This is a genomic window from Nocardia sp. JW2 (assembly GCF_051843015.1).
Classification (GTDB): domain Bacteria; phylum Actinomycetota; class Actinomycetes; order Mycobacteriales; family Mycobacteriaceae; genus Nocardia; species Nocardia coubleae.
The window spans coordinates 1-54,935 of sequence record NZ_JBPXLK010000029.1 but is presented as its reverse complement, the minus strand read 5'-3'; the positions used below and the strand labels follow the sequence as shown (position 1 = coordinate 54,935).

The 54,935-nt window shown below is 68.1% G+C and carries 62 protein-coding genes (1 of these 62 running past the window's edge); 28 read left to right on the top strand and 34 right to left on the bottom strand.

What is annotated here, in order from left to right; genetic code table 11:
• From ACSVDM_RS27460 to ACSVDM_RS27450, 3 genes are all read left to right on the top strand, one after another.
• Positions 1-87, top strand: partial view of a DNA topoisomerase IB gene (locus ACSVDM_RS27460; RefSeq protein WP_439268684.1) — the end only. Its footprint begins 933 nt before the window's first position; only the last 87 of its 1,020 coding nucleotides appear in the window; the start codon falls outside the window, past its left edge; it ends in the stop codon at positions 85-87.
• Between the two features lie 82 nt (positions 88-169).
• Positions 170-625 carry a MarR family winged helix-turn-helix transcriptional regulator gene (locus ACSVDM_RS27455; protein ID WP_439268683.1) on the top strand — a complete coding sequence of 152 codons (456 nt, stop codon included), beginning with the start codon at positions 170-172 and terminating at the stop codon, positions 623-625.
• Complete coding sequence (locus ACSVDM_RS27450; RefSeq protein ID WP_439268682.1) at positions 618-2,423, top strand: AMP-dependent synthetase/ligase; 1,806 nt, start codon at positions 618-620, stop codon at positions 2,421-2,423. The genes ACSVDM_RS27455 and ACSVDM_RS27450 overlap by 8 nt, the downstream gene beginning before the upstream one ends.
• A 65-nt stretch (positions 2,424-2,488) precedes the next feature.
• Here ACSVDM_RS27450 and ACSVDM_RS27445 read toward each other — a convergent pair whose 3' ends face one another.
• Entirely contained in the window at positions 2,489-2,779 is a 291-nt protein-coding gene (locus tag ACSVDM_RS27445; RefSeq protein ID WP_439268681.1) for a hypothetical protein, read from the bottom strand.
• A gap of 328 nt (positions 2,780-3,107) precedes the next feature.
• On the opposite strand from ACSVDM_RS27445, the gene ACSVDM_RS27440 reads away from it, so the two are divergent.
• Positions 3,108-4,598 (top strand): aminotransferase class V-fold PLP-dependent enzyme, encoded by a 1,491-nt coding sequence (locus ACSVDM_RS27440; RefSeq protein ID WP_439268680.1) that lies wholly within the window; start codon positions 3,108-3,110, stop codon positions 4,596-4,598.
• 45 nt (positions 4,599-4,643) lie between these two features.
• Here the strand turns inward: ACSVDM_RS27440 and ACSVDM_RS27435 are convergent, their stop codons facing one another.
• Positions 4,644-4,871: a hypothetical protein gene (locus ACSVDM_RS27435; RefSeq protein ID WP_439268679.1), complete on the bottom strand. Its 228-nt coding sequence runs from the start codon at positions 4,869-4,871 to the stop codon at positions 4,644-4,646.
• 87 nt (positions 4,872-4,958) lie between these two features.
• Between ACSVDM_RS27435 and ACSVDM_RS27430 the strand changes: the two genes are divergently transcribed.
• Positions 4,959-5,258 (top strand): DUF1905 domain-containing protein, encoded by a 300-nt coding sequence (locus tag ACSVDM_RS27430; RefSeq protein ID WP_439268678.1) that lies wholly within the window; start codon positions 4,959-4,961, stop codon positions 5,256-5,258.
• Positions 5,259-5,267: 9 nt separating this feature from the next.
• On the opposite strand, the gene ACSVDM_RS27425 is transcribed toward ACSVDM_RS27430, so the two are convergent.
• Positions 5,268-5,837, bottom strand: coding sequence for a TetR/AcrR family transcriptional regulator (locus ACSVDM_RS27425; RefSeq protein ID WP_439268677.1), 570 nt, complete (start codon positions 5,835-5,837; stop codon positions 5,268-5,270).
• 94 nt (positions 5,838-5,931) lie between these two features.
• Between ACSVDM_RS27425 and ACSVDM_RS27420 the strand changes: the two genes are divergently transcribed.
• On the top strand, positions 5,932-6,654 hold the full coding sequence (locus ACSVDM_RS27420; RefSeq protein ID WP_439268676.1) for an alpha/beta fold hydrolase: 723 nt from the start codon (positions 5,932-5,934) through the stop codon (positions 6,652-6,654).
• 94 nt (positions 6,655-6,748) lie between these two features.
• Positions 6,749-7,171, top strand: coding sequence for a winged helix-turn-helix transcriptional regulator (locus ACSVDM_RS27415; protein WP_245655360.1), 423 nt, complete (start codon positions 6,749-6,751; stop codon positions 7,169-7,171).
• Positions 7,172-7,177: 6 nt separating this feature from the next.
• Here the strand turns inward: ACSVDM_RS27415 and ACSVDM_RS27410 are convergent, their stop codons facing one another.
• The 3 genes from ACSVDM_RS27410 to ACSVDM_RS27400 form a co-directional block, all read right to left on the bottom strand.
• Entirely contained in the window at positions 7,178-7,873 is a 696-nt protein-coding gene (locus ACSVDM_RS27410; RefSeq protein WP_439268675.1) for a type 1 glutamine amidotransferase domain-containing protein, read from the bottom strand.
• 126 nt (positions 7,874-7,999) lie between these two features.
• Positions 8,000-9,085, bottom strand: coding sequence for a PQQ-dependent sugar dehydrogenase (locus ACSVDM_RS27405; RefSeq protein ID WP_439268674.1), 1,086 nt, complete (start codon positions 9,083-9,085; stop codon positions 8,000-8,002).
• 126 nt (positions 9,086-9,211) lie between these two features.
• Positions 9,212-10,273: a hypothetical protein gene (locus tag ACSVDM_RS27400; RefSeq protein ID WP_439268673.1), complete on the bottom strand. Its 1,062-nt coding sequence runs from the start codon at positions 10,271-10,273 to the stop codon at positions 9,212-9,214.
• 129 nt (positions 10,274-10,402) lie between these two features.
• Between ACSVDM_RS27400 and ACSVDM_RS27395 the strand changes: the two genes are divergently transcribed.
• Positions 10,403-11,686: an ATP-grasp domain-containing protein gene (locus ACSVDM_RS27395; RefSeq protein ID WP_439268672.1), complete on the top strand. Its 1,284-nt coding sequence runs from the start codon at positions 10,403-10,405 to the stop codon at positions 11,684-11,686.
• Entirely contained in the window at positions 11,687-13,726 is a 2,040-nt protein-coding gene (locus ACSVDM_RS27390) for a CocE/NonD family hydrolase (protein ID WP_439268671.1), read from the top strand. It begins immediately after the preceding gene.
• A 5-nt stretch (positions 13,727-13,731) separates the two neighbouring features.
• Here ACSVDM_RS27390 and ACSVDM_RS27385 read toward each other — a convergent pair whose 3' ends face one another.
• Complete coding sequence (locus tag ACSVDM_RS27385; protein ID WP_439268670.1) at positions 13,732-14,193, bottom strand: VOC family protein; 462 nt, start codon at positions 14,191-14,193, stop codon at positions 13,732-13,734.
• A complete protein-coding gene (locus tag ACSVDM_RS27380; RefSeq protein ID WP_439268669.1) occupies positions 14,190-15,299 on the bottom strand; it encodes a glutamate--cysteine ligase 2 in 1,110 nt (369 codons plus the stop codon). Before ACSVDM_RS27380 ends, ACSVDM_RS27385 begins: the two co-directional genes overlap by 4 nt.
• A gap of 111 nt (positions 15,300-15,410) precedes the next feature.
• Between ACSVDM_RS27380 and ACSVDM_RS27375 the strand changes: the two genes are divergently transcribed.
• Positions 15,411-15,872, top strand: coding sequence for a MarR family winged helix-turn-helix transcriptional regulator (locus tag ACSVDM_RS27375; RefSeq protein ID WP_439268668.1), 462 nt, complete (start codon positions 15,411-15,413; stop codon positions 15,870-15,872).
• On the top strand, positions 15,869-16,237 hold the full coding sequence (locus ACSVDM_RS27370; RefSeq protein ID WP_439268667.1) for a DUF5313 family protein: 369 nt from the start codon (positions 15,869-15,871) through the stop codon (positions 16,235-16,237). The genes ACSVDM_RS27375 and ACSVDM_RS27370 overlap by 4 nt, the downstream gene beginning before the upstream one ends.
• Positions 16,238-16,272: 35 nt before the next feature.
• On the opposite strand, the gene ACSVDM_RS27365 is transcribed toward ACSVDM_RS27370, so the two are convergent.
• Entirely contained in the window at positions 16,273-16,593 is a 321-nt protein-coding gene (locus tag ACSVDM_RS27365; RefSeq protein WP_067494023.1) for a hypothetical protein, read from the bottom strand.
• Positions 16,594-16,841: 248 nt separating this feature from the next.
• Here ACSVDM_RS27365 and ACSVDM_RS27360 point away from each other — a divergent pair, with 248 nt between their 5' ends.
• The 6 genes from ACSVDM_RS27360 to ACSVDM_RS27335 all read left to right on the top strand — a co-directional run bounded on the left by ACSVDM_RS27360 (position 16,842) and on the right by ACSVDM_RS27335 (position 23,147).
• Entirely contained in the window at positions 16,842-18,320 is a 1,479-nt protein-coding gene (locus ACSVDM_RS27360; RefSeq protein WP_067494021.1) for a sugar porter family MFS transporter, read from the top strand.
• Positions 18,321-18,353: 33 nt separating this feature from the next.
• Positions 18,354-20,681, top strand: coding sequence for a glycoside hydrolase family 65 protein (locus ACSVDM_RS27355; RefSeq protein ID WP_439268666.1), 2,328 nt, complete (start codon positions 18,354-18,356; stop codon positions 20,679-20,681).
• A complete protein-coding gene (locus ACSVDM_RS27350; RefSeq protein ID WP_439268665.1) occupies positions 20,678-21,394 on the top strand; it encodes an HAD family hydrolase in 717 nt (238 codons plus the stop codon). The genes ACSVDM_RS27355 and ACSVDM_RS27350 overlap by 4 nt, the downstream gene beginning before the upstream one ends.
• A gap of 99 nt (positions 21,395-21,493) precedes the next feature.
• The gene (locus tag ACSVDM_RS27345) at positions 21,494-21,667 is read left to right on the top strand and encodes a CsbD family protein (RefSeq protein WP_067494014.1); all 174 of its coding nucleotides are present in this window, start codon (positions 21,494-21,496) and stop codon (positions 21,665-21,667) included.
• 98 nt (positions 21,668-21,765) lie between these two features.
• Positions 21,766-22,560, top strand: coding sequence for a metalloregulator ArsR/SmtB family transcription factor (locus tag ACSVDM_RS27340; protein ID WP_439268664.1), 795 nt, complete (start codon positions 21,766-21,768; stop codon positions 22,558-22,560).
• Entirely contained in the window at positions 22,557-23,147 is a 591-nt protein-coding gene (locus ACSVDM_RS27335) for a dihydrofolate reductase family protein (protein WP_439268663.1), read from the top strand. The genes ACSVDM_RS27340 and ACSVDM_RS27335 overlap by 4 nt, the downstream gene beginning before the upstream one ends.
• Before the next feature lie 26 nt (positions 23,148-23,173).
• On the opposite strand, the gene ACSVDM_RS27330 is transcribed toward ACSVDM_RS27335, so the two are convergent.
• The gene (locus ACSVDM_RS27330) at positions 23,174-24,148 is read right to left on the bottom strand and encodes an alpha/beta fold hydrolase (RefSeq protein ID WP_247606902.1); all 975 of its coding nucleotides are present in this window, start codon (positions 24,146-24,148) and stop codon (positions 23,174-23,176) included.
• 52 nt (positions 24,149-24,200) lie between these two features.
• Between ACSVDM_RS27330 and ACSVDM_RS27325 the strand changes: the two genes are divergently transcribed.
• Entirely contained in the window at positions 24,201-25,052 is an 852-nt protein-coding gene (locus ACSVDM_RS27325; RefSeq protein WP_439268662.1) for an SDR family NAD(P)-dependent oxidoreductase, read from the top strand.
• On the opposite strand, the gene sigJ is transcribed toward ACSVDM_RS27325, so the two are convergent.
• On the bottom strand, positions 25,049-25,936 hold the full coding sequence (gene sigJ / locus ACSVDM_RS27320) for an RNA polymerase sigma factor SigJ (protein WP_439268661.1): 888 nt from the start codon (positions 25,934-25,936) through the stop codon (positions 25,049-25,051). The two genes, ACSVDM_RS27325 and sigJ, sit on opposite strands and share 4 nt — an antisense overlap.
• A gap of 98 nt (positions 25,937-26,034) precedes the next feature.
• Here sigJ and ACSVDM_RS27315 point away from each other — a divergent pair, with 98 nt between their 5' ends.
• On the top strand, positions 26,035-27,018 hold the full coding sequence (locus ACSVDM_RS27315; RefSeq protein WP_439268660.1) for an NAD(P)H-dependent oxidoreductase: 984 nt from the start codon (positions 26,035-26,037) through the stop codon (positions 27,016-27,018).
• 3 nt (positions 27,019-27,021) lie between these two features.
• Here the strand turns inward: ACSVDM_RS27315 and ACSVDM_RS27310 are convergent, their stop codons facing one another.
• A complete protein-coding gene (locus tag ACSVDM_RS27310; protein WP_439268689.1) occupies positions 27,022-27,477 on the bottom strand; it encodes an SRPBCC family protein in 456 nt (151 codons plus the stop codon).
• 20 nt (positions 27,478-27,497) lie between these two features.
• Positions 27,498-27,731 (bottom strand): hypothetical protein, encoded by a 234-nt coding sequence (locus ACSVDM_RS27305; protein WP_067493989.1) that lies wholly within the window; start codon positions 27,729-27,731, stop codon positions 27,498-27,500.
• A gap of 143 nt (positions 27,732-27,874) precedes the next feature.
• Between ACSVDM_RS27305 and ACSVDM_RS27300 the strand changes: the two genes are divergently transcribed.
• Entirely contained in the window at positions 27,875-28,288 is a 414-nt protein-coding gene (locus ACSVDM_RS27300) for a low affinity iron permease family protein (RefSeq protein WP_439268659.1), read from the top strand.
• A 1-nt stretch (position 28,289) separates the two neighbouring features.
• Here ACSVDM_RS27300 and ACSVDM_RS27295 read toward each other — a convergent pair whose 3' ends face one another.
• On the bottom strand, positions 28,290-28,784 hold the full coding sequence (locus ACSVDM_RS27295) for a DUF6328 family protein (RefSeq protein ID WP_439268658.1): 495 nt from the start codon (positions 28,782-28,784) through the stop codon (positions 28,290-28,292).
• A gap of 179 nt (positions 28,785-28,963) precedes the next feature.
• On the opposite strand from ACSVDM_RS27295, the gene ACSVDM_RS27290 reads away from it, so the two are divergent.
• The 4 genes from ACSVDM_RS27290 (at position 28,964) to ACSVDM_RS27275 (ending at position 30,953) form a co-directional block, all read left to right on the top strand.
• Entirely contained in the window at positions 28,964-29,164 is a 201-nt protein-coding gene (locus tag ACSVDM_RS27290; RefSeq protein WP_067493983.1) for a hypothetical protein, read from the top strand.
• Positions 29,165-29,235: 71 nt separating this feature from the next.
• Positions 29,236-30,048 (top strand): nucleotidyltransferase, encoded by an 813-nt coding sequence (locus ACSVDM_RS27285; protein ID WP_439268657.1) that lies wholly within the window; start codon positions 29,236-29,238, stop codon positions 30,046-30,048.
• Positions 30,049-30,053: 5 nt separating this feature from the next.
• Entirely contained in the window at positions 30,054-30,785 is a 732-nt protein-coding gene (locus tag ACSVDM_RS27280) for a metallophosphoesterase family protein (RefSeq protein ID WP_067493979.1), read from the top strand.
• A gap of 12 nt (positions 30,786-30,797) precedes the next feature.
• Positions 30,798-30,953, top strand: a complete 156-nt coding sequence (locus ACSVDM_RS27275; RefSeq protein ID WP_157104676.1) for a hypothetical protein — start codon at positions 30,798-30,800, stop codon at positions 30,951-30,953.
• On the opposite strand, the gene ACSVDM_RS27270 is transcribed toward ACSVDM_RS27275, so the two are convergent.
• Positions 30,929-31,222, bottom strand: a complete 294-nt coding sequence (locus tag ACSVDM_RS27270; RefSeq protein WP_067639833.1) for a hypothetical protein — start codon at positions 31,220-31,222, stop codon at positions 30,929-30,931. The two genes, ACSVDM_RS27275 and ACSVDM_RS27270, sit on opposite strands and share 25 nt — an antisense overlap.
• Before the next feature lie 566 nt (positions 31,223-31,788).
• Here ACSVDM_RS27270 and ACSVDM_RS27265 point away from each other — a divergent pair.
• Entirely contained in the window at positions 31,789-32,508 is a 720-nt protein-coding gene (locus ACSVDM_RS27265; RefSeq protein WP_181698638.1) for a GNAT family N-acetyltransferase, read from the top strand.
• Between the two features lie 6 nt (positions 32,509-32,514).
• On the opposite strand, the gene ACSVDM_RS27260 is transcribed toward ACSVDM_RS27265, so the two are convergent.
• The gene (locus tag ACSVDM_RS27260) at positions 32,515-33,771 is read right to left on the bottom strand and encodes an aspartate kinase (protein ID WP_439268656.1); all 1,257 of its coding nucleotides are present in this window, start codon (positions 33,769-33,771) and stop codon (positions 32,515-32,517) included.
• Between the two features lie 202 nt (positions 33,772-33,973).
• On the opposite strand from ACSVDM_RS27260, the gene ACSVDM_RS27255 reads away from it, so the two are divergent.
• Complete coding sequence (locus ACSVDM_RS27255) at positions 33,974-35,095, top strand: ACT domain-containing protein (protein WP_439268655.1); 1,122 nt, start codon at positions 33,974-33,976, stop codon at positions 35,093-35,095.
• Here ACSVDM_RS27255 and ACSVDM_RS27250 read toward each other — a convergent pair.
• Positions 35,085-35,360 carry a YggT family protein gene (locus tag ACSVDM_RS27250; protein WP_439268654.1) on the bottom strand — a complete coding sequence of 92 codons (276 nt, stop codon included), beginning with the start codon at positions 35,358-35,360 and terminating at the stop codon, positions 35,085-35,087. The genes ACSVDM_RS27255 and ACSVDM_RS27250 overlap by 11 nt on opposite strands.
• Positions 35,361-35,473: 113 nt before the next feature.
• Positions 35,474-36,361 (bottom strand): alpha/beta fold hydrolase, encoded by an 888-nt coding sequence (locus tag ACSVDM_RS27245; RefSeq protein ID WP_439268653.1) that lies wholly within the window; start codon positions 36,359-36,361, stop codon positions 35,474-35,476.
• Positions 36,362-36,454: 93 nt separating this feature from the next.
• On the opposite strand from ACSVDM_RS27245, the gene ACSVDM_RS27240 reads away from it, so the two are divergent.
• Positions 36,455-37,051, top strand: coding sequence for a TetR/AcrR family transcriptional regulator (locus ACSVDM_RS27240; RefSeq protein ID WP_439268652.1), 597 nt, complete (start codon positions 36,455-36,457; stop codon positions 37,049-37,051).
• A 40-nt stretch (positions 37,052-37,091) separates the two neighbouring features.
• Here ACSVDM_RS27240 and der read toward each other — a convergent pair whose 3' ends face one another.
• The 11 genes from der to steA form a co-directional block, all read right to left on the bottom strand.
• Positions 37,092-38,507 carry a ribosome biogenesis GTPase Der gene (gene der, locus ACSVDM_RS27235; RefSeq protein ID WP_181698632.1) on the bottom strand — a complete coding sequence of 472 codons (1,416 nt, stop codon included), beginning with the start codon at positions 38,505-38,507 and terminating at the stop codon, positions 37,092-37,094.
• Entirely contained in the window at positions 38,504-39,178 is a 675-nt protein-coding gene (gene cmk / locus ACSVDM_RS27230; RefSeq protein ID WP_067494413.1) for a (d)CMP kinase, read from the bottom strand. Before cmk ends, der begins: the two co-directional genes overlap by 4 nt.
• A 68-nt stretch (positions 39,179-39,246) precedes the next feature.
• Positions 39,247-40,590, bottom strand: a complete 1,344-nt coding sequence (locus ACSVDM_RS27225; RefSeq protein ID WP_439268651.1) for a pseudouridine synthase — start codon at positions 40,588-40,590, stop codon at positions 39,247-39,249.
• 8 nt (positions 40,591-40,598) lie between these two features.
• On the bottom strand, positions 40,599-41,255 hold the full coding sequence (gene scpB / locus ACSVDM_RS27220; RefSeq protein WP_439268650.1) for an SMC-Scp complex subunit ScpB: 657 nt from the start codon (positions 41,253-41,255) through the stop codon (positions 40,599-40,601).
• Positions 41,252-42,163 (bottom strand): segregation and condensation protein A, encoded by a 912-nt coding sequence (locus ACSVDM_RS27215; RefSeq protein ID WP_439268688.1) that lies wholly within the window; start codon positions 42,161-42,163, stop codon positions 41,252-41,254. The genes scpB and ACSVDM_RS27215 overlap by 4 nt, the downstream gene beginning before the upstream one ends.
• 62 nt (positions 42,164-42,225) lie before the next feature.
• The gene (locus tag ACSVDM_RS27210) at positions 42,226-43,119 is read right to left on the bottom strand and encodes a ParA family protein (protein ID WP_067494410.1); all 894 of its coding nucleotides are present in this window, start codon (positions 43,117-43,119) and stop codon (positions 42,226-42,228) included.
• Between the two features lie 191 nt (positions 43,120-43,310).
• Positions 43,311-44,249, bottom strand: coding sequence for a site-specific tyrosine recombinase XerD (gene xerD, locus ACSVDM_RS27205; RefSeq protein ID WP_439268649.1), 939 nt, complete (start codon positions 44,247-44,249; stop codon positions 43,311-43,313).
• 24 nt (positions 44,250-44,273) lie between these two features.
• Positions 44,274-44,927, bottom strand: a complete 654-nt coding sequence (locus tag ACSVDM_RS27200; RefSeq protein WP_439268648.1) for an NUDIX domain-containing protein — start codon at positions 44,925-44,927, stop codon at positions 44,274-44,276.
• Between the two features lie 18 nt (positions 44,928-44,945).
• A complete protein-coding gene (locus ACSVDM_RS27195; RefSeq protein WP_357398830.1) occupies positions 44,946-46,667 on the bottom strand; it encodes a CTP synthase in 1,722 nt (573 codons plus the stop codon).
• A 193-nt stretch (positions 46,668-46,860) separates the two neighbouring features.
• The gene (locus ACSVDM_RS27190; protein WP_439268647.1) at positions 46,861-47,802 is read right to left on the bottom strand and encodes a copper transporter; all 942 of its coding nucleotides are present in this window, start codon (positions 47,800-47,802) and stop codon (positions 46,861-46,863) included.
• Positions 47,799-48,998: a putative cytokinetic ring protein SteA gene (gene steA, locus ACSVDM_RS27185; RefSeq protein ID WP_067493942.1), complete on the bottom strand. Its 1,200-nt coding sequence runs from the start codon at positions 48,996-48,998 to the stop codon at positions 47,799-47,801. Before steA ends, ACSVDM_RS27190 begins: the two co-directional genes overlap by 4 nt.
• A 114-nt stretch (positions 48,999-49,112) precedes the next feature.
• Between steA and ACSVDM_RS27180 the strand changes: the two genes are divergently transcribed.
• On the top strand, positions 49,113-49,532 hold the full coding sequence (locus tag ACSVDM_RS27180; RefSeq protein ID WP_067493939.1) for an SRPBCC family protein: 420 nt from the start codon (positions 49,113-49,115) through the stop codon (positions 49,530-49,532).
• On the opposite strand, the gene recN is transcribed toward ACSVDM_RS27180, so the two are convergent.
• Genes recN through ACSVDM_RS27155 form a run of 5 tightly spaced genes read right to left on the bottom strand, consistent with a single transcriptional unit; the run spans position 49,533 to position 54,250 of the window.
• The gene (gene recN / locus ACSVDM_RS27175; RefSeq protein WP_439268646.1) at positions 49,533-51,305 is read right to left on the bottom strand and encodes a DNA repair protein RecN; all 1,773 of its coding nucleotides are present in this window, start codon (positions 51,303-51,305) and stop codon (positions 49,533-49,535) included.
• A complete protein-coding gene (locus tag ACSVDM_RS27170) occupies positions 51,283-52,239 on the bottom strand; it encodes an NAD kinase (RefSeq protein ID WP_439268645.1) in 957 nt (318 codons plus the stop codon). Before ACSVDM_RS27170 ends, recN begins: the two co-directional genes overlap by 23 nt.
• Positions 52,236-53,057, bottom strand: a complete 822-nt coding sequence (locus ACSVDM_RS27165; RefSeq protein ID WP_439268644.1) for a TlyA family RNA methyltransferase — start codon at positions 53,055-53,057, stop codon at positions 52,236-52,238. Before ACSVDM_RS27165 ends, ACSVDM_RS27170 begins: the two co-directional genes overlap by 4 nt.
• A 1-nt stretch (position 53,058) precedes the next feature.
• Entirely contained in the window at positions 53,059-53,343 is a 285-nt protein-coding gene (locus ACSVDM_RS27160; RefSeq protein ID WP_439268643.1) for a hypothetical protein, read from the bottom strand.
• Positions 53,344-53,356: 13 nt separating this feature from the next.
• Positions 53,357-54,250: an HAD-IIA family hydrolase gene (locus tag ACSVDM_RS27155; protein WP_439268642.1), complete on the bottom strand. Its 894-nt coding sequence runs from the start codon at positions 54,248-54,250 to the stop codon at positions 53,357-53,359.
• Positions 54,251-54,935: the final 685 nt, after the last annotated feature.

The window sequence follows — 54,935 nt, the reverse complement described above, 5'->3', positions numbered from 1 at the left end:
GCCCGCGCCGCCGAGAGCGAGCGCCGAGCAATCATCGAACGCGCAGTACTCCGACTGCTCCGACGCGCCACCCACCGCGGGCATTGATCCCCCGGCTCCGTCGGCGAACGAGGCAACACCACACCGGGGCAGTGAACTGCTTGGCCCCGGCCGGGGATATAGTTGCGTCATGCAACACCAGTCGGGTGGATGGTCGCCCGAGCTCGTCGCGGTGCACGACGCGCTCACGCAGATCATCCGCGAAGCCATCGCGGCGCGGCCCGCGTCGGAGGGGATACCGTCGTTCGCGCAGCGATCGGCGTTGTCCTACATCGAACGGAATCCGGGCTGTCGTGCCACCGAACTGGCCGAAGCGTTCGGCGTGCACCGCTCGACGGTGTCACGACAGCTGCGGACCTGCGTCGACGCGGGCTGGGTGGCGGCGGGCGAGGGAAATTCCCGTGCGGGCTACCCGCTGACGCTCACCGCGTCGGGCCGCCGCGCGCATCGAGCCGCGATCGAACACGACCTCATGCTGCTCGAGGAGCGGATGAGCGACTGGACTGCCGACGACATCACCGACTTCGCGCACGCCTTGCGGCGATTCCAGCGACCCGACCAGCCCCTTGGAGGCGAGCATGCGTGAGTTCACCACGCCGGCCACGTTCACCATCGCCGAGAACGAGACCATCGTCGGCTCGGTGTACACCCAGGCCGAACAGTTCCCGCGGCGGGTGCTGTTCTCCCGTCCCGTCGGGGACCGCTGGGTCGACGTCACCGCGGCCGAGTTCGCGCGGCTGGTGTCCACGGTGGCGAAAGGCTTGATCGCCAACGGTATTCAGGCGGGCGATCGGGTGGTACTCGCGTCGGCGACGCGCTTCGAGTGGACGCTGTTCGATTTCGCGATCTGGGCCGCCGGTGCGGTCACCGTTCCCGTCTACGACTCGTCCTCCGCCGAGCAGGTGCGGTGGATCCTCGAGGATTCCGGTGCGGCGCTCGCCATCGTGGAGACCGCACGGCACAAGGATCTGCTCGCGAACCCACCGGCAACGCTGCGCCGGTCCCTGGTCATCGACGACGGCGCCGAGGCTCTGCTGATCGCCGAGGGCACCGACCGCTCCGACGACTGCCTGCGGGAACGGCTCGAGGGCCTGCGCGCCGACGGCCTCGCCTCCCTGGTGTACACCTCCGGCACCACCGGTCGTCCCAAAGGCTGCATGCTCACCCATCGCAACTTCCTGTCGGAGGTGCGCGGCATCCTGACCGCGAGTATCGGTGAGGTCGCCCGCCCGGGACAGCGGATGCTCACTTTCCTGCCGCTCGCGCACGTGCTGGCCAGGGCGGTGTCGCTGGCCGCGTTCGAGGCCGGGATGACGCAGGCGCACTGGGCGGACTTCAAGACCATCACCGGTCAGTTCACCCGCTTCCGCCCGCACACGATCCTCGGCGTGCCACGAGTGTTCGAGAAGGTGCGCGACGGCGCCGAGAAGAAGGCGCGCGACGGCGGCAGGATCAAGGCGGCCGTCTTCCGGTTCGCCGAGCAGACCGCGGTCCGGTGGAGTGAAAACCTCGACCACACCGGCGGATTCGCGCGTACGCCCTCGCTGCTGCTGCGTGCCGAGTACGCCCTGTGCGACCGGCTGGTGTACACCCCGCTGCGGGCCGCGCTGGGTGGTGATTGCGAGTTCGTCATCTCCGGCGGCGGCGCGTTGACGCCTCGGCTCGGGCATTTCTTCCGAGGTGTCGGTGTTCCGGTATACGAGGGCTACGGCCTGACCGAATCCACCGCCGCGCACTGTGTGAACGTGCCGGATGCGGTGAAGATCGGCACGGTGGGACAACCGTTGGGCGGCAACGCTGTTCGCATCGCCGAGGACGGCGAGATCGAGGTGTCCGGTGGCGTCGTGTTCGCCGGGTACTGGCGCAGCGAGGAAGCTACCGCCGCCGCGCTGACCGACGGGTGGTTGCGCACCGGCGACCTCGGTGCCATCGACGACGACGGGTTCCTGTCGATCACCGGGCGCAAGAAGGACCTTCTCGTCACGGCGGGCGGCAAGAACGTCTCCCCCGGCCCGATGGAGGATCGCATCCGTTCGCACGCGCTGATCTCGCAAGCGGTGGTGGTCGGCGACGGCCGCTCGTTCATCACCGCGCTCATCACCATCGACCCGGAGACGTTCACCGGATGGAAGGAAGCGGCCGATCGACCGGCCGAGGCGACCGTCGCCGATCTCCGTACTGATCCGGCGCTGCTCGCCGAGGTGCAGCAGGCGATCGACGATGCCAACAGCACCGTCTCCCATGCCGAATCCATCAAGAAGTTCGTCGTCCTCGACCGTGACCTGACCGAGGAGTCGGGCGAACTCACCGCCACGCTCAAGGTGAAGCGGCACGTGGTCGCCGAGCGATTCGCCGATGAGATCGACGGCATGTACCGGGCCTGAGAGCCGATCCGCAGGGCACCGGCGCCGCGTGGCGACGACCAGATCCCCGACGTCGCCGACAGCGATCAGGCGCCCAGCAGGCGGACTTCGCTGTCCAGCAGGGCCGCCTGTTCGGTCAGCGCGGTCGGGTCCGGGTTCGCGCCGAGCCGCCGCTGAACCTCCGCCCGGCTGGCGACAACCATCCCGCTCTGCTGATCCTCTGATCCCGGGGCGACCCGCACCCGTCCACCTTCGAGAACCAGGCAGGCTTGCGCGTCGTCGGTGCCGAGCAGTTCTCGCAACATGTCGACGGTGACCAAGTCCTCGGCCGCGCTCGCAGGTGACGGTGTGGTGCCATTTTGCTCGTCAGTTGCCATGGTGTGCGCTTGCCCAGACGGCAACCACCGAAACACCGGCGTTCCATCGACCCGCGCACGGGGCGGGAGCGACTCGAAAAGGTCCTGACCGAGGAGCACAATCGGAGGTGGAGAGAGCGTCGAGGTCTGCGGTCCCCGCCGCTCGCTCCACCAGGCAGGAGTGTAGCAATCCTGTTGCCCGACAACCACTTTCGTGTCTCAACTCACCCGTTGAACGGGCCCGGATCCCCGCGTTTCCGGACGAGAACCCGTTTCAGCGCCGCGTCGGCTGCGCCGACACGCCTCGCAGCGCGGCGGATCGGCGCGGCGGACCTCTACCCTCTGATCGGTGGCGACCACCCCGCGCGTTGCTCCAGCACATCAGCATGTCCTCGCACCCGTTCCCCCGCATATGACGGCTGCCCAGTTCCGGGCACACGGCCGGGCCGTGGTGGACTGGGTGGCCGACTACTGGGAGCGGGTGGAGTCGCTGCCGGTGCGGTCGAGCGTCGTTCCCGGTGCGGTCCGCGCGCAACTGCCTGCCGAGCCGCCCGAGACCGGCGAACCGTTCGAGGCACTGCTCGCCGACATGGATCAGATCGTCGTGCCAGGCTCGACACACTGGCAGCATCCCGGCTTCCTCGCCTACTACCCGAGCGGGGCGTCGGGCCCCTCGGCGCTGGCCGAACTGCTGATCTCCGGACTGGGTGTGCAGGGCATGCTCTGGCAGACCGCACCGGCGTGCACCGAGCTGGAACAGCTCGTTCTCGACTGGCTGGCCGGCCTGATCGGGCTACCCGAGCGTTTCACCTTCGCGGGCGGCGGTGGCGGTGTGGTGCAGGACGGTGCGAGCACCGCGATGCTGATCGCCCTGCTGGCCGCCCTGCAGCGGGCGTCGGGCGGACAGGTCGCGCGTGCGGGCGTCGAGCGTGGCCGCTACGTCGTCTACACCTCGGCCGAAGCGAACTGCGGCTTCGAAAAAGCCACGCGGATAACGGGTCTGGGTTCCAGCGCGATCCGCTTCGTCGATACCCGCGCGGACCTGTCGATGGACCCGACGGCGCTGCGTACGGCGATGGCACACGACGCCGCGGCCGGCCGGATACCCGTCCTGGTGATGGCGACGGTCGGCACCACCTCCACGGGCGCCATCGACCCGGTTCCCCTCATCGGCCCGGTCTGTCGCGAATTCGGCACCTGGTTGCATGTGGACGCGGCGTACGCGGGCGTGGCCGCGATGTGCCCGGAGCTGCGCTGGATCAACGACGGCGTGGCGGACTTCGCCGATTCCTACGCGACCAATCCGCACAAATGGTTGCTCACCGCCTTGGAATTCGACGCCTGCTACCTCGCCGACCGCTCGGCGCTGACGGACGTGCTGTCGGTACTGCCGGAATACCTGCGCAACAGCGCGACGGAGTCAGGTGCGGTGGTGGACTACCGGGATTGGCAACTGCCGGTGGGCCGCCGGTTCCGGGCACTGAAGTTGTGGGCGGTGATCCGCTGGTACGGCGCGTCCGGTTTGCGCGAGCACATTCGCTACAGCGTGTCGGCGGCGCAGCAGTTCGCGGCGTGGGTCGAGGCCGACGACCGGTTCGACGTGCTCGCGCCGCATCCGCTGTCGGTGATCTGTTTCCGCTTGCGCGCCGCCGACGACGTCAACCGGGCCCTGCTGGACGCTGTCAACGCGACGGGCCGGGTCCTGTTGTCGCACAGCATGGTTCGCGGGCAGTTCGCTCTTCGCGTGGCGATCGGTGGCTGCGCGACCCGCCTCGAACACGTGGCAACAGCATGGGAGCTGTTGAGCGAGTGGGCCGATATCGTCGCCGGGCCGAACTGATGCCCGACGAGCGTCGCCGGAGGGATTCCGGCGACGCTCGCGGTGTCAGTGCACGGTGAACGTGCCGGTCAGCGTCGCTTCGGTGACCCCGGGACAGGTTTGTTCGGTGGTCACGGTGTTGTCGTCGGTGGCGGAGTGCCCGGCGAGCGTGCCGGAGTCGATGGTGATCGGGAAGGTAGCCGGGCCACCACCTTTGGACTTGGCCTGGTTGCCCGCGGCTTTGCTGCTGGTGGTGCTCGTCAGTACTTCGCCGCCGCCCGGCTCCCACCTCACCACCCTCCCCGGGTCCACACCGAGTCGAACCCGCAACAACACCGTTGCCGACCGGAACCTGTCGGTGCCCGGCGCTATCCTGCGCGCATGAAGCCGTGGGACTACGAATTCGCCGCCGAGGTCTGGCAGGCACCAGGCGCCACCTGGCATTTCGTCGCGGTTCCCGAGCCGGTCGCCGACGATATCGCCGACCGGCATCCCCGCACCGGACCCGGTTTCGGCGCCGTCCCGGTCACGGTCTCTGTCGGCGCGACCACCTGGTCGACATCGGTGTTCCCGGACAAGAAGCGCGGCACGTACATCCTGCCCATGAAGAAGCCGGTCCTGCAGGCCGAAGAGCTGGCCGAGGGCGATACCGCACACGTGCGGCTGCGCACCGGCCGCTGAGCGAGCGCATCACACCGGACGCGAGCGCGTCCCGCGCACGATGACACCAACCACCGTGCGCACATACGACTCGCTGAACCCTTCACCGCGCAGCACGAGATGCGTCCACAACGCACCCGCGAGCAGGTCGACGACGACCGCCGGATCTAGTCCGGCCGGGATCTCACCCCGTGCGGCGGCGCGGTCGAAGATCACCTGCTCGCGTTCGAGCCGATCGCCGAAGAAGCGATGCCCCACCGAGGCGAGCTCGGGGCGTGAGGCCGACGCGGACAGGACCGCTGTGACGATGGGTGAGGTGTCCTCGGCGGTCAGCAGCCGGCCGATCTCGAGCCCGAGCGCGGTCAGGTCGCCTTCGAAGGTGCCGGTGTCGGGAATCGAAATGCGCAGGGGCGCGGCAACAGTCAGCGCCGCGGCGAGCAGCGCGTCTTTCGACGGCCACCAACGGTAGAGCGTCGTCTTGTTGACACCGGACCGCCGGGCGACCGCTTCCATCGTCAGGTCGTCGTAGCCGTCCCGGGCCAGCAACTCCAGAGCACAGAGGTAGATCGTTTCGGCTTTTCGCGGGCCCGAGGTCGTCACCCGCCCGACAATACAACGCAACGTTGCGTTGTACTGTCAGCAGAGGTACGTTTGCAACGCAACGTTGCGTTGCATTACCTGAGGAGGGGTAGCTATGCCGGATCGTCTACCGGTGGTTTTCGTCCATGGAATTCGGATGAGCGGGGCGGCGTGGACGTTGGTCGCCGACCGCGTCGGCCGGGTGCGCCCTGTCACCGCTGTCGACCTGCCCGGCCACGGGCGCAGACGCGGCGAACGGTTCACCGTCGCCGGATCCGCCGAAACGGTCTGCGAGGCAATAGATTTCCTCGGTGGCCGTGCCCTGGTCGTCGGACATTCGCTGGGTGGGTACATCGGTATCGCCACTACGGAAATGGCTCCGGCGAAGGTGGCGGGGCTCGTTGTCGCGGGTTCGACGTGCGTGCCCTCGCGAACTCTGATGACACCGTTCACTGTGATGCATCGAGTGCTTTCGCGGCAGCCCGACGGCGGCCACCGGGCGAGTTCACGCGTGTTCGACCGGGTCCTTCCATCGGCCGTCGCCCATGCCGTCGAGACCGCTGGTATCGCGACCGAGGTCATCCCCGATGTCGTCGAGGAACTGAGCGGCTTCGACGTGCTCGCCGCCCTCGGCTCCTATGCGGGGCCGATATCCCTGGTCAACGGCCGCCACGATCACTTCCGCGTGCAGGAGCGCCGATTCCTGCGGCAGTGCCGCGACGGCCGCCTGATCGTCGTCGCCGGCGCCGGACACTATCTGCCCCTGATCCATCCGGACCGGTTCACCGAACTCGTACTCGAGGCCGCGACAGCGGCCGAGGCCACCTCCTATCGGTAAGCCCGGCTTACCGCTGCGGCGAGAAGATCGTCGTTGTTCCGGGCTGTTCGCGGCGTCAAGCTGGTGCGATACAGCCCGAGGTTAGGAAAATTGGATGCTTCGACACGACGAATTCGATCGGACCGGCGGTGGCACGATGCTGGTCGCCGACCGGTGTGCACCGGATCTGCGCCACGCGGCGTGCGAGGTGCGCGACGTGCTGAACCGGATCGGCGACAAGTGGTCGGTACTGGTGATCACGGAGCTGATCGGTGGGGCACGGCGCTTTCTGCAACTGCACCGGAGCGTGCCCGGCATCTCCCAGCGCATGCTCACGGTGACCCTGCGCCGACTCGAACGCGACGGCCTGGTGGCCCGCCGGATCTATCCGACGGTGCCGGTGCAGGTGGAGTACACCCTGACACCGGTCGGACGCAGCTTGCTCACGGTCCTCGACGTGGTCGCCGAATGGTCGGTGCGGCACCGCGCCGAGGTGATGTCGGCGCGGGCCCGCTGGGACATCACCGTCGACGCCTGAGCGGCTTCAGGCGAGAGCCTTGAGGACCGCGGCGGCCAGCGGGGCCGACGAGGCGGGGTTCTGACCCGTGAACAGGTTGCGGTCGGTGACAACGTGCGGCGCCCATGGCTCGCCCGAGGTGTAGTCGGCACCGAGCGCGACGAGACGGTCCTCGAGCAACCATTTCGCCTTGTCGGCGAGGCCGGCCTGGGATTCCTCGGCGTTGCTGAAGCCGGTGAGGCGGTACCCGGCGAACGGCGACACGCCCGCGTCGCCGGTGGTGGCCAGCAGCGCGGCGGGTGCGTGGCAGACGACCGCCAGGGGCTTGCCAGAGGCGAGGGCGGCGTTGAGGAGTGCGCCCGAATCCTTGTTCACCGCAAGGTCTTCCATCGGGCCGTGGCCGCCCGGATAGTAGACGGCATCGAATTCGGCCAGGTCGACATCTTCCAGTCGCACCGGATCGTGCAGCTCCTCGGCGCCCTCGATCACCTCCCTGACGCGCTGCGCACCGGCGGCGCCGCCGTTGACCTCCGCCTCGAGGCTGCCCGTGTCGACGGGTGGTACGACACCACCCGGGGTGGCGACCACGATCTGGTGGCCCGCCCCCGTGAAGGCCTCGTAGGGTGCCACGAATTCCTCGGCCCAGTAGCCGGTGGGGTGCTCGGTGCCGTCGGCCAGGGTCCAGTGATCCGCGCCGGTCATCACGAACAGAAATTTAGCCATCGAAGCTCCTTCGGGCTCAGTGGGGAGACCGCCTGTCGAACGGTTCCGCCACCCGAAGGTAGGCCGGGCCGCATCCGATGACCAATAGGCTTGCCGATATCGGACATCGAAATATCGATGGGTCGCTCAGCGGGCCGGGAAACGCAGGATCCGATCGTCGCCGTCGCGGAGGTCGCCGCGGCCGTCGGTGTTGGAGGTGGTGAGCCAGAGGGCGCCGTCGGGGGCGACAGCGACTGTGCGCAGGCGGCCGTAGGTGTCGCGCAGGTAGTCGTGGGGCGCGGTCAGGTCTGCACCGGAAAGGTTTGCCGTCCAGAGCCTTTCGCCGCGCAGGGCGGCGACGTAGAGCGTGTCGCCCGCGATGGCGATACCCGATGGTGAGGCCTCCTCGGTCGACCAGGTGAGCAGCGGATCGGCGAAACCCCGGTCGGCGCCGCCCCCGCCTTCGACGTCGGGCCACCCATAGTCGCGGCCGGGTTCGATGCGGTTGATCTCGTCGAGGCGGTTCTGCCCGAACTCCGCCGCGTACAGCGTGCCGGTCCGGTCCCAGGCCAAGCCCTGCACATTGCGGTGACCCGTGCTCAGCACCGGTGAACCGGGCGTGGGATTTCCCGGCGCGGGCGCACCCTCGGCCGTCAGCCGCAGAATCTTGCCGTTCGGACTGCCGGGATCCTGCGACCGCGACGGCTGCCCGGCATCCCCGGTGCCCACGTACAGCATTCCGTCGGGCCCGAAGGCGATGCGTCCGCCATTGTGGTTGCCCGCCTTGGCGATTCCGCTGAACACCACCTCCACCGGTCCCCCCGGCCGGAATCGGACGATGCGATTGTCGTCGGACGCGGTGAAGTAGGCGTACACGTAGTCGTCGCGGACGGCGAGACCGAGCAGGCCGCCCTCCCCGCGCGCCACTACACCCGGCACCTCGAAGAACGGCTCAGGAGTGCGGCCCGGTACCACCCGCAGAATCCGCCCGGAGTCCCGTTCGGCAACCAGTGCGGTGCCGTCGGGGAGGAAGGCCAGTCCCCACGGCACCTCGATTCCCTGCGCGACCACCTCGGGCACCCCGAGATCGGGTACGCCCTCGGACCGGCTCGGCGCGGTCGAAGAGGCGATCGGCGAGGTCGGCGCGCTCGCCTGCTCGTTCGCGCACGAGGCGACGACGACTACCGCCGCAACGGCGACGACCAGCCGTCGTGCCACTGTCCTGACGCCCATCAGCCGGCGCTCCGTCCCGGTGGGCGCCCCTTCACCACCACCGGTATCGAGGATATCCGGTGGTCTCCCCGACGACGCCCGGTCAGCTGGCCCGTGATCCGAAACAGCCCTGATCATGCTGTGCGCTTATGGCTCTCGGGCTCGACGCTGGTCTTCGGCGACCCGGCGACGCTCTTGTTCGCGGTAGCCGTAGGTGGCTTTGCGTACGGTCACATCGTCTTCGAGGCCCGAGCCGACCGCGCCTGCCACCGTGCCGAGTACCGTCGCCATCAGGGCGATCGTCAGGTAGTCGGAGGGGCCACACGGGCGGCCGAGAGTGCTGGTCAGGTAGTCCGGCGGGATGACGACGGTTACCGCCACCAGGGTGATCGAGTACAGCGCGAGGAAGAACACGATCGTGCCGACGGCGACGGTGCTCACGGTTCCCGCGTTGCGCAACGCCAGATACCGATCGTCCCGGCCGTCGATCCGTCGCTCCCACAGCCCGTGCCCGGCGATGATCCACGCCGACAAGGCGACCAGCGCCGACACCGTGATTCCCGTCAACCGCAGCGGCCCCATCGCCGTGGCCAGCGACCAGATCGAGGAGTACAGCACCCCGAATGCCGTTCCGGCCATCGCACCGGCCAGCGCCGACGACAACCCCACCACCAGCTGCCACGGCCGATTCGCGCGCACCATCCCCGCCAGCAGGCACAGCGAGCCGAACCGCGCGGACCGCACCAATCGCATTTCGCCGCCCTGCTCCACCACTCGCAGTCCACGCGCATTCGGTCGCGTCAGCGCGGCCGAGCGACGCGAGCGCAGGGCTTCGACGATTCGCACCGCGAGTTCACGCAACCGCTGCCGCAGCCGCATCCCACCGAGCGCGGGCAGCGAGATCAGGGCGACTTGATGCGCCGGGTCGATATCGGCGACCAGCACCGATCGTCCGTCGCGCAACGGCAGGTCGGTGACGCACAACGCCAGATCCCAGGTGGTTTCCCGGACGTATTCGCGGGCCTTGTCGATCAGGTGGACGCTGTCGGGATACATCGCCTCGAACGGATCGTCGTTGACGAGCACCCGCCACCCGACCTGTTCACCGACGACCCGGGCGAGTTCGTCCGGCAGGTCGTCGCGCAGCGAGTGGGCGAGCCGGGTGGGCAGGTCGGGGTCGGCGAGTACACCGATCGTCACTTCCGTCATCCACCGACCACCTGTCCTCGCCGTGCACATCTCACTGCTCGCGCGTTCCCTGAACCGCCGCCGGGAAACGACCGGTGATCGCCGGGTCGCGCCCTGTTTCGGACCGCCCGTTCCGGTTAGACGCCACCAATGAAGAATGTTTTCGTCCCCGGTCTGACCGAGTTGCAGCGAGCCGAGATCAGCACAGTCGAGATTCCCGGCGGTCTGCGCCTGCACGGACTGCTCGACTACGACTCGCTGGTCAAGGCCGAGGAGTTCGATTTCGACGAGTTGCTCGACCGTGCCCGCACCGAACTTGATGCCTTCGACGGCACGGTGGACGCCATCATCGCCCACTGGGATTTCCCCACGAGTGTGATCGTGCCCATCCTCGCCGCGGAACGTGGTCTGCCCGCGCCCAGCCTCGAGAGCGTGCTGCGTTCGGAGCACAAACTGTGGAGCCGAATGCTGCAACGCGAGTCGGTACCCGAATGCGTTCCGGACTTCCGCGCGTTCGACCCCTTCGACCCGCACGCCCTCGACAGCATCGATCTCGATTTCCCGTTCTGGGTGAAGCCGGTGAAGGCCCACTCCTCCCAACTGGGTTTCGAGGTACACGATGCCGAGGAATTCGCGGCGGCGACCGAGACCATCCGCGCCGAGATCGGCCGCATCGCCGACCCGTTCGACCAGGCCCTCGCCCGGGTGACGGTGCCGGAGGACGTGCGCGTGGCCGGTGGCCGCACCTGCCTGGCCGAGCAGATCGTCACCGGAACCCAGGCAGCTCCCGAGGGATCGATGGCCGCCGGTGAGTACCGGGTGCACGGCGTGTTCGACATGCGCAAGGACGCCACCGGGCACAGCTTCGCCCACCTGGACTACCCGGCGCGCACGGTGCCGGAGTCGGTGCGCGACACCATGATCGAGGTCAGCGAACGCTATCTGCGCCACGTCGGTTACGACAACGGCTGCTTCAACTCCGAGTTCATGTGGGACGCCGACACCGGGAAGTTGTGGCTGATCGAGATCAACACGCGCATCTCGCAGTCGCACAGCGACCTGTTCGTCAAGGTCGACGGCACCTCCAACCACGTCGTCGCCATCGACGTCGCACTCGGGCGCACCCCCGAAATGCCGCACCGCAAGGGGCGTTTCGCCGTCGCCGCGCAGTGCATGGTGCCGCGCTACGAGGACGGTGTCGTCACCCGCGTGCCCGACGAGTCGCAGATCGAGGCCCTGCGCCGCAGGTTCCCCGACACGGTGGTGAACATCGATGTGGCCCCGGGTGAGCGGCTCTCGGAGCTGCCCAACCAGGACCCCTACCGCTACAAACTGGCCACCCTCTATCTCGGCGCCGCCGACCACGACGAGTTGGAGCAGCGCTACCAGGACTGTCTCGAGGCACTGCCGTTCGAATTCGAGGAGGTCGATTGAGTGCACACGGTCGAGTCGTTCCCGTACGAGGTGCGGGTCACCGAGAACGTTTTCATCCCGATGCGCGACGGCGCCCGGCTGGCGGCCCGCATCTGGCGGCCGGTCACCGAGGAACCGCTGCCCGCGGTGTTCGAATACATCCCGTACCGCAAGCGGGACCTGACCCGCGGCCGTGATGCGCTGAACCACCCCTATCTCGCGGGCCACGGGTATGTGTCGGTGCGGGTGGACCTGCGCGGCAGCGGCGACTCCGACGGTGTGCTCCACGACGAGTACCTGCCCGCCGAGCACGACGACGCCTGCGATGTCATCGCGTGGCTGGCCGAACAGCCCTGGTGCGACGGCAATGTCGGCATGATGGGCATCTCGTGGGGTGGTTTCAACAGCCTCCAGGTCGCCGCGCACCGGCCACCCGCGCTCAAAGCTGTCGTCAGCGCGTCGGCGACGGAGGATCTCTACGTCGACAACATGCACTACATGGGCGGGTGCCTGTTGTCGGACAACCTGTCCGAGGCGACGGTGATGTTCGCCTTCAACAGCCTCCCGCCGGACCCGGCGATCGTCGGTGACCGGTGGCGCGAGATGTGGCACGAACGTCTCTCGGGCAGCGGGTTGTGGATCGAGCAGTGGCTGGAACACCAACGCCGCGACGACTATTGGAAGCGCGCCTCGGTGAACGAGGACTACAGCGCTGTGCAGTGTCCGGTGCTCGCCGTCGGCGGCTGGGCCGACGGGTACACCAATGCGATCTTCCGCCTGCTCGAGCACCTCGATGTGCCGCGCCTGGGGTTGATCGGCCCGTGGGGGCACAAGTATCCGCATCTGGGTGTGCCCGGCCCGGCCATCGGGTTCCTGCAGGAGATGGTGCGGTGGTGGGACCACTGGCTCAAGGGCCGCGACACCGCGATCATGGACGAACCGATGCTGCGAGTGTGGTTGCAGGACAGCGTGTCCCCGCACCCGTCTTATGAGGACCGCCCCGGCCGCTGGGTGGGCGAGCCGAGCTGGCCGTCGCCGAATATCGAACCGCGCCGGTTCGTGCTCGGCCGCTACGCCCTCGGCGAGGAGCCTGCACCGACGCATCACGTGCACCTGCAGTCGCCGCTGAGTGTCGGCATGTTCGCGGGCAAGTGGGCGTCCTACGCCGCGACTCCCGACCTGCCGTCGGACCAGCGCGACGAGGACGGTGGCTCACTGGTGTTCGAGACCGAGACCCTCGACCAGCCGTGCGAGATCCTCGGCCTGCCGATCCTGGACCTCGAGGTCTCGGCGGACCGCCCGAACGCGATGCTGGCCGCCCGGCTCTCGGACGTGGCACCCAACGGCGAGGCGACCCGGGTCACCTACGGCCTGCTCAACCTCACCCACCGCGACGGCAGCGCCGAACCACGTCCGCTCGAACCGGGGCGCACCTATCGGGTTCACCTGCCGCTCAACGGGATCGCGCATTCCTTCCCGCCCGGGCACCGGATCCGGCTCTCGGTGTCGTCGTCGTACTGGCCGCTGGCCTGGCCGTCGCCGGAACCGGTGATGCTCACGATCAATACCGGAACGAGCACACTGACCCTTCCGCAACGCGCGCCGCGGGCCGAGGACGCGACCCTTCGCCCCTTCGGGGAACCGGAGGCCGCGCCACCCGCGCCCGCGACGCATGTCGAACCAGGACAACACCATTGGAAGGTCGAGCGCGATCTGGCCAGTGGGGTGTCGACCCTGGAGATCGAGAACGACCAGGGCACGATCGTGCTCGACGACATCGGGACCTCGGTGCGCCGCGCCACCACGGAATGGTTCAGCTTCCAGGACAACGACGTCACCTCTGTGCGTGGTCAGACCCGCACCGTGCGCCGCCTGGAACGCGACGACTGGCGAACCGAGGTGGTCACCGACACCGTATTACGGTGCACCGCCGACGAATTCGTCATCGACGCCCAGCTCGACGCCTACGAACTGGAGGACTCCCCCGCCGACCCGCGCTCGCTGCGCAACCGGGTGTACTCACAGAACTGGCACCGCCGGATACCCCGTGATCTGGTCTGAGCCCGTCAGTCCAAACAGAACTCGTTGCCCTCGGGATCGGCCATCACGATGAACCCGGCGCTCATGGGCGGTTCCGGCTCGAAACGCCGCAGGCGGGTGGCTCCGAGGGCGACCAGGCGCTCGCATTCGGCTTCCAGGGCGGTCATGCGCTGCTCGCCCTGGAGGCCGGGCGCGGCCCGCACGTCGAGGTGGACGCGATTCTTGGCGACCTTGTCCTCGGGCACCCGCTGGAAGAACACACGCGGGCCTTCCCCGTCGGGGTCCTCGATCGCCGAGCGCGAATTGTGTTCCTCGGCAGGCACTCCGATACGGGTGAGGAACTCGTCCCACGCGGCGAGCGGGTCGGCGCCCTCGGGAAGTTCTACACCGGGCGGGCCGGGGTGCACGTAACCGAGCACTTCGCGCCAGAAGATCGACAGCGCTCGTGGGTCGTGCGCGTCGAAGGTGATCTGCACGTGGCGGCTCATGGGCATCCTTCCAAAGTGGCTTTCGCCGATTCTTTGACCACATCGGCTATTTCGTGTCGCGAGCGTAGAGCACGCATCTGACGTAAAGCGCCGTTCCCGCGCTCGACCAGGGCGGCGACCGCTCCCGTGACGAAATCGAAGTCCCCCGCCTCACGCAACGCAGGTCCGATGCGATCGATGAGTTCGGCGAGCAGTTCGCGATGCGGCAGCACCCGGCCCTCGATCGGGTCGAGCCCGTCACCGAAGAAGCCGGAGTGCGCGGCGTTCCAATACGCCGCGCGCAGTACCTCGCTCGGCACCGCCGTGGCGGGTTCGTCGCGGGCGATCGCGGCCAATCCGGTGCTCACGATCCCCCGGATCAGCGCGGCGAGCAAAGCCGATTCCTCGGCCGTCGCGGGCACGTCGCTCACCCGGACCTCCACGGTGGGAAAGGATTCCGACAGGCGGATGTCCCAATACACCATCTTGTTGTCGAGGATGCTTCCGCTGGCGAGCATCATCGCCACGATCGCCTCGTACTCGTCCAACGAGGAGAAATACGGTGGCGGGCCCGCGCTCGGCCAGCGCCGCCACAGGATGCTGCGCCAACTCGCGTACCCGGTCTCGCGGCCACGATAGATCGCCGAATTCGCGGTGAGCGAGAGCAGCACCGGCAACCACGGACGCACGTGGTTGCTCACCTGCACCGCCGTCGCCCGGTCGGGCACCCCGACGTGCACATGGCACCCACACAGCCCCTGCTCGTGGGCGATCATGCCGAAGGTGTGGGCGATGCGCTGATAGCGCGGCGTATCGGTGACCGGGTACCCCTCGGGGACCGTCGGCGGCACGGCGACCGCGAGCAGGGAGGCGTCGTGCTGTGCGGCGCATTCGGCGACCCGCCGGCGCGAGGTGCGCAGTTCGGTGAGCAGCTCACCGATGTCGGTGTGTACGCCGGTGCTGGTCTCCACCTGACAGCTGGTCAGCTCGAGTTGCAGATCGATGCCTGCCTTCTCGGCGGTCGCGGCGACCTCGGTGTTCTTCGGTGCGGGCGCGCCGCTGACGGGGTCGGTGAGCAGGAACTCCTCTTCGACTCCGACAGTCGGTACCTGTGCGGGCCTACCCACGGCGATCCTCCTCCACCGGCGTGAACGAGCGTGCTGGGACGATACCCGCAGGTGAGTGAGCCAAACAACAGATACTTTGTGCACTAACTGTTCATGGGCTAACCTGACTGCGTGACCGAGATCGACGACCCGCTGCGGCTGGATCGGCAGGTGTGTTTCGCCCTCGCCGTGGCCAACCGCTCGGTCCTTGCCGTCTACCGCCCGCTGCTCGATCCGATGGGCCTGACCCATCCGCAGTACCTGGTGATGCTCGCGCTGTGGGGCCAGACGCCGATGTCGGTCAAAGCCGTCGCCGATGCCGTCCAGCTCGATTCGGCCACGCTGTCACCGCTGCTCAAACGGCTCGAGTCCGCCGGGCTCATCACCCGCCGCCGCGACCCGAACAACGAGCGAACCCTGCTGATCGACCTCACCGCGGCGGGACGCGCACTGCGTACCGAGGCCGAACGCATCCCGCCCGCGGTGGTGGAACGACTCGGCGTGAGCCTGGCCGAACTGGAAGAACTGCGCGATGTGCTGGGCCGGGTGAACACGGCCGCACGCCACGCCGAGGAATCGAGGCAGAACCGATGACCACCCCGAACCTCTGGCAGCGCCTGCGCTACATCGGCGGTGCCACCTTGCCGCCGTCGATGTCGGACTGGGTGCTGGCCGACCTCACCGGCCCCGGCGCGACGCGGCGCTATCTGCTGCGCATCCTGGTTCCGGTGCTGCCGCTGCTGTGCCTGTTCCTGTTGACGCCGGGGCCGCTGTGGATCGGGTTGTCGATGATGGCGCTGCTGTATCTGCCGCTGATCTACTTCACCGTCGCGCTGGTGTACGTCTACCGCAGGCACCGGCTGGTCAGCCACGGGTTCGATCCCGAACTCGCCTTCGTAGCGCAACGTCGTCGCGCCGATGCCGACCGGGCCGCCTACGAGCAGCGCCATCGTCCCTGAATCACACTGCGGCCCCGTCGTTGTGCCGCGTCCGGCTACTTCGGAACCAGCGCACCCGTGAGATCGGCCTCCTTGATGGGCGTGTCCGGGTTCGCCTGGGCACTGCACATCAGGTCGATCGCGCCGATCGACAGGTCGATGGTGTTCTGATCGATCTGCGCGTCCTCGCCCCGTTCCTGCTCGAGGAACTTGGTGACGGTGGTGCGCTTCTTTTCCGTGTCCTGCGCGGTGAATTCACTGCACGGGGTGTCCCCACCCTTGTTGACCGCCTTCTCCGCCTCGGCACACCCTGCCGCCAGCGTGCCGAGCGCGGCCACGGCGAGCGCCGTGGCGCAGGCCTTCCTCCGTAGCGTCATCGTTCGCCTTTCCTTCGCAAAGGGCCCGGCAATCCGGGCCTCGTTGCCCGCTTTACCCGAATTCGGCCGGTCGAATACGACGACGGCTCGCCCGGGCGCGGCGCGCGTGACGGCCGGTGCGCCTGTGGGAGTGCGACAATCGGCGGAGAGTTCCGCCTGTACACAGTTCCATTCGGATGGCTTGGCCGTGACCTGCGTTCACGGTCGGCCCGCGAGGCACTCGTCTCGCCGCGGAGAGGATCGGACCGATGCATGAGGGTGGCGCGACAACCGACCGGCCGGACCTACCGGACGGCGACTCCGCGAGTAATGGGCAGGTCGTCCGCATTGCGTCGGTAGCGGCGCTCGGCGGTTTGCTGTTCGGCTACGACAGCGCCGTGATCAACGGCGCGGTGGCCGCGATTCAGGACGAATTCGACGTCGCCGACGCCGCGCTCGGCTTCGCCGTCGCCTCAGCACTGCTCGGCGCCGCGGCCGGTGCCATGACGGCGGGCCGCATCGCCGACCGCATCGGCCGCATCAAGGTCATGAAGATCGCCGCCCTGCTGTTCCTGATCAGTGCGATCGGCACGGCCTTCGCCCCCGACCTGTGGGTGCTGGTACTCGGCCGCGTCATCGGCGGGCTCGGCGTCGGCGTGGCCTCGGTGATCGCGCCCGCCTACATCGCCGAGACCTCACCCGCCAACATCCGCGGCCGGCTCGGATCGCTGCAACAGCTCGCGATCGTCCTCGGTATCTTCTTGTCCCTGCTGGTCGACTACGTCCTGGCCCATCTGGCCGGCGGCGCGGGCGAGCAGCTGTGGTTCGGGCTCGAAGCCTGGCGGTGGATGTTCCTGTCGATGGCGGTTCCGGCCGTGGTCTACGGCCTGCTCGCCTCGACGATCCCCGAATCCCCGCGCTTCCTCGTGGCGACCCATCGGATTCCCGAAGCACGAAGCGTGCTGTCGACGCTGTTCGGCCAGCGCAACCTCGAGGTGACCATCGGCCGCATCGAGCACAGCCTCGAGGGTGAGACCAAACCGTCGTGGCGCGATCTGAAGAATCCCGCGGGCAAGATCTACCCGATCGTCTGGATCGGCCTGATGCTCTCGGTGTTCCAGCAGGCGGTCGGCATCAACGTGATCTTCTACTACTCGAACGTGCTGTGGGAAGCGGTGGGTTTCGAGGAGTCCAGTTCGTTCCAGATCAGTGTGTTCACCTCGGTGGTCAATATCGCCACAACCATCGTGGCGATCATGCTGGTCGACAAGGTCGGGCGCAGACCGCTGCTGCTCACCGGTTCCATCGGCATGACCATCACCCTGGCCACCATGGCGGTGTGCTTCGGGACCGCGCCGCAGGTGCCCAATGCCGAGGGGGTGCTCGAACCGCACCTGACCGGTGTTCCCGGTGTCCTCGCGCTCGTCGCGGCCAATCTGTTCGTGGTGTTCTTCGGGATGAGCTGGGGTCCGGTGGTCTGGGTGCTGCTGGGCGAGATGTTCCCCAATCGCATTCGCGGAGCGGCCCTCTCGCTCGCCGCCGCCGGTCAGTGGGCGGCCAACTGGGCGATCACGGTGAGCTTCCCCAGCCTTAAGACGTTCTCACTGGGTTTCGCCTACGGCATGTACGCGGTGTTCGCGCTGCTGTCGCTGCTGTTCGTCGCCAGGTTCGTGCCCGAGACCAAGGGCAAATCGCTCGAGGACATGGACGAGGCCACCGGCTACCAGCATCCGACCGCGACCGCCTGATCCGCACCTTCGATCACCTCCCGGAGGGCCGCCATGAACCCGTGGACCGTTGTCGAGAACGAATGGAATCCGCACCGCGCCAACTATTTCGAGACCATCTTCACCGTCGGTAACGGCCGCCTCGGCACCAGGGGCTCGCTCGAGGAGCGGCATACCGGCTCGCTGCCCGGCACATTTCTGGCCGGGGTGTACGACGCCTTCGACGCACCGGTCGTCGACCTGGTGAACGCGCCGGACTGGCTGGTCACCGAGGTGTTCGCCGACGGAGCCCGGCTCGACACCGAATCGGCGGCGGTGCTCAGCCATCACCGCGAGCTCGACCTACGCCGCGGAGTCCTCACCCGCGAGACCGTCTTCGCGGTGCCCGACGGTGCGCGATTCGTGCTGCGCACCGAACGTTTCGCGAGTATGGCCGATCGCGATCTGTGCTGCCTGCGGGTTCGGGTGACCGCACTGGATCGCGCGGCCACGGTGACGATCCGCACCGGAATCGACGGGCACCGGCGCAATCGCGAGCGACTGCCCACCTACCGTGAGGACACCGAGTTCGGGTACGACCGCAAGTGGGACAAGTGGGCGCTGTCCACCCACTTACGTTCCACCGGAACCGGATTCACCGATGGCGTGGGAATGCTCGAATGCCGGACGATCGACAGCGGTGTCGACCTGGCCTACGCGTTGCGTACCGAGTTGCCGACCACACCGCAACGCCGCGTCGAGGTGCGCAGTCACGAGTCGATCGCGGTCGAAGTGGACTTCGCCGCGGCGGCGGGCGAGACGGTCGGCGTCGACAAATTCGTCGGCGTCGCCACCAGTCGTGATCCGGAAGCCGCTGCGGCACCGGGCGATCGGGCGCGAGCGACCGTCGCGCGGGTCACCGATTTCGACCAGGCGTGCACTGCGAACGCGGCGGCGTGGGAACGGTTGTGGGCCGAATCGGACTGCGAGGTGGTCGGCGACGACCGCGTCACCCAGGCCTTGCGCTTCGCCGTCTATCACCTGCTCATCGCCGCCAATCCTGACGACCCCACGGTGAGCATCGGCGCCAAATCCCTGTCCGGCGAAGGGTATCGCGGCCACGTCTTCTGGGACACCGAGATCATGCTGCTGCCGTTCTACCTGTTCACCCAGCCGCGGGCGGCTCGTGCCCTGCTCGGTTACCGCCACCACACCCTGCCCGGCGCCCGCGAGGTCGCTGCCGACAACGGCGCCACCGGAGCCCGCTTTCCGTGGGAATCGGCGGACACGGGCCGCGAGGAATGCCCGCAGTACACCCACGACGGCTCGGGCCGCTTCTACACCAGGGAGGAGGAACTGCACGTCACCGCCGATGTCGCGTACGCCGTCATCCGCTATACCGGGGTCACCGGTGACGACATGTACCTGTTCACCGAGGGCGCGCCGATCCTGTTCGAGACCGCCCGCTACTGGGTACAGCGATGCGAACCCGAGGGCGACGCGCTGGTGCTGCGAACGGTGATGGGGCCGGACGAATTCCATTCCCACGTCGACAACAACGCCTTCACCAACCGGCTGGTGCGCTGGCACCTGGAACAGGCCGCGGCGGTCTATCGGCGGATGGCCGCCGAACAGCCGGAACTGCTTGCCGCCCATGCCGAACCGTTGGCGCTGTCGGCAGCCGAAGCCGAGCAGTGGGTCGATGCGGCCCGGCGAATCCGCGTGCCGGTCGACCCCGACTGCGGTGTGATCGAGCAGTTCGACGGCTATTTCGAGCGCACCGTCGTCCCCATCACCGAATGGGACGACAACGACATGCCGCGATACCCGGCGGGTTTCGACCACTTCAACTGTGAGGACACGTCACTGCTCAAACAGCCCGACGTGGTGATGCTCATGCATCTGCTCCCCGAGGAGTACTCGCTCGAGACGCGCAGGCAGAACTACTTGTTCTACGAGGCGCGCACACTGCACAAGTCGTCGCTGAGTCCCTCCATCCATGCCATCGTCGGCTTGCGGGTGGGCGAGGCGGACACGGCTGAAAGATATTTCGGCCGTTCGGCATTCGTCGATCTCGACGACAATCAGGGCAATACGGAAGAGGGCATCCACATCGCGTCGGCGGCGGGCACCTGGCAGGTCGCCACGCACGGGTTCGGCGGGTTCCAGGCCACCCGCGACGGATTGCGGTTTTCCCCCGCGCTGCCCTCGTCGTGGCAGCGGTTGCGGTTCTCGGTGCACTGGCGCGGGCGAGTGGTGCGCGCCGATCTCGGCCACCACGACGCCCGGTTCGAGCTGATCGGTGACGGCCCCGCCGAGAACATCAGCGTGTGGGGAGATCCCGTGCAGGTGGGGCCGGGTGAGGTCGTCGAGGTGCGTGCGCCCGAAAGCGTCGCCTCATGACCGAGCGGGTGGCCGTACAGCAGGCCGCCGCCGTGCTGTTCGACCTGGACGGGGTACTGACCGATACCGCTGCCGTGCACCGCCGCGCGTGGACCACGCTGTTCACCGAGTTCCTGCCACCACAGGTCGCGCCGTTCACCGATGACGACTACTACAACCTCGTCGACGGCAAACCACGGATCGACGGCGTGCGAGCGGTGCTGTCCTCGCGCGGGCTGCGACTACCCGACGGCACCGTCGACGACGTGCCCGAGGCAGCCACCGTGCACGGCCTCGGCAACCGGAAGAACGGGCGATTCACCGAGATCGTGCACCGCGACGGGGTCGACGTGTTCGACGGCTCGCTGCGTCTGGTCAACGCCCTTGCGGCGCTTCGGATTCCGATGGGAGTGGTTTCCAGCTCGCGCAACGCGGTGCTGGTGCTCGACACCGCCGGCCTGCTCGACAGATTCGCGGTGATCGTCGACGGCACCGTCGCCGAGCGTGACGGGCTCGCCGGCAAGCCCGATCCGGCGATGTTTCTCGCCGCCGCCGGAGCACTGGGTGTCGAGCCCGCCGAGACGATCGTCATCGAGGACGCGGTATCGGGCGTCGAGGCAGGTCGTCGCGGCGGTTTCCGGGTGATCGGGGTCGATCGCGGCACGGGCCCGGCCGCCCTGCGTGCGGCGGGCGCCGATGTGGTGATCGGTGATCTGGCCGACCTTCTCACCTAGGCCCTGTTTGCGTTCGGTGGCCCCGGGTAGACGCCCCGTGGGTCCCAAGGATGGCCCATCGATCACCTGTGGTCGAGCGTTCTGTCCGGAAGGAATGCCATGAGCTTGGCAGACAAGGCGAAGAACAAGGCCGAAGAGCTGGCCGGCAAGGCCAAGGAAGCGACCGGCAAGGCCACCGACGACCGCGATCTGCAGAACGAGGGCCGCGGCGACCAGGCCAAGTCCAACCTGAAGGATGCCGGCGAGAAGGTCAAGGACGCTTTCCGCGACTGATCCGGCTCCCCTTTTCGCACTGTGGCCCCCAGCTGACAAGCGGGGGCCACAGTTGTATTCCTTGACAGGAATATTCTTCATGGTGAATACTTCTGGCCATGGAAGAGATCGCAGCCGCACTCGGCGACAGCGCACGGTGGCGCATCGTGGAACTTCTCGCGCAGCGGCCTCGGTCGGTCGGCGAACTCGCCACCCATACCGGGTTGCGTCAGCCGCAGACAACCAAGCACCTCCAAACGCTCGCCAAGGCGGGTCTCGTCTCGGTGTTCCCGCTGGGGCAGCGGCGGGTCTACGCCGTGGAACCCGGCCCGTTGCGGGAGCTCGACAATCGGTTGCGCGCGATGCTCGCGACCATCGAGGAGCACGCCGACGAGCGGGATGTGGTGGAGCGCTATCTGGCCGCTATCGAAGCCGAAACCGCCGCAGCACAGCATGATCGGTGGGCCGACGGGCGCAGCTTCACCTTCGAGCGGACGTTCGGGATCGCGCCCGAGGTGCTGTGGCGGCACTGGGTGGATCCGGATTTGCTCGCCCAGTGGTGGGTGCCGCCGTCGATGACCATCACCGACTGCCGGATCGAGCCGTTTCCCGGCGGCCGGGTGGTGCTCGACTACCGCGACGACGACGGTGGGCATTACCGGTCGACGGGACGAGTCGTCGAGGCCGACGAACCCCACCGCCTCGCCTTCGACCTGTCGGTACTCGACGCGGCAGGCGAAGTCTCCTTCACCGGCCACTACACCCTCGGTTTCGAGCACGACGGGTCCGGGACCCGATTCCGGCTCGACCTCGTCGTCGCCGAAACCACGGTGGCGGCAGCCTCTTTCATCGCCGGTATCGAAACCGGCTGGTCCCAGGTCCTCGACAACCTCGACAGGAAAGCCCGATCATGAGCACTCGCCGCGTCGCCACCAACATCAGCCTCACCCTCGACGGCCGCTACCACGGACCGGCCGGCCCGGCCGATCTCGGCGCCATCGTCACCTACGCGAGCACCGAAACCGCCCGCGACTACCTCAGCGGAATTCACGCCGACGCCACAACCGCGGTTCTCGGGCGCGGCAACGCCGAGGGATTCCTCGGCTACTGGCCGACCGTCGCCGCCGACGAGCACGCCGACCCGCGCGACCGCGCCTACGCGAAGTGGCTCGTCGACGTGGACAAGGTGGTGCTTTCTAGCACGCTCACCGAATCACCTTGGGAGCGAACGCGCGTCGTGAACGCGCCCGCCGCCGAGGTGATCACCGAATTGAAGAGCTCCGGCACCGGCGACATCCTGGTCAACACCAGTCCGACGATCGTGGCCGACCTGCTCGCCGCCGATCTGATCGACCGCCTGCATCTGATGATCGTTCCCGAGATCGCCGGGGGCGGCGCGCTGTTCTTCACCGACGGGCTGCCGGCTTCCCGGTGGACACTGACCAGCCACACCGCCGGTACATCCGGCGAGCTCGCCCTCGTGTACGACCGCGCACGCTGAACCGACCCCGACCCCGACCCCGACCGCTACGGCCGCGGCGCCACGTCACCGAGCGCGCTGAGCACGAACTCGTTCACCGGGTCCGTGCGTTCCAGATGGACCAGGTGCCCCGCACCCGGAACCTGCACCACCGCACGGAGATCGGTCACATTGGCGCGCAGCGTGGCCAGCGGGTCGCGGCCGCTGAAACCTTCCATGTCGGGGTCGTTCTCGCCGTAGAGGAAGTAGGTCGGGACGGTGACGGGACGGCCGGCCAGCGACTCGGTGAGGTGCCAGTTGCGGTCGAGGTTGCGATACCAGTTGAGGCCGCCGGTGAACCCGGTGCGCTCGAATTCGGTGGCCAGCGTGTCGAATTCGGACTCACTGAGCCAGGACCACGGCAGGTCGGGCGCTTTCGGCAGGACATCGAGATAGCCGAGCCCCGGCGGGTTCTTCCAGGTGTCGAGGTAGTGGTAGTCCCCGGAGAGCGAGTAGTAGACCCTGGCCAGGAATTCACGGGGACGCTCGGCGAGTTCGGCGTCGGCCCGACCGGGTTCCTGGAAATAGGACAGGTGCAGGAAGTGGCGCTGAGCGGCCTTGGTCCAGAAATCGGACGGCGGGCGGGGTGGGCGCGGTGCGAAGGGATTGTTCAGCACCACCGCGGCGGCCACCCGTTCGGGCGCACGCAACGACAACTCCCACACCAGCTGGGCACCGAAGTCGAGGCCGACGAAAACCGCCTGCCGCGCGCCGATGTCGTCGAGGAGGGCGAGCAGATCGCCGATCACGGCGGCATTCGTGTACGCCTCCACGTCGTCGGGCGCCTGCGTGCGTCCGTAGCCGCGCAGATCGGGCGCGATCGCGTGGAAGCCGGCCTCGGCGACGGCCGCGAGCTGGCGGTGCCAGATATAGCCGGTGTGCGGGAAGCCGTGGCAGAACACCACCGGATACCCCTGCCCCTGCTCGGTCACATGTAGCCGGACGTCGCCGGCGTCCAGGAATCGATGCCGAAGTTCCACCAGCGCCTCCAAGAATCTAGAACGTGTTCCTATTTCAAGGTAGTGTCCCGAGGCCATGAGCGGAACACCCAAGATTCTCGGCGGACGGGTCGCGGTAGTGACCGGAGCCAGCCGCGGCATCGGCAAAGGCATTGCCCAGGAACTCGGCGCGGCGGGGGCGACGGTGTACGTCACCGGCCGCACGACCACCGCGGGCAGGCTCCCCGGCACCGTGCACGACACCGCCGCCGAGGTGACCGCCCTCGGTGGGCTCGGCGTGGCGGTGGTCTGCGATCATCGCGACGACGGGGCGGTCGAGGACCTGTTCACGCGGGTGCGCGCCGAACAGGGGCGCCTCGACGTGCTGGTGAACAATGTCTACAACTCCCCCGCCGCCGCCCGCTGGCTCGGCCGCAAATTCTGGGAGGTGCCGCCTGCGGCCTGGGACGAGACCTTCGACATCGGCGTCCGATCCCATTACGCGGCAAGCGTTTTCGCCGCGCCACTGCTGATCGAATCGAAGGGTTTGATCGTCAACGTCTCCTCCCCCGGTTCGCAGCGCTACCTGCACAACGCGGTGTACGGGGTCGCCAAGACCGCCCTCGACCGGCTCACCGCCGACCTCGCCCACGATCTCGACGGCACCGCGACCACCGCGGTATCCCTCTGGCCCGGCATCGTGAATACCGAACTGCTGCAAATGGTTCCCGCCGACGACCAGGGCCGCCGCCTGGTGACCTTGCCCGGCGAGGGAACCTTCGACCTGAACGCCGCCGAAACACCGCGGTTTCCCGGCCGGGCCGTAGTCGCCCTCGCCGCCGACCCCGACCGGCTCGCGCGCACCGGAAAGGCGTGGAAGGTCGCCGATCTGGCCGAGGAGTACGGATTCACCGACCTCGACGGCCGCATTCCCCGCAACGACCCCTAGCCTCTCCACGCGCGCAGTTTCTCCGGATTCCGCATGACCCAGATCCGGCTGATCCGGTCGTCGACGATGTCGAACGAGTAGACCGAGATGACCTTCCCGTCGGCCTCGGCGACCAGACCGAGCTGCCCGTTCACCATGCGCTCCACCAGCACCACCGTCGACAACCGCGTGCCGATGTGGATCCACGTCGTCGCGATCTCGCGGCTGCCCACCAGCGGCTCCAGGAAGGCGGGGACCAGTCCGCCGCTGTCCGCCGTCGCGACCGCGGCCGGGTCGAGCAACCCGACGAGCCCCTCGATATCGCCCGCCTCCCAGGCCCGTTTGAAATTCCGCACCACCTCGGCGCGCGCGGTTTCGGGTGGGCGCGGCGAGGTGTCGATGCGACGGCGGGCGCTCGAGGCGAGCTGACGGCACGCAGCCGGGGTGCGCCCCACCACCTCGGCTATTTCGGCGAAGGAGTAGCGGAACACGTCGTGCAACACGAAGGCCACCCGCTCGGCGGGGGTCATGGAGTCGAGCACGACGAGGAAGGCCATGCTGATCGACTCGTCGAGCGTCACCCGGTCGGCGGGGTCGGGCGCCGCGGTACCGCCGAAGAAGTCGGAGCGGCCGGGGACGGGTTCCGGAATCCATTCGCCCACATAGCGTTCCCGGCGGGCGCGGGCGGAGCCGAGCAGGTCGAGACAGATGCGTCCCGCCACCGTCGTCAGCCAGGCGACGGGCGTGGTCACCTCGGCGCGACGCTGTTCGCTCATCGCGTACCAGCGCGCATAGGTCTCCTGTACCACGTCCTCGGCCTCGGCCAGCGATCCGAGCAGCCGGTACGCCAGATTGAGCAACTGGCGGCGCTCACTCATCACCTCGGACAGGTGGGGGTCGGTCATGATCGGCTCCTCGCGGTCGGTTCCCTCACCATGACCGACGAAACAGCGCCCCGATCTGTGAGGCCTGACATTTCCGGCGTCCGCGTCGTCGGAAGGGCATGATCAGAATCGGCATCATTCTCGGCAGCACCCGATCCAACCGTAACGGAGCCCAGGTCGCGCAGTGGGTTCTTGATTCGGCGTCGCGACGCGGCGACGCCGAATTCGAGCTCGTCGACCTGCGCGATCACCCGCTCCCCCACTTCGACGAGACACTGCCCCCGATGTTCGGCCCGTCGGAGAACGAACACACCCGCGCCTGGGCCGCCCGGATCGCCCCGTTCGACGGGTTCGTCATCGTCACTCCTGAGTACAACGGCGGCGTCCCCGGCGTCCTGAAGAACGCCCTCGACCACGCGTTCGCGGAATGGACTGACAAGACTGTCGCCTTCGTCGGGTACGGCGTCAACGGCGGCGCCCGCTCGGTGGTGCAGTTGCGCACCGTGTGCGGGACGCTGGGGATGGCCGACATCGGCCATTCGGTCTCGATCGGCGTACTCACCGATTTCGAGAACGCCACGACCTTCGTCGCGCGCGAGCACCACGACCTCGCGTTGCGCAAGACGCTCGATCAGCTCGTCGCGTGGACAACAGCCCTGGCGCCACTGCGGCGGCCTGCCGACGAAACCGCCGCGATCCGCGCACAGATCGACCGGCTGGTCGAGTGCCTGCGGACCAAGGACCTCGACGGCGTCGGCGCGCTCTACACCGAGGACGCTGTCTCGTTCGATATCGAGCCGCCCCTGCAACACCGGGGCAGGGCTGCGAAGCTGGAGAACTGGGCGCGAGTGTTCCGGGTGTTCGACACCCTGAGCTACGAGTTCCGCGACCTGACCTTCACGACCGGTACCGACGTGGCGTACGGGCACGGTTTCGGCAGGCTGCGCGGCACACTGCGCGACGGCGCTGTCACCGACGGCATGTGGGTGCGCGCAACGCTGTGCCTGCGCAAGGTCGGTGGCAGCTGGTTGATCGCCCACGACCAGGTCTCGGTGCCGCTCGATATCCCGAGCGGCAAGGCGCTCACCGACCTGGAGCCCTGACGGTCAGCCGCCGGCCGCGGCGCGGCTCCTGCCGACGGCCAGGTCCGACAGCCGGTCGAGGGTTTCGCGGTTGCGTGGGGTCAGCAGCAACTCCTGCGCGGCGCGTGGGACGAGCTTGCCCGGCCCACGCACGGCCAGTTCCCCCATCCGCACCTCGGTGGTGGCCGGGGCGACCTCGCGCAGCTCGAAGCGGATGACGGCCGCGCCCATCGGCCACAACCGCGCGTCGAGTTCCAGGATGTGCGGTGCCTCCGATGCCCGCACCTCGGTGGTGTCCTCGATGACGAGCGGCCACGGCCCCACACTGTGGTGGATGCGGGTGCCGACCGCGGGCCAGCCCTTGTCGACGCGGCGGATGTGGGAGGCGCCGACCACCCACCCCGAATACGACCACCCGTCGGCGAGCACCGCGAAGACGTCGTCCACTCCGGCGGGCACGGTGAGTTGCACCCAGATCATGTCGTCGTGCACGGCTCCTCCTACACGCTGTCGACGAGGGCGTCGTGCCCGGCGCGGCGGGCACAATTGGCGCAACAGAAGACGGTCTGTCCGGCCTCGACCCCGTGGCCGAGAACCCGGCATCCGCAGTGCGCGCAGTCCGGGGCCAGCTTCGATGCCGCGCATTCGATGCTGTCGAATGTCCAGCTCTGCCCGTCGCGGCTCACGGTGAACGCGCGCGCGTAGTCGTTGCCACACGTCTCACAGACGGCCATGCTTCACCTCTTTCGGATCGGTGGACAGCGGGCGTTTACCCGGTGCGGCCGAACCGAACCGACCTTTTGGTTGAAATCCTGCGAAACGGATATTCGCCGATCACAGAGCTCATTGCCCGAACCGGTGAAGGTGGGTGGTCGACATGTCCGCAAGCAGGTCGAACAAGGCGACGATGCCCTCGGACATCTCCGACCACAAGACCTTCTTCGACCGTTTCGCCACGGCGGCAAGCAATTTCGCGTCCAAGGCGTGGTTCTTCGCCGCCTGCCTCGCGCTGGTCCTGATCTGGGCGCCCTCGGTGTTCCTGTTCCCCAGCATCGACACCTGGCAGCTGGTGATCAACACGGCCACCACCATCGTCACCTTCCTGCTCGTGGCGCTGCTGCAGAACACCCAGGCTCGCAACGACGACGCCGCCCAGCACAAGCTCAACGCGCTCGCCGCGGGTCTCGCCGCGCTGATGGGTGAGCTGAGCAACGAGTATCCGGCCCTGTCCAGGGAACGCGAGGAACTGACCGACGCCGTGGGACTGGAAGATCGCGAGAGCAGCGAATAGTTCAGTCCGTCTCCGGCCCCTTCCGGTAGACGAGCGGCTGAATCACCCACAGCGCGAGGAAGGTGATCGAGGCCACCACCCCGGCGATGATGCCCGCCACCGTCCCGGCCACCACATCGAAGATCAGCACCGCGATGCCGGTGAGCGCCACCCCGAGCAGGGCGATACCGCCCAGCGCGAGCCGGTGCGCGCCGGTGACCAGGGCATCGAGCCGGTGCCTGCGGAACAGCAGCCGATGCAACGCCACCGGGGCGACCAGCAGGGCGGTCGCGGCGATCGATGCGGTGACGACGACCAGGTACACCACCCGCAATTCCGTGCTGAGGGCGTCGAAATGGGACTGGAACGGCAAGGTCAGCAAGATACCGGTGAGCACCTGCACACCGGTCTGCAGCACCCGCAGTTCCTGCAGCAAGGAGGCCCAGTTGCGGTCGAGACGCTGAATGGTGTTCTCGCCACGCACCCGTCGATTCCAGTCGGTGTCATCGCCGTCCATCACCGCTCCTCGTCGCCCGGGCCGACGCCCTCCTGGTGCGCATACCCGGCGCACACCGCCCGAATCCCGCTACCGACCGGCGTACCCGTGATTGAGCGGCGCGCGGCCGGGTAGTGCGACGGTGTGGTCGAGAACAACGGCCACATGCCAGAAGACCAGACGACACGAGGAGGGCATCCATGCCTGACCCGAACAACCCTGGACAGTTCGGCAACCGAAACGACACCCAGGAGCAGGCGGCCCGTGGCGGCCACGCCAGCAGCGGCAGCTTCGGCGATCGCAATTCCGCCGACCCGCGCGAGGCAGGCCGCAAGGGCGCCCAGGCGCAGCCCACCGAGGCCAAGCGCGAGGGCGGTCAGCACAGCCACGGCGGCCGCTGACTCTCTGCTACCGACCCCGGGCCTGGCACGATGCCGGGCCCGGGGTGTCCCCGGCGAAAGGTGGTGGCCTGATGACCGCCGAGATCTCGGACCTGCTGCAGACGCTGACCCGAGTGGTCAACACCCTGCACGACAACGGCATTCGCTTCGCGGTGGCCGGTGGCTGCGCGGTGTACGCGCACGGCGGTCCGGCCAGCGATCACGATGTGGACATCTTCCTCCGCGCCGAGGACGCCTATGCCGCGCGGGACGCGTTGGCGGCCAAGGGCTTACGGCCCGTCGACCCGCCGGAGAACTGGCTGACAAAGGTCTACGACGGGGAGATCCTCGTCGACCTGATCTTCCGCACGAACCACCGCACCGTCGACGACGAGTTGCTCGACCGTGCCGAGTCGATGTCGGTCGGCCCGGCGACCGCACCGGTGCTGCCCGCCACCGACGTGCTGGTAGACAAACTCATGGTGCTCGACGCGCACCGTCTCGATTTCACCCGCCTGCTCGAGGTCGCCCGCGCCCTGCGCGAGCAGATCGACTGGGGCCGGGTGCACCGCGACACGGCCGAATCGCCTTACGCGCGGGCATTTCTGGGACTGCTCGACGACCTCGGCGTCTACCACGTGCCACCCGCGCCTGCCGCCGAACCACCGCAGTACGTGGTCGCCAACCTGCGCCGCGCTTTCGCCGAGGATCCACGGACCGCGACGATGAGTGTGCACGTGACGCTGCGTTCCGATGTCGTCGTACTCACCGGCGAGGTCGCCGACGAACAGAGCAGGCGGGCGCTGGAGGCCGTGCTGCACGAGCGGATCGGTGACCTGCGGGTCCACAACGACGTGCGGGTGCGCAGACCCGCCGAACCGGCCGAACCGGAAGTGCTGAGGTGAGCGGGATGCGAGTAGCGGCGGTAGGCGATGTGCATCTCGGCGCGGATTCGCGTGGTCGGTGCAGGCCGGTGTTCGAACGGCTGCCCGAGCACGCGGATGTGTTGCTGCTCGCCGGTGACCTCACCCGCCTGGGCACCATCGAAGAGGCGGAGGTGGTGGCGAGCGAGTTCGGCGATCTCGACGTCCCGGTCGTGGCGGTGCTCGGCAATCACGACTATCACAGCGACCGCGAGCAGGAGATGAGCGCGCTGCTGTCCGCGCACGGCATCACCGTGCTCGAGGGCACCTCGACGGTGCTCACCATCGGTGAACGCACGCTCGGCATCGCCGGAACCAAGGGTTTCGGCGGCGGGTTCGCCGGCAAGTGCGCGAGCGCGTTCGGCGAACCGCAGATGCGCGAGTTCGCGACCCACACAGTCGAGCTCGCCGAACAGCTCCACACGGCGCTGAGCAGGCTCGACACCGACGTGACCATCGCGCTCACCCACTACTCGCCCGTGTCGGACACCCTGCACGGCGAGCCGCCGGAGATCTACCCGTTTCTCGGCTCCTACCTGCTCGGGGAGGCGATCGATGCGTGCGGCGCCGACCTGGCGGTCCACGGTCACGCCCACGCGGGCACCGAACGCGGCACCACCCCGGGCGGAATCCGGGTGCGCAATGTCGCCCAGCCGGTGATCGGCACCGAATACGCCGTCTACGACCTGGCGCCCGCCACGTCGTCGGCATACATCTGAAGGAGGATTCTCATGGTTTCGCAGGACACCATCGCCCAGCTACGCCAGGACATCACCACGGCCGCCGACGCGGGCGACGAGGCAACGGCGCAGCGTCTGCGCCGGGAACTGTCGGAGGCACTCGCGGCGGCGGGCCGCGACGATCAGGACGACCCGGCCGGTCCGTGACCGCGCTGCGACCGGACGGTCGCCGCACTCCAGACCACCAGCCAACCGGACGCGGCCATGTAGAGGGCATAGGCGGAGATGACCAGTTCGGGCCCGTAATTGGCGAACCAGTCGCCGAGGCGAAGCAGCGCGATCAGGCCGAGGCCGACCAGGAACATGCCGAGCACGAGGCTCGGGAGCGCCAGCGGGGCGATGGCGTCGTCGGTGACGCGGCGGTCACGTCTGGTAACTGACAGGTTGCTGTTCGATTCGAAGTAGATGCTGCTCATAGTCACGAGCTCCCTTCCGGACGGCCGTCCCGACACAGCCGGTAGGTCAAACCACGCAGGTGGCGCACGCAGTGATCACAAACGGTTAACGCTCAGCAATATCGAGCGTGCCAGGTCTAACCGGAGGATAACAGACCATGTGATCTGGGTCACATCGAATGCGTGTTCGACACGAAGCGATAACGGTTGTTACATTTCCCAGGAATAGGCGTTCGAACTGGAATAGTCCGACAATTCTGGACAATTGCCCAGCAAGCCGACAATCATGTGATTTATAGAACCGTTATAGCCTCTGAGGTGCGTAAACGTTCCCCGAGACAGACAGCGGAGCGGTTTGTGACCGGACCGAGTCGGCGACACCCGAATCAGGGGCCATTTCGTGTCGTGCACACGCGCGCGACATACGGGTGCGTTCGAGTGTTTGAACGGCGCACGTTCGGCTATCGTCCATCCAGTTTCTTTTCGATGCTGCTGGATCGTTCGTGTCGCTTCGCCGAATCATGTGCCGCGTGAGGATCCACGCCTCGTGATTCGGTGACCCTCTCAAACGAAGGACGCCGGTCACCATGCCCGCACCCGTTATCCTCGACGGCCGCATCGTACGGCTGGAACCCCTTGCACCCCACCATGTTCCCGGTCTGGCAGCGGCCGCGCAGGCGCTGCGCGGACAGCCGGGGTTCACCGTTGTCCCGCACGGCGAACAGGAAGCGCGCACGTATGTCTTCCAGGCCGAGGCCGCCCAGCTGGCGGGTTCGGCGCTGGCCTTCGCCATCGTCATGATCGGTGACGAATGCGTGGTCGGCGCCACCCGCTTCACCCGCCTGGATTACTGGCAGGGTCCGCTCACCTGGCCGCTGTCGGCCGAACCGGTCACCGCCTCCCCCGGCGGCGCGATTCCCGACGCCGTGGAGATCGGCAACACCTGGCTCACCCCCGCCGTGCGCGGTGGCCAGGTGAATCTCGACTCCAAGCTGCTGTTGCTCACCCACGCCTTCGACACGTGGCGAGTCCGGCGGGTGACCCTGCGCGCCGACGCCCGCAACCTGCGCTCCCGGGCGGCCATCGAACGGCTCGGCGCGGTCAGCGACGGTGTACGCCGGGCCCATTCCCGTGGCCTCGACGGCGAGGTGCGCGACACCGCGTTCTATTCGATCCTGCGCGACGAATGGCCGGGGGTGCGCGAGCGGATCATGGAACAACTGGCCGCTCGCGCCGCGCAACGGCGGGCGCCGCTCATCCCCGCCACCGCCGAGGCGTTGCGCGCCCTCACCGCCTCGATCGGCTGAACCAGGTCAGCGTCCCGTTCCGCCGTGCACGACGGCCACCTCGGCCCCACCCAGGTCGAAGGCGCGGTGCAGGATGCGCACCGCCTCGTCGAGCTCGGTGTCGCGGACCAGCACCGAGATGCGGATCTCGGAGGTGGCGATGAGGTCGAGATTGATGCCCGCTGCCGCCAGTGCCTCACAGAAGGTCGCGGTGACACCGGGATTGTTGCGCATGCCCGCACCGATGAGCGATACCTTGCCGACGCGGTCGTCGTAGCGCACATCGGCGAAGCCGATCTCGGCACGACGCGAGCGCAACAGCGCGACCGCGCGGTCGCCGTCGGCGGCGGGCAGCGTGAAGGTGATGTCGGTGCGGCCGGTTCCGGTGTTCTGCACGACCATGTCGATGCCCACCTCGGCATCGGCCACGGCCCGGAACACCTGCGCGGCGTAGCCGGGTTCGTCGGGCACGCCGACCACGGTCACCTTGGCCTCGTTGCGGTCGTGCGCGACGCCGGTGAGCACGGCCTGATCGGCGGGGATGTCGGCCATCGAACCGAACACGGTGGTGCCGACGGTGTCGGTGTAGGACGAGCGAACGTGCACCGGGACCTGATAGCGGCGGGCGTACTCGACGCAGCGCAGCATGAGCACCTTGGAACCGCACGCCGCCATCTCGAGCATCTCCTCGTAGGAGACCTGGTCGAGTTTCTGGGCGTCGCCGACGATGCGCGGATCGGCGGTGAACACGCCGTCGACATCGGTGTAGATCTCGCACACGTCCGCGTGCAGCGCGGCGGCCAGGGCGACGGCGGTGGTGTCGGAACCACCACGACCCAGTGTGGTGACGTCACGGCTGTCCTGGCTCACGCCCTGGAAGCCGGCGACCAGCACGATCTCGCCGTCGTCGAGAGCGCGCCGCACCCGGCCGGGATCCACCTCGATGATCTTGGCGTTGCCGTGCGCACCCGTGGTGATCACCCCGGCCTGTGAACCGGTGAGCGAACGCGCCTCCGCGCCCAGGGAATGAATGGCCATGGCCACCAACGCGTTCGAGATCCGCTCACCCGAGGTGAGCAGCATGTCCATCTCCCTCGGCGGCGGTGCCGGTGCCACCTGACCCGCCAGATCCAGCAATTCGTCGGTGGTGTCGCCCATCGCCGAGCACACGACGACCACGTCGTTGCCCTGCTTCTTGGTCTCCACGATCCGCTCGGCGACCCGGCGGATGCGCTCCGCGGTCGCGACCGACGAGCCACCGAATTTCTGTACAACCAGGGCCATCCCGCTGTCCTCTCCCTGCTCGCCCGCGAGGTACTCGCGGGTAACTCCCGTCGAGTATCCCGGCAATCCGGGCGTGGCTGGGTGGTTTGTGACGCGAAAAGTGGTGCCGCCGTGCCGTTTCTGGCGCGATACTGGCGGCATGGGGGTGGCGCACGTGCGTCGGCTCCGATGTTCGGCGGTTCTCGGCGTTAGGCGAATTCGGATGGCTACTCGGCACTTTCGTTCCCGTTCGTTGCGTGTCGCGGTGCTCGGCACCGGGGCGCAGGCCGGGGAGGTGGTGCGGATCATCGCCGAATCCGGTGACGAACTGAGCGCACGAGCCGGGGCGCGATTGACCCTCGTCACGGACGCGGCCGATCTCGTCGTCGACACCACCGCGACCACCGAGAGCCTGGGCGCCGTCCTCGACGCGTTGCGGGCGGGCCGATCGGTGGTCACCGCGAATACCGCGCTCATCGCCTCGCACGGTGCCGAATTAATGTCGGCCGCCGAGGAATTCGGGGCGGATCTGTGTTTCGAGGCCGCCGTGGCGGGTGGGGTGCCGGTGGTTCGGCCGCTCACACAGTCGCTGTCGGGCGATCGCGTGCGCGAGGTGCTCGGCGTCTTCGCCGCGGCCGACGCGCACGCGGCGGCGATCCTCGCCACCTTGGCCTTCCATACCCGGGTGGAGGTCACCGACGTGCATTTCGAGGAGTTCGGGGTGGCGCCGGCACACGACCTGGCGGCTGCCGACGCGTTGTCGTTGCGGTTGCGTCAGCTGACCGTGTGCACCCGCATCAGTGAGCCCGAAGACGGTGGCAAGGAATGGATCTCGGTACGGGTGCATCCCGCACTGTTGCCTGCCGCGCACCCGCTGGCCCACGTGGAGGCGCCGTTCAGCGCGGTGACGGTGGATGCCGAGGGCGCCGGGCGACTGATGTTCTCCGGTCGTGACGCGACGCGGGCCACCGCCTCGGCACTGCTCGGTGATCTGGTGAGCGCGGCGCGCAACCGCGTGAACGGTGGCCGGGCTCCACGCGCCTCGTATTACGCCGAGCTACCGGTCGCGCCGTTCGGCGACATTCCCACCCGCTACTACCTGAACCTGCGGGTCACCGACCACGCGGGCGCCCTCGCGCAGGTGGCCTCGATCTTCGCCGACCACGGGGTGAGCATCGAGCGCGTGCGTCAGGAACACCACGGCGACGACGCCCACCTCATCGTCCTCACCCACCGCGCCCGCGAATCGGCGCTGGCCGACACGGTCGACGCCCTCACCGACGCCACCTGTGTGAGCGCGGTGCTCACCAGGTGGCGGGTCGAAGGTGCGCCGGTCACAGGCTGAACGCCACCGCCCGCAGGACCAGCACGGCGATGAACACCACGGTGAAGGCGAGGTCGATGGAGACCTCGCCGAGCCGAACCGGCTTGAGTACCTTGCGCACCGGCGCGATCACCGGTTCTGTCGCCGCATGGGTCACCGACCGGACCTTCCCCACCCACGGCGACCGATTGCCGAGCGTGTCGAGCCAGTCGACCACCATCCGCGCGATCAACAGCACCAAGAACACCGTCAGTACCCACCCGAGCAGGGTTCCGATGAGACTCATGACGCACTCCTTCCGGAGGCCACCGTCGACCTCTTACCGAAACAACGCCTCAGCCGCCCCCAAGGTGTCCACTATGCACCGTTCTCAGCGGATTATCAGTCCGGACAGGGCAGTTACTCGGCGTGGCGTGCGTCGGTGTGTTCGTAGCGGCGGGCGAAGTCCAGGATGCGCGCGGTCACCCGACGGGAAATCTGATAGAAGAGCCCGTGCCCCACACCGGGGAAGATCTCGACCTCGCAGGTGGGCAGGTTGTCGCGCACGCGACGCTCGGCCAGTTGCGGATCGACCACCAACGACTCCGACCCGAGCAGCATCAGGGTCGGTGTCGTGATCGTCGCGAGACGCTCGTCGGTGAACATCTTCGGATAGCCGATCGTCGGGACATACCCGAGAGCCGCCTTCACACCGGCGAATTCGGCGTCGGTCAGGGTGACGCCCGGGTTGAGCCGTGCGTTCATCGCGCGCAGATTCTTGTCCGTCGGCCGGGCACCGACGCGAAGCATCATCCACAACAGGCTCCATTTGATCTTGGTCAAGGTGCCGCTCGGCTCCACGACGCTCAGGCTCGCCAGTCGCGCCTGCTGAGTGGTCGCGACAGCCATCGCCTGCCATGCACCCTGTGAGTAGCCGACCAGATGCACCCGGTCGACACCGAGTCCGTCGAGCACCTCACCCAACCACGCACCGAACTTCGTCTCGTCGATCGGCGCGGTCTGCACACTGAGACCCGGTGCCCCGATCATCTCCGGCGCGTACACCACGTGATCGCGGGCGAAGCCCTCGACCACGTGGCTCCACATCAGGCTGTTCCCGCCGAGCGAGTGCATCAGCACGAACGGAATGCCCTGCCCCGCACCGGATTTGCGGACCTTCGTCATGCCGAAGGAGGTGGGGATGTCGAGCATTTCCGACGGAACGGGCCACTGCTTCTCCAGCTCCCGATAGGTCCGCAGATACTCCTCGCGCGCGGCGTCGTTCTTGAATCGCCCGATCTTGGCCATGACCACCCCTGTTCCTCGTTGATGATATCAACGTACCACATAGATGGTATGGGCGTACCATAAAGATTCACCGGTACAGACGAAGGAGGCAGGGTGCCACGCTTGGCCGACCATGACGAGCGCCGCAGGGTGATCACCGATGCCGCGCGGCGGGTGATCGCACGGGGCGGGCTCGACGCGGCCACGTTCCAGTCCGTCGCCGCCGAGGCCGGGGTGTCGGTGCGGTCGGTGCAGTACTACTTCGGCACGAAGCGGGAGTTCCTGCTCGCCACGCATCGCGCGGTGGTGGCGGATTCCGGCGCTCGGCTGGGCGCGGGACTGGCGGGGCTCGCGCCTGGCGCCGGACCACGCGACATCGTCCGGACGATCCTGCTCGGACTACTCCCCCTCGATGAACCGAGCAGGCAGAACGCCGTCATCCTCGGGATCTTCCACGCGGCCGCGCTGACCGGACCGGACATCGGATCCGCCGACACCGCGGGAGCGCCGAACTACATCGTCGACGCGGTCGCCGACCAGCTGCGGGCCTCGCGCGGCCCGAAGGCGGACGAGTCAGTGGTCCGCGGCGACGCCGAGGTCATCCTGCTCGCACTCGGCGGACTCGCGCAGGGCATGCTCACCAACGACGACTACGCCACGCGCGCGACACAATTGGTGGATCACCTGCTCGATCGCGTCTTCGACGCATGACAAAGCCCCGGCGGGATACGCCGGGGCTTGTCGGATCGAACTACTTTCTGCGTTCCTTCTTCTCGCGCACGCGCACCGAGATACGCACGGGCGAGCCGTCGAACCCGAACTCCTCGCGCAGGCGACGCTCCAGGAAGCGGCGGTAACCCGCCTCCAGGAAACCGGTCGTGAACAGCACGAACGTCGGCGGACGAGTGCTGGCCTGGGTGGCGAACATGACGCGGGGCTGACGGCCGCCGCGCATCGGCGGCGGGGTGGCCGCGATGACTTCCTTGAGCCAGGTGTTCAACCGGCCGGTGGAGATGCGCTTGTCCCAGGACTCGAGCGCGGTCTCCATCTGCGGCACCAGCTTCGCCACGGCGCGACCGGTATGTGCGGAAATGTTCACCCGCTGCGCCCACGGCACCCGCACGAGATCACGATCGATCTCGCGCTCGAGCATGTAGCGGCGATCCTCGTCGACCAGGTCCCACTTGTTGAACGCCAGCACCAGCGCGCGACCGGAGTCGGCGACCAGGCTGATCACCCGCAGGTCCTGTTCGGTGATCGGCACCGAGGCGTCGATCAGCATGATCGCCACCTCCGACGCCTCGAGCGCCGACTTGGTCCGCAACGAGGCGTAGAACTCGGTGCCGGTGGCATTGGAGACCTTGCGGCGCAGACCGGCGGTGTCGACGAACTTCCACACCTTGCCGCCCAGCTCCACCAGGGAGTCGACCGGATCGACGGTGGTGCCCGCGACATCGTGGACCACCGAACGCTCGTCGCCCGCCAGCTTGTTCAGCAGGCTCGACTTGCCGACATTGGGCTTGCCGACCAGCGCCACCCGGCGCGGCCCGGCCACACCCGTGCCTTCGCGCGGGGTCTCGGGCAGTGCGGCGAGCACATCGTCGAGCAGGTCACCGGTACCGCGACCGTGCGCGGCCGAGACCATGCGCGGCTCGCCGAGGCCGAGCGACCACAGCGTCGCGGCCTCGATCTCGACCTTCTGATCGTCGACCTTGTTGGCGACCAGGATCACCGGAATCTTGGAGCGACGCAGCTTGCGCACCGCCGCCTCGTCGGTCGCGGTCGCGCCGACGGTGGCGTCGACGACGAGCAGGATCGCGTCGGCGGTCTCCATCGCGACCTCGGCCTGCCGGGCCACATGCTGCTGCAGGCCCTTGGCGTCGGGCTCCCAGCCGCCGGTGTCCTGCACGAGGAAGCGGCGTCCGGCCCAGCTGGCCTCATACGAGATCCGGTCACGGGTAACGCCGGGAACGTCCTCGACAACGGCTTCGCGCCTGCCGAGGATGCGGTTCACCAGGGTCGACTTGCCGACATTCGGACGGCCGACCACCGCGACCGTCGGCATGGCGAGGTGTTCCTCACCCTCGCCCTCACCTTCGAGATCGGTGATCTCCCAGTCGGTTTCATCGGTCCAGATACCGTCGCCCTCGAGTACGTCCTCGATCATCGCGACCCTCCTGTCGTGGCCGAAAGCTGCTGGGCCACCACGCGATACAGCTCGTCGATGGTCTGTTCCATCGTGAGATCGCTGGTATCGACGAGCACCGCGTCGGCGGCGGGGCGCAACGGCGAGACCTTGCGGGTGGAATCGAGGGTGTCGCGGCGCTGCACGTCGGCCAGCACGGCCGGGTAGTCGTCGCCGCGTCCCTCGCGGATGTTCTGGGCATTGCGCCGCTGGGCGCGCGCCTCCGCGGAGGCGGTGAGGTAGATCTTGGCGTCGGCATCGGTGAGCACGACGGTGCCGATATCGCGGCCCTCGACCACGATCCGGCCTGCCACGGCGGCGATCTCACGCTGCAGGGCGACGAGCTGCTCGCGCACCTGCGCCACCGCCGACACCGCCGAAACGGCCTTGGTCACCGCGTCACCGCGGATCTCGGCCGACACGTCGTCACCGTCGAGCTCGACGACCTCGTGACTGGGATCGGTGCCGATCGAAAGAGGCAGCGCCGCAACGGCTTGCGCGATCGCCTCGGCATCGGTGAGATCCACGCCCGCACGCAGCACCCGCAGCGTCGCCACCCGGTACATGGCACCGGTGTCGAGGTAACGGGCGTTCAGGCGGGTGGCCAGCTTGCGCGACACACTGGACTTGCCGGTGCCGGACGGGCCGTCCATGGCGACGACGAGCGTGCCGTCGCCGGCGAGCCTGCCCTGGGCAGGTTCCACCGAGAAATCCACTCCGTTCACAGCTGCACCGCCTCGTAGAGTTTGCCGATTTCGTCGCGGCCGAGCACCCGAAGGGTGCCGGGACGCTGATCACCGAGTGCCACCGGACCGAGGTGCGTGCGGACCAGGCGGATCACCGGGTGACCCACCTCGTCGAGCAGGCGGCGCACGATGTGCTTGCGGCCTTCGTGCAGCACCAGCTTCACCAGCGACCGGCCCTCGTAGGACTCGAGCACCATGAACTTGTCGACCTTGGCCGGACCGTCCTCGAGCTCGACGCCTTCGCGCAGCCGCTTGCCGACGAGCCGATAGTTCACCTCGCCGTACACGGTGGCCAGGTAGGTCTTGGGCACCTCGAACGACGGGTGCATCAGGCGGTGCGCCATCTCGCCGTCGTTGGTGAGCAGCAGCAGGCCCTCGGTGTCGGCGTCGAGGCGACCCACGTGGAACAGGCGCTGACCCGCGGCGATCCGCTCGGCGACGATGTCACCGACACAGGGGCGGCCCAGGTCGTCGGACATGGTGGACTGCCAGCCCTTGGGCTTGTTCAGCACCAGGTGCACGAGTTCGTCCCGCACGACCACACGGGTGCCGTCCACGCGCACGACGGCGTTCTCGGCGTCGATGCGCAGACCCTGCTCGCGCACGATCTTGCCGTCGACCTCGACGCGGCCCTGGGCGATCATCTCCTCGGCGGCGCGGCGCGAGGCCACGCCGGCCTTGGCGAGCACCTTCTGCAGCCGTTCGCCTTCACCCCACGGGAGCTTCTTGGGACCCTCGGCGGTGTCGGCGTGCTGATGACGGGCCGGCTTGGCGTTGTTCAGGATCGTCGGGGCGACGACCTTGCGCTGCGGTTTCGCGGACTTCTTGTTGCGCGCCGCGAAGGCCTGGGTGCCTGCCGAAGCGCCGCTGCGCTGTCCGGCTGTGTCGCCACGCTGCCCGCGGTCGGCGTCACCACGGGGGTAACCGCCACCGTTGGCAGCGCCGGTGCCGCGCTGGTAACCACCGGCGGACGGGCTACGACGGTCGCCACCGGCCGGGGCGCTGCGTCGATCGTCACGCTGGTAGCCACCGGGGGCGCTGCGACGGTCGTCGCGCTGGTAGCCCCCGGTCGAGCCGCGGCGACCACCGGATTCGGCGTCACGCTGGAAGGAGCCGGCCGACCGGGCCGCTGTCTGATTGCCGCGCTGGAAGCCACCCGCGCTGGTGCCGCGGCGGCCGGGGGCCTCGCCACGGGAACCGGCCTGACCGGTGCGCGCACTGCCGCCGCGGGGAGCCGCGGTTCGGTTCGCGCCACTACGGGGCTGGTCGCTGCGTTTTCTTCGATCCGGTGTGCCATCTCGGCGAGCGGAATTATTCATCTGTCCTGTCAATCGTCGGTGCCGAGATCCATGTCGGACTCGGCGGGTTTTTGCAGCCTGGTGTACCGGGGATCGGTGTCCAGGCTCTCGCTGATCTCGTCGATCAGATCGACGCCGGGAAGCAGCGGCGCCAGCGGTGGCAGGTCGCCCAGTGAGGCGAGCCCGATCCGTTCGAGGAACAACTCGGTGGTGCGGTAGAGCGTGCCGTTGGTTTGCGGGTCCTGACCCGCTTCCGCGATCAAGCCCCGCGCCAGCAGCGTGCGCATCACTCCGTCGACGTTCACCCCGCGAACCGCGCTGACCCGGGTGCGGGTCACCGGCTGGCGGTAGGCGACCACCGCCAAGGTTTCCAAGGCGGCCCGGGTGAGCTTCGTCCGGGCCCCGTCGAGCAGTACCCGCTCGACATAGGGCGCGTACTTCTGTCGAGTATAGAAGCGCCAACCGTCACCGACGAAACGCAGGTCGATGCCGCTGCCGCGCGCGGTCAGTTCCGCCGACATCGCGCGCAGGGTCTCCTCGACCCGTTCGCTGGTGTCGTCCAGGGCCGCGGCCAGCTGTTCTACCGGCGCGGGAGCGTCGACGACGAGCAGCATGGCCTCGAGCGCGGACCGCAGTTCCGCGTCGTCGAGCCGCTCGGAAGTGAGTTCAGCCACTAGGTCGCTCATCCGTAATCCTCCTCGAAGGTCAAGGCCGCCGCCTCGGCGTCGGGGTCGAGTTCGCCGAGCCAGCTCACGGCCAGCGGGCCGAGCGGGTCGGGCTGGTCGAAGGCGATGGTCTTGCCGCGATACAGCTCGAGCAACGCCAGGAACCGGGCCACGATTTCCACCGGAACAGTGCAATCGGACACCAGCTCGGCGAAGGTCGTCCACCCGCCGGGCCCGCGTTCCTTGAGCCGTGCCAGCACCAGCTCGGCCTGTTCGGCCACCGAGATGGTGTGCATGTGCAGATGCCCGAGCCCGACCTCGGGAACCGGGCGCGGCCGGAACGCGGCGGCCGCGATCTGGGCGAACGCGGCGACATCCACCCCGAGGGTCACTTCGGGGAGCAGCCCGGCGAACTGATCTTCCAGCGCCACCGACCTCGGATACCGGCGCAGCGCGGCGGCTTCCAGCTCGGCGAGCAACTCGGCCACCTGTTTGAACGCGCGGTACTGCAGCAGCCGGGCGAACAGCAGGTCGCGTGCCTCGAGCAGTTCGAGGTCCTCGGCGTCGGTCATCTCCCCCGACGGCAGCAGCCGCGCGGCTTTCAGGTCGAGCAGAGTCGCGGCGACGACGAGGAATTCGGTGGTCTGATCGAGGATCTTGTCCGCGCGCAGCTTGGTGTTCTCGGCCAGCTCGGCGGTCAATGCCTTGGTGTAGGCGATGAATTCGTCGGTGACCTTGTGCAGCGCCACCTCGGTGACATCGAGTTTGCGTGAACTGATCAGCGTCAGCAGCAGATCGAACGGCCCCTCGAAGTTGGTGAGCCGCAGATGGAATACAGAGTTGTCGGCGGCTGGCGCCGCGGATTCTCGGCCCTGAGGCCTCGATTCTTCCCTCCCTGCGGGCACTCCTTCGTCGCACCCTCCGGTCAGTCCAGAATCGAGGCGGCCGAGAATCTTTCCAGTCTTGCCTTGCACCGCAGGTTGTGCCTCGATCACCGGCCCGACCGGTGGATGACCTCGCGTGCCATGGCGCGATACGCTTCCGCGCCCGCCGATTTCGGCGCCCAGGTGGTGATCGGCTCACCGGCGACGCTGGCGTCGGGGAACCGGACGGTGCGCGAGATGGCGGTGTCGTAGACCAGATCGCCGAACACCTCGACCACGCGCGACATCACCTGACGCGAATGCAGCAGGCGGGCATCGAACATGGTGACCACGATGCCGTACAGGCTCAGCCTGGGGTTGAGACGGTCGCGCACCTTCTCCACCGTGTCGTTGAGCAGGGCGAGCCCACGCAGCGAGAAGTACTCGCATTCCATCGGGATGATGACCCCGTCGGAGCAGGCGAGCGCGTTGACGGTGAGCAGTCCGAGCGAGGGCTGGCAGTCGATAAGGATGTAGTCGTAGCGATCACGCACTCCGGCCAGCGCCCGGCCGAGGGACTGTTCGCGGCCCACCTCGTTGACCAGCTGGATCTCGGCGGCCGAGAGGTCGATGTTGCTGGGTAGCAGGTCCATGCCGTCGACCTTGGTGGTCTGCAACACGTCGTCGACCGAGGCTTTGCCGCCGATCAGCAGGTTGTGCACGGTGAGGTCGAGATCGTGATGGGCAACCCCGAGACCGGCCGACAGCGCGCCCTGCGGGTCGAGGTCGACCAGCAGCACGCGGCGCCCGTATTCGGCCAGTGCCGCACCGAGATTGATGGTCGAGGTGGTCTTACCCACCCCGCCCTTCTGATTGCACATGGCCACGACGAGCGCGTCGCCGTGCTGCTTGACCTGCGGTGGTTCGGGTACCAGGCGCAGCGGGCGGCCCGTCGGGCCGATCTCGACGGCCTCGGTGACCTGTTCCGGCCCACCGTCCCACGGTGTTTCCGCTGTCGTCACGATCCGCTGCTCCTTATACGTTTCCTTGCCGGTAACCCCTGTCGAGGGTAGCGAGGCCGGTTCGCCACCCACCTCACTTTCGTACGGTCCAGCTCCGGGTAGACGCTACCGCTCGCACCGCTCGGGTACGGCATGGCAACGCCGGGCGTGTTCGCACGATACCCGCTTCACCCGAAGTGAGGAGGTCACCCTCAGCGGGCGCGCGGGTGGGCCGTCGCCCACACTTCACGCAGAGTGCTCACCGTGACGAGGGTGTAGATCTGGGTGGTCGTCACCGAGGCGTGCCCGAGTAGTTCCTGCACCACGCGCACGTCGGCGCCGCCGTCGAGCAGGTGGGTGGCGAAGGAGTGGCGCAGTGTGTGCGGCGACACCGTCGCACCGATGCCCGCGCGTTCGGCGGCGGTCTGCAACACCTGCCAGGCGCTCTGCCGTGACAGCCTGCCGCCCCGGTTGTTGAGGAATAGGGCGCCGCCGCTTCCCTTTCCATTCGCGGCGAGCGAGGGTCTGCCGCGCACGAGGTAGGCGTCGACGGCGGCGAGCGCGGGCCTGCCGATGGGGACGAGGCGTTGCTTGCCGCCTTTGCCGCGCAGCACGACGCACCGCTGTTCGGTATCGATGTCGTCGACGTCGAGGCCGACCATCTCCGAGATGCGGGCGCCCGTGGAGTAGAGCAGTTCAAGCAGTGCCCGGTCCCGCAGGCCGCGCGGTCCGCCGTCGTCGGCTCCGCCCTCGCCGCCCGCGGCTTCGAGCACGCGCAGAACCTGGTCGTAGGGCAGGGCTTTGGGCAACCGCCGACCCGGCGCGGGCGGTTTCACCGCGTGCGCCACATCCGTATCGGTGATGCCCTCCGCCGCCGCGAACCGGTGCAACCCGCGCACCGCGATCAATGCCCTGGCCACCGACCCGGCGGCCAGCGGTGGATGATCCTCGCTGCCCGCCCGCAGCGCCATCGTGAATTCGGCTACGTCACCTTGCGATACGTCCCGCAGCGAGTCCACCCCACGTGTCGTCAGAAACGCCTGGTAACGGGACAGATCACGACGATAGGCGCCGAGAGTGTTGCGCGCGGCGCCGCGCTCGACCGCCAGATGGTCGAGGTAGGCGTCGATCTCCCGCGCCAGCACACTCATCCGCGACCGAGACGCCGTGTCACGTCACGACCGGGCGTCGGTTCGCGCCTCGGCCGCTTTGCGCCGCAGGAACGCCGTCGGCTGACCCGGCCACGGAGCGTCGGCCGGGCGCAACGCCAACCCGTTCGCCTGAGCCGAGGCATAGGCGAGGACACCAGCCACCGCGGTGGCGTTCACGATCTCTCCCGACAGCGCCGCTCGCACCGCCTCGTCGAGCGGCATCCGCACCAATTCCAGATCGGCTTCCTCGTGCTCGGGATCCGGACGATGAGTCTCGGTGAGCCCGGTCGCGAAGAACACCCGCAGCGCCTCGTCGGTGAAACCCGGCGACAACGCCACATCCACCAGCACCGACCACTCGGCGGCGGCCAGGCCCGTCTCCTCGGCCAGTTCACGCTTGGCCGCGGTGAGCGGGTCCTCGCCGTCGATATCGAGCAGCCCGGCGGGCAGTTCGAGCAGCCGGGTGCGGATGGGATGGCGGTACTGACGGATCAGCACCACCCGTCCCTCGTCGTCGAGCGCGAGGACCGCCACCGCACCGTGATGCTCGATGACCTCACGCTCGGCGATCCGCCCGTCGGGCATCGCGACCTGGTCTTGGCGCAAGGCCACGATCGCGCCGCTGTAGAGCACCCGGCTCGATACCGTCTCGAAGTCGTGCTTACCGGGTTCGCTCATCGCCGCCTTGCCACCGATTCAGAGTTCCGCGGCCTGCTCCGCGAGCTCTTCCTCCGGGAAGTCTACGGGAAGGCGTTCGGCCAGTTTGTATTTCAACGCGGCGTGGATCAGCGCGGCGAACAGCGGATGCGGCCGGGTCGGACGGCTCTTGAGCTCCGGGTGCGCCTGGGTGGCCACGAAGAATGGATGCACCGAGGCCGGGTACTCCACGAACTCCACCAGGTGCCCGTCGGGCGAGGTGCCCGAGAACACCAGACCGCTCTTGGCGATCGCGTCGCGGTAGGCGTTGTTCACCTCGAAGCGATGCCGGTGCCGCTCGGACACGTGCTCGCTGCCGTAGGCCTGCGCCACGACCGAACCCTTCTGCAAGGTGGCCGGGTAGGCGCCCAGACGCATGGTGCCGCCCAGATCGGCCTCACCGGCGACCACGTCTTCCTGGTCGGCCATGGTCGAGATGACGGGGTTCTCGGTGTCGGGCTCGAACTCCGCGGAGTTCGCGTCCGCGATGCCGACCGAACGGGCCGCCTCGATCACCACACACTGCAGACCGAGACACAGGCCGAGCAGCGGGATACCGCGCCTGCGCGCGTAACTGATGGCGCCGAGCTTGCCCTCGATGCCACGGATACCGAAACCGCCGGGGATCAGCACCGCGTCCACGTCACGCAACGCGGCCTGCGCGCCCGCCTCGGTCTCGCACTCGTCGGAGGGCACCCAGCGGATCTGCACCTTCGAACGATGCGCGAAGCCGCCCGCACGCAGCGCCTCGGTCACCGACAGGTAGGCATCGGGCAGATCGACGTACTTGCCGACCAGCGCCACCTCCACGGTCTCGCGCGGCGAGTGCACCCGCTCGAGCAGGTCGCCCCACACCGTCCAGTCGACATCGCGGAACGGCAACCCCAGCTTGCGCACGACGTAGGCGTCCAGGCCCTCGCTGTGCAGCACCTTCGGGATGTCGTAGATCGACGGCGCGTCCGGCGTGGAGATGCACGCCTCGACGTCCACGTCGCACATCAGCGCGATCTTGTTCTTCAGACCCTGCGGCACCTCACGGTCACAGCGCAGGATCAGCGCGTCGGGCTGGATACCGATATTGCGCAGCGCCGCCACCGAATGCTGCGTCGGCTTGGTCTTGAGCTCACCCGAGGGCGCCAGGTACGGCACCAGCGACACATGCAGGAAGAACACATTGTCGCGGCCCACATCGTGACGGATCTGGCGCGCCGCCTCGAGGAACGGCTGCGACTCGATGTCACCGACGGTGCCACCGATCTCGGTGATCACCACATCCGGCACATGACCCTGCAGATCCGGACCGGTCATCGCCATGATGCGGTTCTTGATCTCGTCGGTGATGTGCGGGATCACCTGCACGGTGTCACCCAGATATTCGCCGCGCCGCTCCTTGGCGATCACGGTCGAATAGATCTGACCGGTCGTCACATTCGCCGCACCGGACAGATCGCGATCGAGGAAACGCTCGTAATGACCGACATCCAGATCGGTCTCGGCGCCGTCCTCGGTGACGAACACCTCACCGTGCTGGAACGGGTTCATGGTGCCCGGATCGACGTTCAGATACGGGTCGAGCTTCTGCATCGTCACCCGCATACCGCGCGCGGTCAGCAACTGACCGAGGCTGGAAGCGGTGAGACCCTTACCCAAAGAGGAGGCGACGCCACCGCTCACGAAGATGTGCTTGGTGGCATTTCGAGCCTGATTCCGTTGATGACCCACGGACCCCCACCCTACCGCCTCCCCGGAACTTCAAGCGCAACCGAGGTGGGTTGACTGTCGCGTCGGCCGCTTGCGGTTGGGTGGGGAGGACTTAGCCCGTACCCGGTGAGTTACCCATGTGCTTGCCAGATCAGCGGTTTTGTTGGGATCGCTGGCGCGGAAAGTCACCTTTTTGTGGTGGTGAGGTTCTCAATCAGCGGGGCATTGCTACCAGTGTCAGGGAGGTTGCTGACGGGCCTGTTCCGTAACGTCCGGCTACGCCGTTGAGTTGTTCGGGGAGGGCGAGGGCTGTTGTTACGCGACCTGTTTCGCGGTCGATGTTGTCGACGGTGGTGACGGTGGTGGCGAGGGGGGCTTGGGCGCGGACGTGGGCGATGGGGGCGTTGCCTTCGGCGGCGCCGGGGCGGCCTGCCAGGACGGTGGCGGCGGTGCGGGCGCGGAGGGCGCCGGTGAAGCGGGCGATGGTCGCGCCCTGGCCGGAATCGTCGGCGATGCCGTCGCCGGTGACGACGACGGCCATCTGGGCGGGGTCGGCGGGCGTGTCGCCGTAGGCGAGGAAGCCGCCGCCGCGCAGGGTTTCCAGGAGCAGGGCCTGTTCCTGGGGTGTGGCGCGGGGATTGTTGCTCGCGGGGTCGGTGAACAGGGTCAGGCCGAGCAGGTCGCCCGCCATGCTGCCCTGGTCGACGGCGCCGGTGCGCAGCTGCGCGCCCGCGGGGACGACATTGGTCAGCGCCGATCGCATGCGATCACCCTCACCGCTGTCGACGAAAGCATCGGTGAGTGCGATCCGGCCGGTCACCGAGGCGCCCGCCGTTTCGAGTGCCTTGCGTACGCCGTCGACATCGGCGGGATCGGCGTCGGGAGTGGTGAACACCAGCACGCGCCGGTCGGCCAATGTGCCTGCCAGAATGCGGCCCGACGCGCCGGCGATGAATCCGTCCGTCGCATCCAGACGACTGGTGAGCTGGGCGTTCTCGGCGCTCAATGCCTCGACCTGGCTGCCGAGATCATCCTTGTCCGAGCGCAGACCCGACAGCAGATCGGCGGCCACCGTCTGCGAACCGAGAACGACCCCGATAGCGAGAGCCAGGAAGATCGCCGCGATCGAAATGGCGTGCTGACGCAGCGAGATCACAGCTGGCCCCGTACCCACTCGACGAGCCGGTCCCAATACCCGGCGGCCACATCGAACACCTCGGACCCGCTCTGCGAAGCCAGAATCACCACGACCACCGCCACCAGCGCCGCCAACACCACGAACGCCAGCGCCGCACCGGTCGACCGATGCCGGTACAGCGTCGACACGGCATTCGCGTCGACCAGCTTCGCACCGACCTTCAGCCGGGTCAGGAACGTCGCCGGATTGCTGTCGCGGCGGCCACGGTCGAAGAAGTCCTCCAGCGACGCGTGCGCACCGGCCAGCACGATCAGCGACGCGCCATGGTGATCGGCGAGCATCAACGCCAGATCGGTCGGCGAACCCGACGAGGGGAACGTCGTCGCCCCGATACCGAGGTCCTGGATGCGTTCCAGCCCACGCGCATGGCCGTCGGTGTCGGCGGGCAGGATCATCTCCGCGCCGGAACGCAAGGTGGGGGTGCTGATCTCGTCCGGATCACCGACGATCAGATCCGGCTTGTACTTGAGCTTGCGCAACGTATCCGCACCGCGGCCCACCCCGATGAGGATCGGCGCGTACTCCTTGATGAACGGCTTGAGCCGCTGCAACTCCTCCAGATGCCCCGGCCCGTCCGCGATCACGACCACATGCCGGTTGCGCAGATCCAGTTCGATATCGGGCACGCCGATACCGTCGATCAGCAGCGCGCTCTCGGTGCGCACGAACTCGGTGGTGTTGCCCGCGAAGGCGTCGAGGTGATCGGCCAGCCCGTTGCGGGCCTCGATCATCCGGTCGGCGATCGTCGACTCGTCGAACTCGATGCCCTCGACCAGGACCTCGGGTTCCTTCTTGGTCAGCTTGTCGGCATAGGCGACACCGGCATCGATGCGGATCTTCGCACCATCCTTGATCTTGCCGAACGCATCCGAGGAGACCGCGTCCATGAGCACGATCCCGTTGGCGACCAGCACCTCCGGACCGAGGTTCGGATAGCGACCCGAAATCGACGGCGACGTGTTGATCACCGCCACGACGCCCGCCTCGACGAGCCGGTCGGCGGTATGGCGATCCAGATCGGTCTCGTCCAGAACCGCGACATCCCCCGCACCGACCCGGCCGAGCAATCGCCGGGTATTGCGATCCACCCGCGCGATCCCGGCGACACCGGGCAGCGTTTCGGTGTTCCGTGACAACAACGCCGGCATCTTCATGAGCCCGATGATGAAGCCAAACCCTCAACCTTTGGTGGAGGCGCGCCGAGTCACCGACCGCCCCGATACCCGTATGCTCCCTGTCACAGATACTTCGATCAGGAGCAGAAAACAATGCCGAGCAGCACTGTCGAGACGGTTCTCGACGCCCCACGCGATATCGTCTACCGCCTTTTCAGTGAGCGGGAGAGCGTGAGCCCCCACCTGCCTATCCAGGTCAAGCTCGTGAAGCAGGGCGACGCCGTCACCGGTGTCGGCGCCCAGCACCTGCTCGGCTTCGGCAAGCTCGGCGTCACCGAGGAGATCACCGCGCTGGTCCCCGGCGAGCGCATGGAGTACAAGATCGTCAAGGGTGCACCGGTCAAGCGCCACGTCGGCATCATCACCTTCGCCGACACCGCCGAGGGCGGCACCCGCGTGGTCTACACCATGGAATCCGAGCCGTCGCTGCCCGTTCCGGCCAAGGCCATGGAGTTCGGCCTGCGCCAGCTGACCAACCAGCTCATCGGCGGCATCCGCAAGGCGCTGCGCTGATCAGAGCGAGACGCTTCGCTCTGATCGAGCGGTCTCCAGCAGTTCCTCCGCGTGTGCCCGGCCGGTCTCGGTGTCGTCGAGGCCGGCCAGCATGCGCGCCAGTTCCACCACGCGTTCCTCGTCGGTGAGGGTGCGGACTCCGCTGTCCACCTTGCCTTTTCCGTCGTCGGACTTGTTCACCACCAGGTGGGTGTCGGCGAAGGCCGCCACCTGCGGTAGGTGGGTCACGACGATCACCTGATGCGTGCGGGCCAGACGCGCGAGGCGTTTGCCGATCTCCACCGCGGCCCGACCGCCGACGCCCGCGTCGACCTCGTCGAACACCATGGTCGCACCGTGGTCCGAGCCGGCCAGCACTACTTCCAGCGCGAGCATCACGCGCGAGAGCTCACCACCGGACGCGCTCTTGCTCAGCGGTAACGACTGCGCGCCCGAGTGCGCCGACAGCCGGAATTCCACCTCGTCGACGCCGTTGGATCCCGCGTGCAGGGTCGTCCCGTCGACGTCGAGCGGCGCGGAGTCCTGGGCGCTGGCCCGCAACGGCCGGACCTGAACTTCCAAGCGCGCCTTGCCCATTGCCAGCCCACCGAGTTCGGTGCTCACCGCGGCGGCCAGTTTGGACGCTGCCTTCGTGCGGGCGGCGCTGAGTTTGCGGGCGGCCTCGCGCACCTTGCCCGCGGCGGTCTCGACCTCGGCGGCCAGTTTGGCCAGCGCGTCCTCGGACACGTCGAGGGAGTCGAGGCGGGCGCGGGATTCGTCGGCCCACGCGATCACGCCGTCGATGTCGGGGGCGTATTTGCGGGTGAGCGATTTCAGTTCGGCCTGGCGGTTGAGCATCGTGTCCAGGGCGCTGGGGTCCGAGGGTAGTTCGGACAGGTAGCCGCTGAGTTCGGTCGTCACATCCACGACGACCGCGATCGCCTCACCGAGGCGCGGGGCGAGTGCGGTCAGGGCGGGGTCGTCGGCCGAGTCGAGGCGGGCGCGCGCCCCACCGAGCAGGTCGAGCACCCCGCCACCGTCGGCGCTGGAATCGGCGGGCCCGGACAGCGCCTCGTGGGCGGCGGCAGCGGCCTCACGCAGCGAGTCGAGGTCGCTGAGCCTGCGGATCTCGGCGACCAACCGGGTGTCCTCACCGGGTTCGGGTGCGATGCCGTCGATTTCGGCGAGCGAATGCTTGAGCCGGTCGGCTTCCAGGGCGAGTTCGCGGCTGCGGGCGGTGCGTTCGAGGAGTTCGGTGCGCGCGTCGAGCCAGGTGCGGCGGTGCACCTGGTACTTGCGCAGCAACGATGACACGCCGTCGCCCGCGAACTGGTCGAGCGCGGCGAGTTGCTGTTCGGGACGCTGCAGGCGCAGCTGATCGTTCTGTCCGTGCACGGTCAGCAGACGGGAGGTGAACTCGCCGAGCACCGCCGCGGGCACACCGCGACCACCCAGGTGGGCTCGTGAACGCCCGTCGCTGTTGACGGTGCGCACGGCGATCACGCTGCCGTCCTCGTCGGCCTCGGCACCGGCCGATTCCAGTACCTCGCCGATCGCGGCGCGGGCCGCGTCGTTCACGTCGTCGACGACGAAACGGCCTTCGACCACCGCTTTCGACGCACCGACCCGTACCCGGCCCGCGTCCGCGCGGGCGCCGCTGAGCAGGTGCAGGCTGGTGACGACCATCGTCTTACCGGCACCGGTCTCGCCGGTGAGTACAGTCAGACCTTCGTGGAATTGCGCGGTGGCCGTCGAGATGACGCCGAGTCCGTCAATCCTGATCTCGGTCAGCATCGGTGTCCTTCCCCGTTCGCTGTCTACCCCGCCAGCCCGTGACCGGCAGCTGGAACTTGCGCACCATCCGGTCGGCGAAGGGCGCGGAGTCCAGCCGCACCCACCGCACCGGTCGTTCGCCGCGCACCACCTCGGCACGGCCGCCGCGCGGCAAGGCGAGCGTGCGCCGCCCGTCCAGGAAGACGATCGCGTCGTGACCGGTCGCCACCGCTTCCACGGCGATCAACGAGTCCGGGCTCGTCACCAGCGGCCGGGCGAACAGCGCGTGCGCGTTGCTGGGAATCACCAGCATGGCCTCGAGCTCCGGCCACACCACCGGACCACCCGCCGAGAAGGCGTACGCGGTCGAACCGGTGGGGGTGGCGATGAGAATCCCGTCGCAGCCGAAGGCCGAGACCGGGCGCCCATCCACTTCGAGCACCACCTCGAGCACGCCCATGCGCTGTGCGTTCTCGATGCTCGCCTCGTTCAGCGCCCAGCCGCGTTCGGTGACGACATCGTCCACCCGGACGGTGACATCGATGGTCAGCCGGTCCTCGACCCGGTAGTCGCGGTCGACCACCTGGGCGAGTGCTTCGTCGAGGTGTTCGGCCTCGGCCTCGGTGAGGAAACCGATGCGGCCCAGGTTGATGCCGAGCACCGGCACACCGGTCGGCCTGCCCAGTTCGGCGGCGCGCAGGAACGTTCCGTCGCCGCCGAGCGCGAGCACCATCTCGCAACCCTTGGCCGCCGACGGGCTGTGCGGGACGACCCGCACCGGGTATCCCCCCGGCTCGTCCTCGAATCGGGTGCTGTCGGCCTCGTCGGCCAGCACCCGCAGGCAGATACCCGCCGCGGCGAAGATCTTCGCCACCCGATGCGCCGTTTCGATGATCTCCGCACGTCCCGGATGGGCGACGAGCAGAATTTCGCGGCCGCTCTCACGCGAACTCACTGCGGCCCCTCCTCCACAGCCTGGGCGACCAGCGCCGCCACCTGTTCCGCGTCGTAGTCGAACGGTCCGACCTTGCGCAACCACAGAAAATATTCGACATTGCCCGACGGTCCCGGCAGTGGGCTGGCGACCACACCGAGGGTGCGCAGACCGAGCGCACCCGCCGCCGCCGCGACCTCGCACACCACTTCGCTCCGCAGCACCGGGTCACGGACCACACCACCGGAACCGACCCGTTCCTTACCGACCTCGAATTGCGGCTTCACCATCGGCAGCAGATCGGCGCCGTCGCTCACGCAGGCCGCCAGCGCGGGCAGTACCAGTCCCAGCGAGATGAACGACAGATCGCCGACGACCAATTCGACTGTGCCACCGATGGTTTCAGGTGTGATTCCGCGCACGTTGGTGCGGTCGAACACGCGCACGCGTTCGTCGTTCTGCAGACGCCAGATCAGCTGTCCGTAGCCGACGTCGACCGCGACGACCTCCCGCGCGCCCTTGCTCAGCAGCACATCGGTGAACCCGCCCGTCGAGGCGCCCGCGTCCAGGCACCGCTTACCGGCGACCTCGAGACCCTGCGGCTCGAACGCCTCGAGGGCACCCAGCAGCTTGTGGGCGCCACGAGACGCCCACGACACCTCGTCGGGTTCCTCCCGCACGATCAAAGGTGTGCCCGCCTCCACCGCGGTAGCCGGCTTCACCGCGACAGTCCCGGCGATCAAGACCCGGCCCGCGCCGATCAGTTCGACCGCGTGTTCCCGCGATCGGGCCAATCCGCGGCGAACCAGTTCGGCATCCACCCGCGCTCGTCTGGCCACCTCAGATCTTGTCCACGGTCGCCAGGGCGTCCACCAGCACCTCGTGCGCCTGCTCGAGGATGCGCGCGCGGCGGGTGATGTCGGCCCCGGTCTCGGTGTTCTCCGCGGGTCCCCGTGTGGGTCGCTCGCCGAGTTCGGCGAGCAACTCGTCGACCTGGGATCTGATCCGGTTCGGGTCGGCCGGTACGTGATGCGCCTGAGCACCCGGCAGGTGACTGCCGGGCATCGGGATCCCTGGTCGGGGTTGCGGTGACGCGCCGGGCGGCGGCGAACTCGGAGTACTCATCGTGACGTCAACGCTATCGGATTTCCGAATCGACCGCGCGCACCCGTACCGCCCTGCCCGGGTGCTGCCGCAACAGATCCGCGACATCGGCGGGCGCGACCACTCCCGGCACGATCTCGGCGTTGAGGGCGTCGAGGGACTGCGCGATGTAGGTGGGCACCTGCGCGGGCGACGCGGAGGCCACCTCGTCGAGGGTGCTCACCCCGGTCAACACCAGCAACGAATCGAGACCGAGACCGTTCGCACCCTCGATGTCGGTGTCGAGCCGGTCCCCGACGACCAGCGCGTTTCGGGTCCCCGCCCGCTCGACGGCGTCTTCCATCAACGGCGCGTAGGGCTTGCCGGCCACCAGCGGTTCGCGATCGGACGCGGTCCGCAGCGCGGCGACCATCGAACCGTTGCCGGGCGCGAGCCCCCGTTCGTTCGGCAGCGTCCGGTCGGTGTTGGCAGCCACCCACAGCACGCCCGCACGCAGGGCGTAGGCAGCCTCGGCAAGGTCGGGCCACGCCGTGGTCGGCGAATGCCCCTGCACCACAGCCGCGGGCGGCACGTCCGCGAACCGGCGAACCGGCTTCAGCCCGACCGCCTCGACTTCGGCCGCGAGATCATCGGTGCCGACAACCAGCACCTCCTCCCCCGCCGACAGCCGCTGACCGAGCATGCGCGCGGCCGCCTGCGCACTCGTCACCACATCCTCGGCCGCCGCCGGATACCCCAATTCGGCCAGATGCCCCGCGACCTTCGCGGGCCCACGCGCCGCGTTATTGGTCACATACACCAACCGCTGCGCCGAATCGCCCTGCGGCACAAGCGCTTCGGGTGCGCCATCGATCACCTCGGGCCCGCGGTACAGCGTCCCGTCCAGATCGAGCAGCAAGGCCTCATATTGATCCCGTAGCCGATTCACACACCCTCACTCCGTCGTCGTGCCGGGCCGAGTACATCTGCGACCCTAAGCGAGACCACCGACAATTTCGGCTCACCCCGAATCGCCCTCGCCACCTTCATGATCAAGCATCCCCACCACCCCCGACCCCCAGAGTGCCCATGTTCACCCCACCCCCCGGCGCGTCGCCCACTGGCACCACCCGAGTCACCTACCGCACACCCGACCCGCGCGGCACTACTCGAGTCCGCCACCTACCGCACTCCCATCCCCCGTGGCACTACTCGAGTCCACCGCCTACTGCACTCTTAGCCGGCGTGGCACTACTTGAGTCCCCCGCCTATTGCACTCTCAGCCCCGTGGCACTACTCGAGTTCGCCACCTACCGGGCTCCCAGCCCGCGTGGCACTACTCGAGTTCGCCACCTACCGGGGCTCCCAGCCCGCGTGGCACCACTCGAGTTCGCCACCTACCGGGCTCCCAGCCCGCGTGGCACCACTCGAGTTCGCCACCTACCGGGCTCCCAGCCCGCGTGGCACCACTCGAGTCCGCCACCTACTGCACTCTCAGCCCCGTGGCAATACTCGAGTCCGCCACCTACCGGGCTCCCGGCCACACGGCACCACTCAAGTCCGCCATGACCGCACTCCCAGCCCCGCACGACCCGACCTCGAGGAGGGTCCGCCGCGAAGCGGCGCAGCGGCCC

Bases quoted from the DNA above. Each gene is read 5' to 3' on its own strand.
- ACSVDM_RS27455 (WP_439268683.1), top strand. From the start codon at position 170: ATGCAACACCAGTCGGGTGGATGGTCGCCCGAGCTCGTCGCGGTGCAC.
- ACSVDM_RS27450 (WP_439268682.1), top strand. From the start codon at position 618: ATGCGTGAGTTCACCACGCCGGCCACGTTCACCATCGCCGAGAACGAG.
- ACSVDM_RS27445 (WP_439268681.1), bottom strand. From the start codon at position 2,779: ATGGCAACTGACGAGCAAAATGGCACCACACCGTCACCTGCGAGCGCG.
- ACSVDM_RS27430 (WP_439268678.1), top strand. From the start codon at position 4,959: ATGAAGCCGTGGGACTACGAATTCGCCGCCGAGGTCTGGCAGGCACCA.
- ACSVDM_RS27420 (WP_439268676.1), top strand. From the start codon at position 5,932: ATGCCGGATCGTCTACCGGTGGTTTTCGTCCATGGAATTCGGATGAGC.
- ACSVDM_RS27415 (WP_245655360.1), top strand. From the start codon at position 6,749: ATGCTTCGACACGACGAATTCGATCGGACCGGCGGTGGCACGATGCTG.
- ACSVDM_RS27410 (WP_439268675.1), bottom strand. From the start codon at position 7,873: ATGGCTAAATTTCTGTTCGTGATGACCGGCGCGGATCACTGGACCCTG.
- ACSVDM_RS27405 (WP_439268674.1), bottom strand. From the start codon at position 9,085: ATGGGCGTCAGGACAGTGGCACGACGGCTGGTCGTCGCCGTTGCGGCG.
- ACSVDM_RS27400 (WP_439268673.1), bottom strand. From the start codon at position 10,273: ATGACGGAAGTGACGATCGGTGTACTCGCCGACCCCGACCTGCCCACC.
- ACSVDM_RS27395 (WP_439268672.1), top strand. From the start codon at position 10,403: ATGAAGAATGTTTTCGTCCCCGGTCTGACCGAGTTGCAGCGAGCCGAG.
- ACSVDM_RS27385 (WP_439268670.1), bottom strand. From the start codon at position 14,193: ATGAGCCGCCACGTGCAGATCACCTTCGACGCGCACGACCCACGAGCG.
- ACSVDM_RS27370 (WP_439268667.1), top strand. From the start codon at position 15,869: ATGACCACCCCGAACCTCTGGCAGCGCCTGCGCTACATCGGCGGTGCC.
- ACSVDM_RS27365 (WP_067494023.1), bottom strand. From the start codon at position 16,593: ATGACGCTACGGAGGAAGGCCTGCGCCACGGCGCTCGCCGTGGCCGCG.
- ACSVDM_RS27360 (WP_067494021.1), top strand. From the start codon at position 16,842: ATGCATGAGGGTGGCGCGACAACCGACCGGCCGGACCTACCGGACGGC.
- ACSVDM_RS27355 (WP_439268666.1), top strand. From the start codon at position 18,354: ATGAACCCGTGGACCGTTGTCGAGAACGAATGGAATCCGCACCGCGCC.
- ACSVDM_RS27350 (WP_439268665.1), top strand. From the start codon at position 20,678: ATGACCGAGCGGGTGGCCGTACAGCAGGCCGCCGCCGTGCTGTTCGAC.
- ACSVDM_RS27345 (WP_067494014.1), top strand. From the start codon at position 21,494: ATGAGCTTGGCAGACAAGGCGAAGAACAAGGCCGAAGAGCTGGCCGGC.
- ACSVDM_RS27340 (WP_439268664.1), top strand. From the start codon at position 21,766: ATGGAAGAGATCGCAGCCGCACTCGGCGACAGCGCACGGTGGCGCATC.
- ACSVDM_RS27335 (WP_439268663.1), top strand. From the start codon at position 22,557: ATGAGCACTCGCCGCGTCGCCACCAACATCAGCCTCACCCTCGACGGC.
- ACSVDM_RS27325 (WP_439268662.1), top strand. From the start codon at position 24,201: ATGAGCGGAACACCCAAGATTCTCGGCGGACGGGTCGCGGTAGTGACC.
- sigJ (WP_439268661.1), bottom strand. From the start codon at position 25,936: ATGACCGACCCCCACCTGTCCGAGGTGATGAGTGAGCGCCGCCAGTTG.
- ACSVDM_RS27315 (WP_439268660.1), top strand. From the start codon at position 26,035: ATGATCAGAATCGGCATCATTCTCGGCAGCACCCGATCCAACCGTAAC.
- ACSVDM_RS27310 (WP_439268689.1), bottom strand. From the start codon at position 27,477: ATGATCTGGGTGCAACTCACCGTGCCCGCCGGAGTGGACGACGTCTTC.
- ACSVDM_RS27305 (WP_067493989.1), bottom strand. From the start codon at position 27,731: ATGGCCGTCTGTGAGACGTGTGGCAACGACTACGCGCGCGCGTTCACC.
- ACSVDM_RS27300 (WP_439268659.1), top strand. From the start codon at position 27,875: ATGTCCGCAAGCAGGTCGAACAAGGCGACGATGCCCTCGGACATCTCC.
- ACSVDM_RS27295 (WP_439268658.1), bottom strand. From the start codon at position 28,784: ATGGACGGCGATGACACCGACTGGAATCGACGGGTGCGTGGCGAGAAC.
- ACSVDM_RS27290 (WP_067493983.1), top strand. From the start codon at position 28,964: ATGCCTGACCCGAACAACCCTGGACAGTTCGGCAACCGAAACGACACC.
- ACSVDM_RS27285 (WP_439268657.1), top strand. From the start codon at position 29,236: ATGACCGCCGAGATCTCGGACCTGCTGCAGACGCTGACCCGAGTGGTC.
- ACSVDM_RS27280 (WP_067493979.1), top strand. From the start codon at position 30,054: ATGCGAGTAGCGGCGGTAGGCGATGTGCATCTCGGCGCGGATTCGCGT.
- ACSVDM_RS27275 (WP_157104676.1), top strand. From the start codon at position 30,798: ATGGTTTCGCAGGACACCATCGCCCAGCTACGCCAGGACATCACCACG.
- ACSVDM_RS27270 (WP_067639833.1), bottom strand. From the start codon at position 31,222: ATGAGCAGCATCTACTTCGAATCGAACAGCAACCTGTCAGTTACCAGA.
- ACSVDM_RS27265 (WP_181698638.1), top strand. From the start codon at position 31,789: ATGCCCGCACCCGTTATCCTCGACGGCCGCATCGTACGGCTGGAACCC.
- ACSVDM_RS27260 (WP_439268656.1), bottom strand. From the start codon at position 33,771: ATGGCCCTGGTTGTACAGAAATTCGGTGGCTCGTCGGTCGCGACCGCG.
- ACSVDM_RS27255 (WP_439268655.1), top strand. From the start codon at position 33,974: ATGGCTACTCGGCACTTTCGTTCCCGTTCGTTGCGTGTCGCGGTGCTC.
- ACSVDM_RS27250 (WP_439268654.1), bottom strand. From the start codon at position 35,360: ATGAGTCTCATCGGAACCCTGCTCGGGTGGGTACTGACGGTGTTCTTG.
- ACSVDM_RS27245 (WP_439268653.1), bottom strand. From the start codon at position 36,361: ATGGCCAAGATCGGGCGATTCAAGAACGACGCCGCGCGCGAGGAGTAT.
- der (WP_181698632.1), bottom strand. From the start codon at position 38,507: ATGATCGAGGACGTACTCGAGGGCGACGGTATCTGGACCGATGAAACC.
- cmk (WP_067494413.1), bottom strand. From the start codon at position 39,178: ATGGACGGCCCGTCCGGCACCGGCAAGTCCAGTGTGTCGCGCAAGCTG.
- ACSVDM_RS27225 (WP_439268651.1), bottom strand. From the start codon at position 40,590: ATGAATAATTCCGCTCGCCGAGATGGCACACCGGATCGAAGAAAACGC.
- scpB (WP_439268650.1), bottom strand. From the start codon at position 41,255: ATGAGCGACCTAGTGGCTGAACTCACTTCCGAGCGGCTCGACGACGCG.
- xerD (WP_439268649.1), bottom strand. From the start codon at position 44,249: ATGAGTGTGCTGGCGCGGGAGATCGACGCCTACCTCGACCATCTGGCG.
- ACSVDM_RS27200 (WP_439268648.1), bottom strand. From the start codon at position 44,927: ATGAGCGAACCCGGTAAGCACGACTTCGAGACGGTATCGAGCCGGGTG.
- steA (WP_067493942.1), bottom strand. From the start codon at position 48,998: ATGAAGATGCCGGCGTTGTTGTCACGGAACACCGAAACGCTGCCCGGT.
- ACSVDM_RS27180 (WP_067493939.1), top strand. From the start codon at position 49,113: ATGCCGAGCAGCACTGTCGAGACGGTTCTCGACGCCCCACGCGATATC.
- recN (WP_439268646.1), bottom strand. From the start codon at position 51,305: ATGCTGACCGAGATCAGGATTGACGGACTCGGCGTCATCTCGACGGCC.
- ACSVDM_RS27160 (WP_439268643.1), bottom strand. From the start codon at position 53,343: ATGAGTACTCCGAGTTCGCCGCCGCCCGGCGCGTCACCGCAACCCCGA.